Genomic DNA, 55,099 nt, shown 5'->3' with positions numbered 1-55,099 from the left:
AGCAGCCGCATTGCGAATAAAGATTTTACTAGCCGCCTTTGCCCTAGCATATTCACGATTAAACTCGTCCATCGCCTCAGGCATTCCCATTCTTGCTAAGTTTTGGGCGACTGCTCTCGCACGCTCAAAACCGCTAGTATTAACAGAAAAATTAACACGTGGTAAGTTCTCGTAGCTATCATTTGGCATTGAAGATCACCTCGCTATTAACGATGTAGAAATCAGTGCGATTGAAGTGTCGTCCGACTTTTTGAATCTTGCGAGCGCCTTTTCCAGTATCGGGATTGTAGTCACTAAGACCAATCTTGTCAGCGGACCAATTACCAAATACCCGAACAATCGTGGCATCGTACATCTCACCATTAGCAAGTGTTAAGTTAGTTCGCTTAACGTTGCCCTTGGTTCTAATAGCCGATGTTTCACCGCTAAAATTTAAATCGTCACCATCGTTTGCTGTCTCAGTAATCAAATAAACTGTTTGATCGTATCGCATTAGAACCACCCAATCGCATTCCCAGTTAAATCACCTTTGCCAGTCGAATCAATCCAAGCTTCAATATCGGGCAAATAATCCTTTAATTCATTAGAGTTAAAAGTCATTGATAGTCCTTCTTCTGAAATGCTATTCATACCCTCGTTATGAAACTTGTTGTATTTTGCTAACGTCAATTGATCGACTAAGTAATTTAACTCAGTAGGGAAAGTGTCATCGTCAAGATACTTGCGGATATAAACCATAATGGCTTGCTTAGCCTGTACGATATAAGCCTCAACGCGCCCTTTGTCGGCATCGTCTAATTCAATCCCTAGCAAAGTTTGCATACGCTGAATATCGTTTGTTGCGTCTAATTCAGCCATTAAATCACCTCATTACTTAGCTTCTGGGCCTGCTTGCTTACCTGCTGTATCAGTGTTCATCGAAACACTAGTAGAGTTCCCTTGTTTAATTGCTTCATCAGAGGTTGTAAACTTAACAAACGGAATCCGCTTAGGATCAGCAATCCGCAAGTAGTTAGCACCATTTTTAATATCATCAAGTGTTGGGAATTGATATTTACCATCTTGATGATTTGCGAGGAAAGCTGATTCATTCCACGAAATACCTTGTGGAGCAAGTACCATTCGACGCCGATTTACTAAATAATCTAAACCGTGACTAACAAGTGACTCACGACCTACTTCTACGGCATGATCAGTAGGCAAGTCAGACCAGCCAAACGCTCCACGTGCGAATAAGTATGAAGTATACTTACCGTCTTTATTAGGCAAACTATCGTCGACAACGATTTGAACACCCTTAATAGAATCGCCTGCATCTGGTGCTGTGATTGCAGTAGGCACGTTTTGATTGCCGTTAAGCACATAAACATTAGATTGACCGCTCTTTTGATCAACAACATTAGCGTTTTGAAGTTGCTTTAAGACATTAGAGTGAACTACTACTAAGGCAAGTTGCTTATAGAAGTCACCAAGCTTAAAACGTGCTTCGTTGAAGTTAATTAGTGAAAAAGTCCCGTCCAGTTTATTACGACCATCAGTTGCATCAAGTTGATTGGTCCCCTTCATGGAATCTGCCGCAAACACACCATCTAGCATTTCTAACATCAATGTTTCATAGAACGAATCCCAGTAGTCACCGATTAAATTGCCTGAATCACGTAATGGATCTTTTCCCGATAATTCAGAAGAAAGGTCAGTTTCGCTCCACGCTTGATCAAAGCCGAGCTTACGAGCTTGCATAATACCGGTTGAGAACTTATTGAGTTTAATCGTATCATCTTCGTTTGGTACTTGTGGCGTTACCTTATCTAAAGGTTTGAGTAATGGAATGTTTACTAAATTTCCAGACTGCGATAATTGATTAGCAAAGTTAGGAATTTGAGTAATTACTCCAGACTTAAAAAAAGCATTAGTTTCAGTTGAACGTTGTGTGATCCAATCACCCCACCATTCTGGAATTTGCATATCCTTTAAACGAGTAATTGGTGTGTAATCTGGTGCATTCATATTTTATTTCCTCCTATTTTCTATTTACCTACATAAAATCCTTGTGGTTTAGCTGCTGAAATCATTTGACGAGCTAGCTCTGGATTTTGAGTATAAATTCGTTGCTGCTCTGTCATGTTAAAGTTTTCTTTAGCCCACGGATTTTGACTTGATGGCACACTTGTGGTCATGCTACCGTTGCCACCTGTTGGGTTTTGCTTACCCTGCATGAGCTTTTCAGTAGCTTCTTGAACTTTCTTATTAACGTATTGATCTAATAAGTCTAAACGTTGTGAGGTTTCCTCATCATCAGCACCCATAACGAGTGGTAGTAGATCAGTAGTAATACCCTTATCGATCAACGTTGACTTAGTTTTTACTTCCCGTAATTGACGATCTAAGTCTTGTTGCTTGCGATTGAACTCATCTTCACGGTCTTTTTGTTCCGCTTTAGCTCGCTCTTCAGCAGACATCTTAGTACGTGCAATAGCCTTATCAATGGCATCTTTCTTTTCCTGCTCTGCTTTGGTCCGTTCCTTAGCAATCTTAGAATCAAGTAAAGCACTGATAGCCTTTTGTTGTTCAGGTGTAAACTCTACTTTAGGCTTTTCTTCTTGCCCCTCATTTTGAGTTGGCTGGTTGTCCTGTTCTTGCACAGGCTGTTGAGTTTGAACTTCATTTTCGTTTTCCATTATCAATACCTCCGTTTAACGCCCGTCGGCTTATTCCGTTTAACCTCCGTCGAGGAAACCCGTACGCTCTTTAACGCCTGTCAGCACGTTTGAAGGCATAATAAAAGCGGCTATCCGTTTGAATAGTCGCTATAATCTCTTAACTTCTTGTATTAAATTGTTTACTGTTTGTACGCCGATTAGCACCGCCAGCACCTTTGTTGCCGTATCGTTGACGCAAAAGAATGCTACTATGCAAAGGCACAATGTAGCAAACAGCAATATAAAAATACCTATTTGTAATTTATTCATTTTTATAAATCATCTTCAATTTGTGGCTTCTTAAAATATAAAAGGCCCGGATAATCTATCCCTTTTAGTTTTCCAACTACTTTAATCGTTAGTTCTGAATAATTTGAAGTATCAGGGCAATCAATTTTTAGGCTAGTAATTCCTTCAATTCTTGTGCCATTGATATACAATCCGTTATCTTTTAACTCAAATCTATCCATAAAAATACCTCACAATCCTAAATCTTCTAGCGCTTCCTTGACTGGTGTTTCAGCCGGAATGATGTTACATGCACAGCGCGGGTGGAATGGTGGCACGTTAATACCAACTACAATGCTGTCAATCTTAACTTTTGTACCGTCCATTCCCTCACAATACTTGCAAACGTTAGTACTGTGACGGCTTACCACTTTAACGTACTTGTAGCCGTCATTTTTAAGGCTTTTTGCAGTTGTTTTCATTTGAGTTGCCTTAGCTTCAGTAACAAATATTCGCTCAAGGTTTGCTTTTGTGTGCATGTAGCGTTTCTGCACTGTTGAGCGCCATTTATCCGAGTTATAATTCCACTGCTTGTCACCTTCTAGCGCTTCTTTAGCTGCCTTTTTTAATGAATTGGGGTTCATGTGATTTTTAACTTGAAAATCAATTACTTTATCTAAATCCATTGAGAGACGCTGTGCGTGCTTGAAGATGAGCGGCAATGTATCTGTATCATTACCCGTTTGTGTGGCGACACGGAGCAAGGCACGGCGCTTCAGCTGGGTATTATATCCGCCGTGTTGTTTACCAGTTAATTCAGTCACCTTATTAACAATGTCTGTCTGCTGATCTTCTAATCGTTTTGCAACGTCCAATCCAAGCATGGCAATATTAATTCGGCTTGTAAGCTTTGCTACGTCCAAATTAGTCTTATATGGTAAGTTATTCAGCAAAGCGCCAACAACGGCTTTTTGCTGTGGTGTGTGAGCTATATTGCGCAACTCACGTAAAGCATCGAACACCGCTTTAACGTCTGCTGGGTCTGCTTTATCATTCCATTTCAAGCCATTATTAAAGAAATGATCAAAAGTAACCTCTTGCTTATGCTCTGCACGTTCTACCGCGTCACGCAAAGCAACAACGCTTGGACTATTTGGATTAAATATCTTATCTAGCTGATCGAACCATTCTTTATCAGTCATTAGCTATCACCTTTGGGCTTGTTTTCGACTTCTGCCGGCTCACCAGTAGCAAAGATATTGCCAATTCCAGTTCGCCCTTGCTTAAAGTCGTCGTCTTCTTCGAGTTCCTCTTGCTTTTCATCGTCAATCCGCTGTTTTTCATCATCAGCTGGCACATTGGTAATCTTTTGAGCAATTTCTCGTAAGGATTTCATACTTTCGAGTCCTTGAATGCTTGCTAATGTTTGAATTAATTGAGCGGTCTCTTGATCATTCTTCGGCAAGTTAGGGTCAAAGTTAGGCTTTACCATGTCAGCAACGATAGACACATCATTCTCGCCCGGCAAAGCGTTAATCTTGTTCCAGTAAGCAATACATGAGCTAATACGAGAGCGTAGGCCACGTTTATACAGTGCTTCTTGTACCTTGCGCTCTTGATCGCTTCCCCACAACTTGTAACTCATTGCTACACCAGACGCGTTAGAAGCAAAATTAGGATCGTTGACGTTCGGTGTGTTGGTGTACTTATGAATTTCATTAATCAAGAAATTGGTGTAAGTCGACCAACCGGCGGAATCATATTGCTTTGTAATGTATTGAAGCGTAGGTGCTACAACTGTACGCTGTCCTTCGCTTAATCCAGTACGTGCAATATAAGGCTCCAAGTAAAACATATGATGTTTAGGGTCAATAATCGGTCTAGGTGGCACCAATACAACTGGCTTGCCATCTTTACCCATTTGGACGTTGCCTTGTTTATCTTTTGCATAGATCGGCTCAGTCTTATTAGCAAAGCGACCGGTTGCTACCATTGCAGCATCGTTAAAATCCTCTTGGAAGTTAGCCATTGTGGAGATCGCCTTGTCTAATGCGTCCATTTGATCAATTTCAGGCTCCCAGTCGCCTAAACGCTCTTCATTGTTCTTGTATTCAGTCAGTGGCACCCGTTCAAAGAATAGCGGCTCTTGGCCGTCAAATACAACGTTATTAACTGGTGAGTTAGTTTCAGGTAATCCGCCATCTGAATGATAACGATAGACCATCGAGTCAGTGTAAATCTCGTAATTCTCACGTAGTAGCTCATCTAAAACGCCTGTCTGATAATAGCGAACAGCAAATAGTGGTTTAGCCTTGATTGAATCATCATAGACAACAAAACACGTCGTCGGGTCAATCTTTGCTAAGTTTAACGTTGTTTCGCCCTCATTAACGTAGACAAGATCATAAGCACGACCCATGATTGATAAATCTTTCTTCAGCATTTCGTCAATATAAGGCGTGTTTGCGTTGTCGTTGTAATGAGTGAGCAATTCATCCAGCCTTTCAGACAATGATTTCATGCTATCCTCATCAGTCGCTATCTTGTATTGAATATCGTTACCCATGAAGTAGCCCACACGAATATTGGTAATGTAGCGTGCAAAGCCTGTTGACACCCGATTATGCGCATTGTCTGGATTAGGTGACCCAGCCCACTTCTTAATCTTGGTATCAGCATAGTAATAGCGCATAAGCTCTTTTAATCGTGGCACCTCTCTGTCGATGTGGTGGCGAATGAACTTATAAGCTGTTTCGTATAGTTGCATTGGATAATCTTTAATCGTATTAAAATAGCTAACCGGAACTTGATATTCTCGGTTAGCTTCCAAATCAAAGCGATGTTGTTGTGGAATTGTGTTTTGCATTAAATATCAAGCCCCATTTCTCTAGCGATATGATACTGATTACCCCAGTCAACACCCATCGAGCCATCATACATATCCATATATTGCCTAACGCTATACCTTAACGCGTCAATCGCGTGGTTATTTTCATCTTTCGGACGATTAAGTGTATTCCCGATGTTGTCCGTATCGAATACATAATTATTGAATTCATTCCAAATATTTTTGCACTTTGGGTGGACGTGGATTTTATACTGCCATAATTGGTCAATTCCTGCCTCTATTGGCGTTTTTACAACTGATTGGATATTATCTATACCCAAGTCTAAAAGTTGTTGTGTGCGCTCTGGTGAAGCAGAATCAGCATAGATGTTTGCATGTTGATAGCCGTTATTTTTGAGCCATTCAGCAATGTGTGGTGTCGTCTGGTGATACGTATACATTTCATCGTAGATCCAAATATTCTTGCTCTTTGGATCAATCGCTAACGCAACAAACGCATTCGGGTCACCACCGAAGCCATAATCAAGACCAAATCCAGCATGTCCGCACTCGGTAAGTTTTTCCTGTGGGTCAAAATCAACACGTTCAACATTATCTTCAAAGACAAGTCCTTCGCTTACTCCCCAGTCACCATCAGCGGCCACACGAGCACGTCTAGGGTTCGTCTTGTATAAATCTAGGTAACGTTGCTTATCCTTCTTATCAAGCCACTCATTACATCTGAAGGTAGTTGTCTGGGAGAATGTATCGGCTTTACGTGTTTCTGGATCAAAGAAAGTCCTCTTTAGCCAGTGCTGAGCATTCCAGGGATTAAATGTTATTGTAATTTGCTTAAAGGCACCTGGAACATCAATCCGACCACGAATTGACTCTTGCAACGTTTCCAATTTATCAGCATTTTCAATTTCATATGCTTCTTCACATTTGTGTTACGGATATACCGTTTCCGTATACCCTCCATATATTTCTATATGGATCAGACTATATTTTCATCGCCTTTAGCGATGCTCCATCTTTCAACGCCACTTGGCGCTTACTCTACTCATCGCATTAAAAAAGCAGGCATTTCAGCCTGCTCTGCGCTTTCGATAGTCGTTACACGTTCCTATATGCTTCGTGTCTCACAACACGACCAATTACAGCATTGGTAACACCATATTTTTTTGCCAAAGCAACAGTTCCGTGTTCCTTGCTTTGCCAAACATATTCTTTGCGAATTTGTTTAACATCATCAGCAGTAAGTTTTGATTCAGCATTTAGTGTTCCTTGCATTGGTTTTTTTAGATGATGACGATAAGCATGCTGCATATTTTCTTCACGGGTATTCCATTCAAGGTTTTCAACATGATTATTAGTTTTGTCACCATCAATGTGGTTTACAGTAGGCTTGTTTTCTGGATTAGGTATAAAGGCTTGCGCTACTAATCGATGTACACGATAATCATGAGCATCGCCCCGACCGTGTTCTCCAATTAGTGTTACACGACAATAGCCGTCCTTAGTCAATCTAGTCGTTGTATTGAGAAAACGCTCTGGCACTGGATAGTTTGTCCTTGTTCTTCTTTTTAAGGATTTAACCCGCCCGTAACTACTTATTTGATACTTACCTTCATATCCTTTTATATCTTTCCAGATTTCCATAAACATACGCCTCTTTTTATTTCGTATGCTTATATTATACCATACCTAAACACTATATTTAATAGGCTTCGCTCGGTCTTGTCCTCGTCTAAAATCGTTAGGAGTTTAACCGAATTAATGGAGTTTAACGTGGACTAGGAAGTTAATCCACACGAATGATAAATACCCGTGCGTAACAGTGATTGACGTAAGTTTCAAAGCCTTATCAAGTCCACGAAAGATTATTCGCTGTCCTGTTGGCTTATAAACGATTTCAGGCATTGATGGATTACATTTAAACAAATGCTCAGCGTGATACCGATTAATTGCCCACACAAGGTCAGCATATGTTGATTGTCTATTAGTGTTTGAATAGCGTCTTACAACAAGCAGATTAGACCAAGGGTATTTCATGATGCGATAAATCATATTGAGAGCAGTAGTTTTACTCTTCTTACTAGCACGTGAGCCCTTAACAACGCGGTAAAAGTGCTTGTCGTGCCAAAAATCATAATAGCCACCGCCCACAATCTTACTTAGGCTTAACGTCTGCTCCATCGCCTTCACTTCCTTTCTGTTTGCTATCGTCCTCTTTATCCGACTTCATATCGTCAGTAAAGACAATCTTTGTAATTCCTGTTTTATCATTCTTAAGTAACTTTGCTTTCTGTTCTGCAATATCTGCCTCAGCATTAGCCTTGCGAATCTTAGCTTTGTCTAGTTCTGGCGTGCTATTATCAGACAGCATTCCCGACAACTTCAATATTGAATTAGCGGCCTGCAGCTGAACCATCTCCGACTTAGCACTTAGTAAACTATTAAGCTTTCGGATTGCGTTGCTTTCATAATCCTTTTTTATTACAACGTGCTTATATGCATCCTGCCCCTTTTTAAATTTTGGGTCATTCTTCCACTTAGCAAGTGTCCGTCTTGTTCGATTCACATTTTCAGCTATCTGTTCATCGCTCAAATCATCTTCAAACAGCATAACGATAGCATCACGGCGTGGCTTATCCAATGAATAGAAATCGTCATATTGTGAATTTTTGTGAACTTCTGTCATGGCATATCACCACACCACCTTTCTAAATTTGTGTACAAAAAAAGCACCTGCAAATTGCAGATGCTAATAATGAAGATTGACAGGATTTACACCTGAATCCGCCCTAGAAGAACGTGTTTTTTCACATAAACTACAATCTTCACTTTCTATTTTTCCATAGCCTATTTACATTTTCAACCATTTTTCTTTCCGAACTAGTTAATTTACTTCTAGTACCACCTTCTAAATGCATATACCCTAAATGTGTATGTGGGGTAGGTACCTTTTTACCATCAACTGTATGAGCTGGTCCGAATAAATCTATTTGCTTAAGACGATGACCATTTCTTCCGTAATAGGTTATATGCTTAGGATTGCCTTTTTTAGTAAGAGTGACGTATATTCTTTCACGCCCACCTCTTGTTTCGACTGGAGGTGTTGTACTTCCTTCATTCTTCTTCACAAATTTTATATTTCCAACTTGCAACACAGTTTGATACTCTGAACCATACTTTTTACCATATGAAGAATATCCCTTGTGTTTAGTATATTTCAGTCCTGAAGTTGCTCCTCGTCCACCCATAATTACAAACTCCTTAATCGCCTGATATTATCGTTCTCATAATAAACAACATCAATATCATCTGGATAGGTGAAATCAACTTGGCCACCATAAACTAATAATTGCTTAGGATGTAATTTGGCAATCATTTTTATTACTCCACGTTGCCACATCTGATTTGCTTTATCATTCTTCTTCACACCAATTGTGCTAATAGATAAAGTGCTGTTTAAGGGCAATCCATCAAAACAAAATTCAAACGAGCGCTCATCAGCCCATGAAACGGTCGGAATAACAGTTAATTCTAATTGTTGCATCATTTGTCCTAACAGCCGTGAGCGATATACATTCCACATCATCATAGGTAAAGGCATGTCTTGATATAGGCTAAAATCTGGAGTTAATACACAATCAAATTGGCTTAATTTATCAATATAAAGACCTGGTCTATTCCAAAATCTTTCAAATTGGTAATCATCTAAATAAAAATGGATTCCAGCCGAGTTATTCGCTGTTTTTAATTGATTAAATCCTACTAATGATTTTGGCTTATAAATTGTTGGTGCTAACACAGGCATATCAAATTTACCGGTTGCCATATCAGATGAATAATATTCAAGATTATACTTGCTTATCGTTCTTTGACTTCCCATGTTTTGTGTAGCTATCCTCCGTTTTGCACTTTTCTTGTTTCATTGTTCGTTCAGCATGACATAACATTAAATACTCTTGCCTAGATGCTACCAAGCCAAATCTTTTAGTTTGAAACATTTTTCCTCCAAACAAAAAAGCCAGCGATAAGCTGACTAAATCCGTTGATACGTAAGTGTTTTTGATAGATAATTTTCTACTATTTGCTAACCGTGAAACGTCTACAATCGCTGATATAACAGCATTCTAATTTGTGGAACATTTCTTGACATTTCTATTGAAATACCTTACTATACTCTTGTACAGAAAAAAGCAATCACGTTTGCCCACATGATTGCTTCAAGTTGTTGATTAACATTGCTGTGCGTTTTCTTTCGTGTCTTGCTGGTTGCAAGGCTTTTTTTATTTTCTGATAAAAGTTACCAGAATTTTAAATAAACCGCTACCCAATGTACCGCCCAGTACTACAGCAATAGCAGTTGCCGCAACCTTAAAGTACATCCAAATAATAATTGATCTTCTCAACGATTTTGGACAATCTTTAAGTTGCTTGATTATATCTGGTAAGTATTTCATTACCCGGGCATAATTATTTTCCTTTACAAAGCTAGAAGCACTCGTAAAACTGACAAGCGTCTGCATTTTTGCATCCCCTCCTGTGCTGGTGAAGTCGTAACAATAAACGTCTGCACAGTAAGAGGTATAACCAACGTCATTTAGTATACCATTTAAAAGTGTAACATTGTATTCAAATTCGCTTTTATTTTGCAAAATCAGCCTTTTTAAGCCACTTTCACTCCATATTAGTGTAAGTGGCTTAAATTATATTTAAATGGCTTAGAAAAGCTGTTAGAGCATTTTAAACATTGGTTAATAAAAAAATCCCCAATATATGGAGACTTTACATCAAGGCTAATGGAAGAACATCATAGTAAGCAGATGTCCTCCTTTCGTTGAATGTTGTTAAAAAGTAGATGAGCCTTGAATGCTGATGGACGGAATCGAACCGCCTTCTCCACGTTGAAACGGAAACAACTGTGGTGCTTTACCATTAAGCGACATCAGCATAATACAGAAATGCTTGCATCCACTAATCGCTTTTGAATTTTGTTACTTTTTTGCATCTCTGTATTACTATCACGGCTTGGACAAAAAAGTACTATGCAATTACGAAAGAGGAGCGTTCATCTCCTATCATAGTTAATTTAACCGTGATAAAGCTGAGAGGTGGATTCAAACCACACTTTTGCCACACAAGATCGGTTGTGTGCCCATCTTGGTTCTCAGCAAGCAATGTGACCCGTCTACATTGCTATATCACGATGTTAAATGTACGGGTGAAGAGGGCGGCCACCTTGATGACCTCCTTTCTTCTTAATCATCGTGATAAAGCGAATATCGGGAACTGCCCCCACGAGTGATTAGCCCGGTATCTAATCTACATATCCGCATAAAAGACTGACACTAATTATTTTGTAGCATATTAAGAAGGTTTATTGCATGTATTTGGTGTGTAGTTCACATGATAATTATTGTCAGACGTAGCGTCAGTCTTAAACATAAATAGCTATTTACTGGGAATGTTGCTGTTTCCATAAGTAACTTCCCTACGTGGATTATGGTCATCTGCCACCATCGTGTCGGCTTGGCTACCGGATTCCACACGGTCATTTAACAGACCAAGTTGCGGTACGTATTGTGAGTATACGTACTGAACAATTTATTTTCTGTGGGGTTGTCGTTATTTTTTCGACAATACCATAATATCTCATTTAACTTCCCGTTTTGTTCCCGAAAAGTTCCTAATTTGTTCCTGTTTTATTCCCGTTTTGTTCCTGATTTGTTCCCGCTTTTTCGTCATCGTCCTCAAAGTTGAGAAATAAGGGGAGAATTTTGAGGTTACAATTCATTTGCATTGAGATCCGATCGCAAGCTTCAGCAAATTCTAAACAGGCTGTTTCATCAGCGTCCTTGAAGGTTGAATGTCCTAAGTGATGGTTGATGTGCAGTTTAGTCTCTACGACTGTCAATTGCTTAACATAGTGCCAGGTGAGTATATCTTGGCTTTCTATACTACAAACGTTAATTGCCTTCTCAACGGCTCTCTTTGCTTTTGCACATTCAGCGTAGTAAATCATCATCTTTTCTGATCCATTGCCTTTACGTGAGCCGTGAATACCAGTCACGTCATTTACTTGCGCTTTGATCCCGTCCATCCAAGCATTCCGACAAATTCTTTGATATTTCTTGTCATTATTGAAAAAGTTACGGACGTTTTTAATGGTTTTCTTCTCGTTGAACTCTGGAAATAACCCCACGATATTTCGCTCCCCTTGTGATATAATAGATTTGCTATTTTTTATATCTCAAGGGCGCTCTCACAGTAGAGCGTCTTTTTTTATTACATAAAGAATGCAAATACATGTGACCATATTGTTAGTGTCAACCAGCACATAAATCCAAATAGAGCAGCTATAATTATTACCACGGATAAACAAACAACACCTATCGTTCCATACCCTAGAGCATTACCCAAAATTCTTCTCATGTGTCTCCTCCAATAAGTCATATAATTTTTCTTGCGTCAAAACTACTTCTACGTCTGTAATTCTTAGCTGTCTATAATTACCCGTATTGCGAAATAATGATCCTACATGCAAGTAATAATCATGCTTTGATAAACCTGTCAGTTTAAGAATGGATGATTGTTTAGTACCAATTTTTCTCAAGATATAAGCTTGTGCAAAAGGATTATTAATATTGTGCTTATAAAAATATTGTTTAATTCGCCATTCAGCTTCTTTAATTCTTCTAGGTTCTCGTAACTTCAAGCTTTTGCGAAACTTCATAATTTCTTGAAGTCGCCAATCATCTGGTTCAAGGACCTCCTCTGGCATTTCATTAACTCCTCCCCATTCATGATTAATAGTTAATGAATCCATTGCTTCAGACAGTCTTTTAGGAATTGTCATTTTCTTTTACCCCCTGTACCTCGATTTCTACTCTTGGATGGTCGCTGTAATACTTTTCAGCAACTATCTTTACAATTTGGTTATCATCTTCCCACAGCAAGCCATTTAAGCCATCTAAAGTAGATTTAATGTAATTGTCCACATCAGGCTTTACCGTTGGTCTGTGTGCCCCTATGAGCCGTAATTTACGCTCTTTTTTTGATACGCTCGATTGCACGTGTCGATAGAACTTTAGATTGACTATTAACTGACCAGATAACGGTTGATCCTTGTATTGGAACTTACACATCATGGCTAGCTGTTTCTTATAAACTGATACCTTTTTAGGATCGTATAGCCTAATTCCTCGCCCCATCCTTGTAGCTCGTGGTCGTGCTTGTTCTACAGGTTCAATATCAAAGGTAAGTTTCACTGTTCTTCTCCTTCAATGTTACCCATGCCACAGTCTCCACGAGGCATAAATTCCAATTGCTATCCCTACCAACATGATCACTGTTTCCAAAATAATCAGTGATATAGCAAGAATGTTATAATCTGGATTTTTCCAGAAATCTATTACTGCTGTAAACATCCAGAATAACGCCGAAGCTGTTATTAATCCCTCACCATACATCAACAATTCTTTCATCAGTCGCACCTCTCGTAAGTTCGCTCAAATATATTCTTATCAATAGCCCAATGCTCTCCGTCCACGCCAGTAGCGATGTAATCACCTATATGCAATAACATTTGTCCCTCTTTAGTAGGTAAATAATAGGACTCAACTTGGTGATGATGACCCCTGCTTCTACTTAGTCCTATATGATAATCATTTAATTGTTTGTTAGTAGCTTTAAACTGTTCAGCTTCAATTAAGGCTGTTTTTCTGTATTTGTGTAGCATTTAATTTTCCTCCTCGTTCAGCGGGCGACCGCACATTGGACAATTAGAAGGGCCTAATAAATCGCCTGCCATTTTCCCACTATCATTATCTGGCCACATATGAGTTAACATGACAGTTTCTGACTGATGCCCTCTTCGCCACGTCATCATCGAATTGCCATCTGGTAATCCGTGACATAGTTCGCTCGGGTTATCTGAAAGATCGTGTGAAAACGTATCAAATGCCTGTTCCCACATTCCATACATAAATCCGCTCATAATATCCCAAGCTTTAGAAGTGTTGATAAAACTATCAGCTTCATGGCAATACTTACAATTCTTTTGCTTTTCAGTTAGTTTCATTTCTTCCACCTCTTTGGTTTTCTAGCCGTTTTGTGCCACCACTGTGACCACTCATAACTCGTGTGATCATGCCAAGCCATCATATGCTTAGCCTTAGCGATCTGTCTCTTACGAGTGCGTTTGATTGGTTTATATCCACGAAGCATATGTTTGAAAACCTTAAGAAGTCGCTTAATTTCTGGCGATCTTAAAAAATCATCCACACTTTCTTGCGTAATATTTATTTTTTCAATATGCTTATTCATCCTTGTCCTCCGCAGGTTCTTTCATTGCATCAATTGCAGGTGCTAAGCGTGGATTATCTTTCTTGAGTTGCTCTAACTCAGACTCAGTGAAGATTGTATTTGAAGTTGGAACACCATACGTAGACCAAAATTTTTCGGTCCATTGGTTGTTGAAGCCTAAGAATGTTTTTCCGAGCTTATCATCAATCCATCGCAAACGATACTTCTTTTCTGGAAAACGCTCTTCAACGGGCGTATCAAGCAAACGCTGGATAACGTCCATTACACGGGCTAAGTCTTGAGGTTCGACATCAGTTAAGCAATCTTCATCATCAATAATTGAACGCCAAGTTTTTGCCTTAGTGGGAAATCTAAGAAACCAATCATCGCTAACTCTGTTATGTTCAAAAATAATCAGATCACCATCTTCTACTTCTGCAAATGCTGTATTGGTTCCGTTAATAAACTTTACTGCTTCATCAATCTTCATTAGTCATTCACCGCCTTAATTTTCATGGCTTCGTATGAGCCTTTGGTTGCGTCGTAATCGTCTTCCACGCCAAGCCGGCACATGACACCGTACATTGCGTCTAAGCGTCCGTTACGGTAATCCTCACTAACTGTATGATCTTTAAGATAGCCCATTAGTCTGTGCCTCAGTTCTTCTTTGTCATCTTCACTTAGCACTGTGCCTCGAGAAGCTAATGGTGTATGTGCATACTTGCTAATGAGTTCAATCAATGGCCAGAAGCCTTTACTTTCTAAATCATCAGCGTCTAAGTCTTCTCGTTCGTATAATTCTGATAAGCTTTCGATATTAACAGGAATCATCATCTGCCACATCGGCTTACGTTCCTCTTCGTCTCGTGCGTCTTGCCATGTGCGGTAAACATAGACATATTTACCTCGCTTAACGGCAAATGGCCCCATTTCATCGCCACGATCAATCTCTTGACTATGATTGATCGTGTAAATCAGCTCATCGGTTGTTATATAACTATTTGCATTCATGCTGTCTTCCCCTTCAAATCTCCGTTTAGATACATCATCATAATTAATTCTTTGCTGATATGATCGACTACGCAGCCACCACATACGCAACACTTACGATTAAGATAAATTCCACTGCCATTGCAAGCAGGGCATATTATTTCCATGTTAAATACCTTCTTTTATTCGCATATCTTCCATTTCGTTGAACGGCAAGCGATGATTAGGGTCACGAGTAACTAAACGGCTAATCGTTCGCTCTCCATAAATTCGTATTAATTCATCGGTTGTATTGTTTGTTGTAATGATTGTTTGATGAACAGGCTTAATTAGCTTGATATTCTTCTCATTAGCCCGTTTACGCTCTTTTTCTGTACCTTCGTATCGATTATTGGCAACGCTGAATAAAAGCGCCTGTACGTCCTTACGAGCGCCAATATAGCCATCACCCGAAACTTTTTCGATACTTCCTCCATCTGCTCCAAGATCATCAAGCAGCAAAACATCACATGTATCCATTGCCCGTTTAAGGTCTTGTAATCGTTCTTTTCTATCCTTGTACTCGTATTGCTGACTAACTAACTCACTCAAAGCAACGGTTGAGACAAATAGAACTTGTTTACCGTTATGACGTAGTAGGTTAAGCATAGCTAACGCTAATGAGGTCTTACCTACTCCAGCGTCTCCACTCATAACAACGTTTAAGTGGCCGTTAATCATTTCTTTGGATAAGCTGAATGCCTTTCTACCTAAATGCTTGGCTTGCTGTGGGTTCTCACGTTCATCTGGTTTCCAATCTTTGAAATTGAATACAATTTCTCCCGAAGACCATAAGGATTTATTCCACACGGCTTTAGTCTTATTTCTTTGTAATTCACGATTAAATTTGTTGTGCATTTGCTTGTCACGTTGCTCTTTAAATTCTTTTAGTTTTGGATCATGGATATTTACTCCGGCCTTTTCAAACAATTTAGGATCGATGTCCCATTGTGCTTTAGTAAGAGCCATTGAGATCACCTCTAATCGTATATTCGCTTCTTTGGCTTTCTGGGAGCCGAATTGTTCTTTTGCTGATATTCACGGCTCATTTGTTGCTGATGTTGTTCTGCTTCTTGTACAGCCTTTTTAACAGTATTAATACCCTGTTTCTTATAAGCAGAAAGTGTTACGCGTAAGTAACTATCTGCTCCAGAAGATTTAACATTCCTTCTTAGAGCTGTTTCGATAACATAATAAACAAGGTCTCCACCAAATTCGTTCACCCATTCAGTTAAATCTTGTTGAGCAATCCCATTAGGAAATCCCCAGTTGTTTTGCCAAAGAGTGAAAATATCATGGATAGAATGCTGTGCATCGACTAACGACTTATTAGTATTATTTAAATCAGTATTAGTGTTATCAGTGATTAGTAGTCCTTGATTTTCCGGAATCGGTTTTTCCGATTTCGGTTTTTCTGGTTTCGGTAAATCGCCTTTCGGCACCGAACTGTGATTTTCTGGTTTCGGTATTTCTTGAAGAACATAATCATACGTCGAAAATTTACCGTCTTTCCGATTCTGAGTTCGCTTCAAATAGCCAAGTTCCATTAACTCTTTCATCGCACTGCTTACAGCTGATTCACCATCTTTAAAATGTGTAGCAATCTCACTGATATAGAATTGCCAATCATCTGGCTTACTCCACATATACGCAAAGAGTCCTAAGGCTTTAAGGTGCATTCTTGGATCATTGATTATGTCATTATCAATGATCGTGAAGCCTTTAATCTTAATTTTTTTAACGCGTGCCATGTTTCTATACCTCGATTTCGCTTGCATGTATAAATCCACTTAACATCTTCGTTTCACGGCAATAATCACATTTGCCACAATGAACAGGTTCTTCTTCTCCAGTCATCACTTTCCAAAAATGCGGTTGTAATTCCTTTACCTTGTCTAAATCGGCTTGCATTTGGTAATCATCATCAACGCCGTTAAAATCAATTGCCATCTTATCTGGTGGTGTCTGCTTGCTGATTGCAAAGATAAATGGCTGACACTCTTTGCCAAAGGTCTGCTTGATAAGTTCACGGTAGACCGCCATTTGCAGGTCATATTCTCGGTCTTGAATAAATGGCACATATCTATGTTCGTCAGCATTCCAGTGCCCCTTGTGGATATCATCTACTGTCTTCAAATCACAGAAATACCCTTTATCAAGCACAAGGCTGTCAATCTTGCCTTTCCATAAGTAGCCGTCAATCTCACCTGTTACGATTACTTCCTTGTCGCCTGGAGCGTAGAAGTAATTGAACATATCATCGGCTTGCAACGTTTGGATCATGCTGTTAGCGCCCTTGAATTCGGCTCTGAGGTGGCCGTTAGGATTAGTTTTAGTATGTCGAGTCATTAGTTCTTTTTTATTAGCTTCGATAAAGTCTTGATGGCTTTTAGCACTCTCAAAGTACGAGTGAACATAGTTACCAACAAGAAGTGGCACAGGGCTAGATACAGGTTGCCAGTCCTCTTTGAGCTTGGCTAAGGCACGAGCTTCGCATTTTTCAAAGTCCTTGAATAGTGACACGCTCATGTATTGCCAATCGGTCTCATGGCTATAGTAATTATCAGATGTCAGCTTCATCGGCTGGCTTGATTGTTCCCTCGTTGAAGAGTTCTGTTTGTCCGTCTGCGACTTCTTCACTGGCTTCTTCCTTGTTTTCGTTGCTATTGCCAATATTACTTACCCCCTTAGCCTTTGCTTCTTGTGACTTGTTAAATCCATCAAGCAGTTCTTTCGTCGTTTGCTGATGTTCGTTATTTTCTGGTGTTACGTCTCGGCGCTCATCATCGTATTCGTTGCTTGTAGTATCGTTAATAGCACCAGTCAATAGGTCACTATCATCAGACGTGTTAATAAACATCTTAGCGGCACGATTAAGCACAGTACGCTTTGCCATTTCTTGACTAAAATTCTGTTGCACCTTGTTGTTCTTTTGACGTGTTTGTGACCACGACTGGTCAATTTCCTTTTTAGTCATAATTGTGTCAACGTAAGTTCCATCATTTTTGAAAATACGTGCAAAAGCATAAGCAATTTCCTTATCTTGATTTTCAATACTTGGTTGAAATTCTTTGACAACTGTTTGAAAGTTCTCATCAGAGCCAATCTCGAACTTATCGCCTTCATGCACAACTTGAGCTGTAATATTCTTGACACTATCTAGTCGTTTAAGAACGGCAACTGTACCAAAATAGGAGCGCTGCATTTGAAGCTCGTTACCGTACACAATGAAGTAGCACTGCGTTTTAGCAGGACTTAAGCCTTGAATTACCATGTTAAGTAATGTGTTGGCAATTGACGGCTTCGTACAGACTTCTAGTGCTGGTCTCTTGTTACGATCTTTTACGCCTTGAAGCACGAGATAAGCAGATTTAAGAGCATTTTCGGCGCTGTACCCTTTAGGAAGCAGAAAGCCGTCTTTGTCTTTCATTTCTTTAACTCGATTAAGCACATCATCAGTAATACTTTTCGGATTAACTGTAGTTTTAGTTACTTGATTAGTCATTATTACTGCCTCCTAGTCAAACCATCCGGCTTGTTTCATTAATTTGAAAATCTTTTTTGCTGTCTCGTCGCTAGTTGATTGCGATTGACTTTTGATAATTGATTTAGTTTCTTCAGTAAATCGATTAAATCTAGTTGAAAGGACTGTTGCTAGTTTTAAGCTAACGTTATTTGCAAGGTTATTAATAAACTTGTCTGAATTAATCAATTGTTCAATCACTTGAGAGCTTATTCTGTTAGCTGCGTTAACAGAATCATCATTATTAACTTTACTGTTATTTTTTTGATTGCTAATTTTTGCAATGTCAAAAATTAATTTATTTCCATCAATTTTTACATCTTCGTCACTAATATAATTATGCTCGGTAAATGTTTTATGCCATGATTTTGGGGCTGCAAATGAAATTGGTAAAACTTTGGTGGATCCATTATCGTATATTGTGTTAATGTGATTACTTTGTCCTTGTGAAACATCAAAATCAACAACAACTTTCCCGTCGCGAAAGATACTGTTATATGGATACTTATTTAATTTATTCATGTATCCAGAAACAAATTCAAATAAGGGTGATGACTGATATATATAAAATTTCCAGTTTTCTTTTTGAGAATTTACTGTCTTATTACCTTTTACAATTGATATTGATCTTATTGCTTTGGCCATTACACCCACCCCATTTCTTCGTTAAACAACTCTGATAAAACGTCTTGTGATTTGTAATAGCGAGTAAGCGTTTCCGTATCGCTTACCGGAGTTGCCTTTTTCTCAAAAACTGTTTTGGTTAAATTATTTTGTAAGAGGATAAAGCCCTCTGCTTTTTTCAATTTTTCGTCAAACATGATAGAATAGACCTCGATAAATATTTTTATTTGTTACTTATCGCCATCGGATGTGTCAGATCCGGTGGCTTTTTTGTTTGGGTTATCTGGATCACCGAGCGCCCCTAAGATCTGCCAGAAAAGAACAAATCCAAAGACTAAGCATAGTCCTGATCCGTAAAACAATGAGATTAACATTGCGGCAGTTAAGCCCGTACAAATTAAAGCTGGTTCATTCATTCGATCGCCTCTTTAATGTTTCTTTCTGTACTTTTCTTTCAGCACATTCAGCTTTTCACCTTCGATAACGTTGACGATTGCTCCAATTAAGAAGCAAGCCATAATCACGAGCCAAGGAATTGCTAGTCCTAACATCAACTCACCTCCTTAGAACGTGCTTCGTAGATCATTTCAACGATTACATCGCTTAAATCCTTGGGAATTGTTTTCTTTGAAAGATCAGGAATAATGTTCCCGTCCTTGTCTACGTTGATTATCTCCATCAAATCAACTCCTTTCTTTTGCTATAATCTCCATGAAAGGTGGTGATTTTTTATGCAAACTGTTCGCAAAGAACGAATTATTTTGAAAAAACTCATAAAATACTCCAATAAAAAGCAGGACACCATTAGTTTTGAAGCCCTAAATATTAAAGATGATTTCTATCCAAAAGAATTGGAGAAAAAACGCCTTGTTAATATTGTTGGCACTGGTCACGAAGACGATTACGGACATTTTGAACACTACAATCATCTTCGCCTCACCGAGCAAGGTAAACATTATTTTGAAAAACGATTTGAAATTAACAAAGAACTCATGCTTAAAAGTTTTTGGTTACCTATTGGTGTTGCCTTTGTCACTAGTCTTTTGACTAACGGAGTATTATACGGAATAAAATTGTTGTTAAAATAGCTGTTACTGCACTTACAGAAATTGATGTTACCCATCCAAAAGCTGATTCGTTCATTCGTTTCAGCTTTTTCTTTTCTTCTTCATTCATTTGATCATCCCCCTACATATTCAAGACACGGTAAATCTTCTTGCGAATTTCAATTGCTTTGGGTGAATTGTCGCCTTTAATAGCTCGATTAACTTGTTGCCGATTAATGTTTAGCAAGCGTGATAGTTCGGCTTGCGTCATGTCACGCTCAAGAAGCTTCATTTTGATGTTACGTTCAACATCTGCTGTTGCCTTTTCAAGTTCATTTTCTACTGGCATAAGTGCTTTTCTCCCCTCTTATTTTGTTTATCAACTTGTTGCCAATCATTAGCACATGTGCTAATATGATGTTAAAAAATAAAGCAACAAACGTTATTATCCTTAGCTTTTTTGCCTGTTGCTTAACTTGTTGACAACTATATTATTACGCACATGTGCTAAATATGCAAGGATAAATTACGCATTTTTGCTAATTAATTTTAAAAAGAAAAGAGAATACTTGCTATGACAACATTTGAGCGTATTAAGGAACTTGCAAAAAAGCGTGGATATACATTATCTGCGCTCAATGATAAAGCTGGTTTAGGAACTAATTCAATTTACCATTGGAAAAATAAAACTCCTAGTACACAGTCTTTAAATAAAGTTGCTAAAGTGTTAGGAGTGTCAGCTGACTATCTATTAGGTGAAACCGAAAAGAAAAAGACTGCTGATCTTGCAGACAAAGATACCGTCTTTACATATGAAGGACGAGAAATCCCACCAGAGGATTTAGAATATATGAAACGTTTATTGCGTGGTGATGATGAATGATATATCAACAAACAGAAGAAGCTTGCGATTATTTGCTAGAAAAAGCTAAAGAATATCATATTGATGTTAAGTGGAAACATTTTTCGCCTACTACCCCACCGGGTAGCAGCTATGAATATCGTAGAGTGATAATGAACCTTGACTGGCATAGACCCGAAGAACTAATTTTTCAATTAGCACATGAGCTTGCCCACGTTATTCATGGAGATACTGGAGATGTGGTCTTTTATCATGCAAGCTTTACAGGGAAAGAATCAGTTGAATATAAAGCGAACGTTGGAGCAGTCGAATTATTAGTCCCCTTCTATTGCCAAGGAACCGAAATTCAATGTGTCAACAGCGCTAATTTTATGCAATCTTTTCATGTGCCACACTATCTTGCGAGTGTCGTAGGTGAAAAGATCCGAGAATATTATAAAAATTAACCTACGTCCAAGCGTGATCGACGTTAAAAGCTATATTAGGGAGTAACTAAAATGAAAAAGATAGGTTTAATATGTGCCACATTGCTAGCTAGTATTTCATTAACAGCATGCAGTAACTCTGCATCACAGAAATCAAATGAAAAAAGTAGTAGCTCATCAGTAACTACTACTAAGGCTGTTAAGCATCACAAGGTACGTAAGGAAAGCAAGAAAGATACACAAAGTTCGTCTAGCTCTTCCTCTAGTCAATCTAATAGCCAAGCCAGCCAAACTTTCACTCAACAAAGCGGTCAAAATAGTTCTCAGCAACAAGCTGTGCAATCAACTCAGCAAAGCAATTCACAGCAAGCTAATAATGGTCAAATTAATAATGCACAAGATGCATTAAATGCTGCCAAAGCAAAATATGGTGATGGTAACGGTAACTACCACTGGACTGTTATGTATGATGCCGACACTGGTCAACCAATGAAAAATGCTGATGGATCTTATTTTGTAAAAGCAATTGATCCAACCCAAGGAACCATGACTGGAACAGCTCAAAGCGTCAATGTTTATCCAGACGGTTCTATGACTAATAATTAAAAAGCCCTCTCCGAAGAAAGGACGTGATGGTAATAGAAGCTAATATTTGATTATGTGTGAAATTACATTTAATTCTATATGCTTATTTACGCTTATATATTGACATACTTGCTTTGATATATGATAATATAGTTAATCAATTAATTGGTCAGCTTAAGACCGACTAAGGCAAGTACTAATTGTACTTGCCTTTTTTATTTTGGAGGATAGAAAATGACTATCGAAAAACCATTCAAAACGGTTGATGAGCAAATAAGTCTCCTAAAAGAAAGAAGACTCAATTTTATTAATCTACCAGCTGCAAGACAACTTCTTAAAGAATATGGATATTATGAAATTGTTAATGGCTATAAAAAACCTTTTCTGAAGAATCCTAATAATGATGATGAAGGGTACAAAGACAATGAAAATTTTGAACATATTTTTTCATTATACAGATTAGATGGCCAAATAAGAATTGCGGTAATGAGTTCCACTGAAGTATTTGAACAAACATTTAAGCAAAGTATTGCATATGTAATAGCTGAAAATATATCTGCTGAATATTCAACGTATATTTCCCAAGATTTTTACATACCAGGTGAAATACATCGAGGCACATCAGACCGTGATAGATTACTTCATACGATGAACAAAATACATAATTCAAGTTTAAATCCATATAAGCATTACAGAGATTCACATGGTAATGTTCCCCCTTGGATACTAATTAAAGGCCTAAGTTTAGGGCAAGCAATATATTGGTTTACACTCCTAAAAAACAAAAGATTTAAGGATGAGATTATCTCACGTATGACTGGATTAAATATTAATCTGATAGATGGTTTAGATGAGCAATTCAAAATACGAAATACTTTTAGCGATGCGTTAATGCTTATTTTGAGTTACAGAAATTTGGCAGCACATGGTGGAAGAATCTACAATTATAGATCCGCTCTGCATCAATTAACCGTGTATTCAAAATGGCTTTATAATCCTAATAATCTTAATTGTTCACACCGTAAATTTTTAGATGGTAAATTAAGGAGTAGCTTAGGGACGTTGCTTGGCATTATGAAATTATTTGAAAACGAAGATTGCTTTGAAGAACTGCAAATTTGGCTTGGTCTAAGAATTAAATCTTATCTTTCAAATTATCCAAATGATGAAAAGTACATTTTTGATTCGACAGAATTAACTAAAGAGACATTAGATTGGGATGGCTTAGCAGATTTTAAACCTCAATAACATACAATAACCGGTCGCACTGGCCGGTTTAAAAAGACACTATAAAGAACATATGTACGAAAGGAGATATTATGAAAGTAGCATTATATGTAAGAGTTTCAACACTTGAGCAAGCAGAAGAAGGCTACTCAATTAATGAACAAAAAGATAAGCTTAAAAAGTATTGCGAAATCAAGGATTGGACGATTGTTAAAGAGTACGTAGATCCTGGTCGCTCTGGATCAAATATCAATCGCCCTAGCATGCAACAGCTTATCAAAGATGCAGATACAGGATTATACGATGCTGTGCTTGTCTATAAACTTGACAGATTGAGCCGAAGTCAAAAGGACACTCTTTACCTTATCGAAGATGTCTTTCAAAAGAATAATATCCATTTCATTAGCTTATCAGAGAATTTCGATACTTCAACCGCATTTGGTAAGGCAATGATCGGAATACTAAGTGTGTTCGCTCAATTAGAACGTGAGCAAATCAAAGAGCGCATGTCAATGGGAAGAGTTGGTCGTGCTAAGTCTGGTAAGATCATGGAATTCAATAATCCTGCATTTGGCTATGAAATTGATGGTGACAATTATAAAGTAGACCCGTTAAGGGCTGAAATAGTGAAACGAATTTACAAGATGTATCTTAGTGGCACGTCAATTAATAAGATAAAAGAAACACTTAATTCAGAAGGGCATATCGGAAATAAAAAGAACTGGTCTGATACCAGAATAAGGTATATTCTTAGCAATCCAACCTACCTTGGCAAAATAAGATATGATGGAAAAACATATGATGGTAAATTTTCTCCAATTATTGACGAGGAAACGTTCAACAAGACACAGAATGAATTAAAAGAACGCCAAACGGCCACATATAAGCGGTTTAATATGAAACTTAGACCCTTCCAGTCAAAATACATGCTATCAGGATTGCTACGTTGTGGCTATTGTGGCGCTACTCTCTTCGTTAACTCTTACGTATATAACGGCAAGCGAAAACTTCGTTATAACTGTCCTAGCACATACAAATCAAAGCAAAAGACAAGGACGTATAAAATAATGGATCCTAATTGTCCTTTCAAGCTCGTATATGCTAAAGCCTTAGAGCCTGCTGTGATAAATGAAATTAAGAATTTAGCATTAAATCCTCAATCGATACAGAAACCGGTTAAGAAGAAACCTGATATTGATGTGGAAGCAATTCAAAAAGAATTAGCGAAAGTCAGAAAACAGCAGCAAAGGTTGATTGACCTCTACGTTATTTCTGACGATGTCAATATTGATAATATCAGCAAGAAAAGTGCTGATTTAAAGCTTCAAGAAGAAACGCTAAAAAAACAACTCGCACCGCTTGAAGATCCAGATGATGACGATAAAATTGTAGCTTTTAACGAAATATTAGATCAAATAAAGGACATTGATAGTCTTGACTATGATAAACAGAAATTTATCGTAAAAAAGTTAATTAAAAAGATAGACGTATGGAACAACAATAAAATTAAGATCCACTGGAATATTTAATTTTTAGGCGCTTTACGCCTTTTTTCGTATATTAGGTATTTCCAATTGAAACTGGGATCGGGGGCCAATTAGGACACTTAGCTATCATCTTCGGTTTCGGTTCAATGCTTGGTAAATTAGTTTCTGATGCTGGTGGTGGCTATCAGATTGCAACAACCCTGATTAATAAGTTTGGTCGGCGCTGGATTCAAGTTGCTGTTATCCTTGCCTCCTTTATCATTGGGTTAGCATTATTCTTTGAAGTTGGGCTTGTGGTTGTGTTACCAATTATCTTTATCATTGCCCGAGAACTTGATATGCCATTGATGTACCTCGGTATTCCAATGGCGGCTACCTTAAACGTTACTCACGCTTTCTTACCACCACATCCCGCTCCAACTGCTATCACGGACATTCTTGGTGCAAACCTTGGACACGTCTTGCTGCTTGGTATTTTAGCTGCAATCCCAACAATCATTATTGCTGGTCCAGTTTATAACTGGGTATTACAAAAAGTTTATCCGCGTGTTTACCGTAAAAATATTGATATTTCAGTTCTTGGCGAATATAAAGAATTCAAGCTTGAAGAAACGCCTAAATTCGGTATCTCCGTTTTAACTGCAATGATGCCAGTTATCTTAATTGCTGTCGCTACTATTTGTTCATTTATTTTCCCTAAGAACAATCCAGTTAATGAATTCATTCAATTTATTGGTGCTCCTGACCTTGCAATGCTTCTTTCATTAATCTTCGCAATCTTTACAATGGGATTATGGCGAAACAAGAAAATGGAAGAAATTTCAACCGCCCTTGCCGACTCAATCAAGCAAATTTCTGTAATGCTTTTGATCATCGGTGGTGGTGGTGCCTTCAAGCAAGTCCTTGTTGATGGTGGAATTTCAAAATATATTTCTGGTTTATTCGCTCAAACTAACATTTCACCAATTCTAGCTGCTTGGTTAATTACTGCTTTATTACGGATGTCACTTGGATCCTCAACAGTTGCTGCGATGACCGCTGCCGGCCTTGTGGTTCCAATGGCTCACCAATTTGGCGGTAACTCAATTATGGCAACATTGATGGTTCTTGCCATCGGTGCCGGTTCTGTCTTTTGTGGACACGTTAATGATGCCGGTTTCTGGATGATCAAAGAATACTTTGGCCTTTCATTAAAGGAAACTTTACTTTCGTGGACAACTTTAACTTCCGTCTTAGCACTCGCTGGGTTGGGAGCCGTCTACGCCATTTCATTATTTGTCTAAGTCAATTTAAGCGTCCTAGTGAATTAGCTAGTGACGCTTTTTGTATGGTTTGGTATTCTTAATAATAGTAGAACTATTAAGGATGATGAATAAACAAATGACGCAACATACTACTATCGCTGACGTTGCTAAAGCAGCTGGTGTTTCAGCGACTACCGTTTCACGTATTATTAATGGTCGTTATGATAAAATGCGCCCAGCAACGCGGAAACGGGTGGAAAAAGCAATTAAAGACCTTCAATTTGTTCCAACCGCTTCTGCACGACAGCTTCGCCAAACTCATAGTCACGTTGTTGGAATCCTCGTTGGAGATATTTCTAACCCCTTTTCATCTTTACTTGCCAAAGGGATCGATGATGTTTTGCAACAAGCGGGCTATGATATCCTCCTCATGAATACGAATAACTCGCGGGAAACTGAAAGTCGTGCTCTTCAGCGTCTATATCAGCAACGAGTTGACGGAATTATTGTCCAGCCTAATTCCCGCCACTTTAGTCAATTTGCCCCTACTATTCACAATGATATTCCCCTCGTGATTGTTGACCGTGAAGTTGATGACCAGCCTTCTACAGTTGGGAAGGTCACTTCTGCTAATCGTGATGCTTGTTATAACCTCGGTAAGATTCTTTATCAAAATGGTTATCAGAATATTTTAACTGTCAGCGCGCATTTTGCGGAGGCATCGGGTCAAATCCCTCGAATTGCCGGTTTAAAGGTTGCTGCTGCTGATAATGGGCTAAGCTATCACAATATTGAAACTCGGGGACATGATCGGCAGTGGCTTGCTAAAATGTTTTTGCAACAGTTAAATGAACTCAAAGGCAAAACTGCTGTCGTTTCATTAATGGGGCCCATTTTATTTGATCTTTTAGCGATTTTTAAGGAACTAAACCTTTCCTTCCCTGACGATCTTGGCTTAGTTAGCTTTGATGATTGGGAATGGTCGCAATATGTCGCTAATGGAATCTTTCTGTTGAAGCAAGATATGGAGCTAATGGGTAATTTAGCAGCTAATAAGCTTTTAACGCAAATTAATCAACAAAGTACCATCAGTTCCACTACCCTTTTACCAGTTGAAATCATTGCACACCAGTCACTTTAGCATATAATATTACAAAGAGAATTAAATTGAGTTTTAAAGGAGAACAATAAATGAACTACTTAATTGGTGTTGACGTTGGAACCTCTAGCACAAAGGCCGTTTTATATGGTCAAGATGCACAGGTGATCACACAAGCTAACTATGGCTACGAGTTGCACCGTAATGCCGCGGGAATGGCAGAACAAGAGCCAGAAGAAGTAATCAATGCTGCTGAACAAGCTATCCATGATGTGGCTACGGCAGCTGATCTCAGTACGGGGAAACTACTAGCAGTTTCAATCTCAAGTGCAAACCAAAGCCTCCTCTTATTAGATAAAGATAAGAAGCCCTTTTCACGGTTAATCACCTGGGCTGATAGTCGAGCTCAGCGCGCGGCAGATAACCTCAAGATGATGACTGAAGGACAACAATTATATATGAAGACGGGGGTTCCTGTTCATCCCATGTCAACATTGACAAAGCTCCTTTGGTTAAGGGAAGACGAACCAGATTTATTTAGTCGCACAGCATATTTTGCTGATATTAAGGCTTACCTTTTCTACCGATTATTTAATGAATTTAAGGTTGATATGTCAATCGCTTCCTCAACTGGCTTGATGAACCTTAAAACTTGTGATTGGGATGACCAGGCTCTTCGGGTTGCAGGAATAACCAAAGATCAACTGCCTGAAATTGTCGATGGAACAACTCAAGCAACTGGTTTAGTGCCCGAAGCCCAAGAAAAACTAGGAGTACCAGCTGATACGCCATTTGTTTATGGTGCTTACGATGGTGCCCTTTCAAATATTGGTGTTGGTGCAACCAAGCAAAATACAGTAGCAATTACAATCGGTACTTCCGCAGCTGTACGAGTCGTAACTGATCATCCTGTTATTGACCCAGAACGTCGCCTCTTCTGCTATGCTATTAATAAAGGATTGTGGGTCGTTGGTGGTCCGCTTAATAACGGTGGCGATGTCTATGAATGGGCAGTAAAACACCTTGTCGATAGTAGTGCAGTTAAAAACGAACAGGTCGATCCTTATACTTTGGCAAATCACGTTATTGAAGGAGTACCAGCAGGCGCGCATGGGCTTCTCTTTCATCCCTTCTTGGGCGGTGAACGGGCACCATTGTGGAATGCTAAAGCGCGTGGTAGTTTCTTTGGGCTTTCTCATATCCATACACGGGCTGATATGCTACGAGCAGTTATGGAAGGAATTAGCATGAACATTGCAACAGTCTTCCAAGCAGTACGAGCGTTAGTCGGTGAACCAGCGAGCGTTACTGCAACAGGTGGCTTTGCTCGCTCAAAAGTATGGCGCCAAATGCTTGCTGATATCTTAAACTGTCCGGTTAACGTTCCTGACTCATTTGAATCTGGCTGCCTCGGGTCAGTAGTTATGGCTATGCAAAGCCTGGGAATGATCGATAGTCTTGATACACCACAGAAGTTCATTGGTAAGGTTAGTTCTTACCAACCAGATCCAGCCGCAGTAAAAGTATATCAACGCTATACTCCACTCTTCCAACAAATTGAAGATATGCTTGCTCCGGCTTATTCTGAAATCGCTAAACTACAAGAACGCCAAAACAATTAAAGAATCAAAAAATCGATCTTACAATCATTTTCCGATGTGAGATCGATTTTTTAATTATGACTATTCTGTTAACAGGTTCTTAATATTACCTTTAGCATTTCAAAAAGTAATGTAAAACGCTTCCGAACATGTTACTATTAGCTTGTACTAAAAAATTATTTATAGAAAGGAAGTGGTACTAATGGCCGCATGGAAAAAATGGTGGGTTTCATTTGTAATGATGCTTCAAGTAATCGTTGGAATTGTTGTCGTATCATTATGGTTTTATCGTGACCAAACTTGGACAATTCCAGTTAATGATTGGCTTTATAGCCCCATCGGTCAAAGTTTCTCAGCAGGAGTCGCAGTATTTTTAATCATTGTTGCTTTAACCGTAATAGCAATTGCTGTTTTTCGTCCCACAACAACTAAACAAATGACAATCGCTAGAGATGGTGCTAATAAAGTTCAAATTGATCAGCATGCAGTTGAACACAGCTTAACTACTTCAATTGCCAAATTTGACCTTTATAACCCAGTGATTAACCTCAAGATGCACCGTAACAATCACAACGCAGACGTCACCGTTCATGGAATGCTCTCTAAGAGGACCAATCCAAAACTAATTCATACAGTACTACTCCAGACAATTAAAGAAAACCTTAAACGGGACTTCGACATTGATCTTAATAAATTACACATTAAGCTAAGTCCCTACTCAAACAAAGAATCAGTCAACATTGTCTAAAAAGGAGGTACTATATGAAACTTGCTACAATTGGCGTTATCTTAGGACTGCTTATCAGCATTAGTTGGATTATGTGGGGCTTTTTCCCAATGATTGGCATTCTGTTAGCTGTCACTATCTTAGGCGGAATTGGCTATGTTCTTGATGCAAGAGGCTATTCATTAAATAAACTTGCGATAAAAATGTTAGATAAATTTGCCAACTAATTCAAGGAGGAATTAATATGACAACCACTACAAATAATAAAACAATTGATGAGCAATTAACATTCGATGATCAAGTAATTGAAAAAATCGCTGGGATCACCGCTAGCAAAGTTCCTGGAATCCTTTCCCTTGATGGAAATATGTTTAGTGAATTAGCAGATAAAGTAACTTCCGGAAGCAATCCAACCAAGGGTATTAATGCCGATGTTGGTGAAAAGCAAGTCGCATTAAAAATGGAAGCTACCATCGAATATGGCAAAAGCGCTCCAGAAATTTTTAAGGCAGTTTGTTCTGAGGTACAACACGCAATCAATAAAATGACTGGCTTGAATTTAGTTAAGTTTGAGCTACATATCAATGATGTTAAAACAAGAGAAGAAGTAGAAAAAGATACAAAATAAGGGAACGAGCCAAGTATCACGGGCACTTTCGTTTTCAACATGAAGCCCCTATATGCAACATAGGCCTCCAGCGTTCGGCTTTACTGGGCGTTGGGGGCCTATTTCCGTTTGCTTCCTCTGAAATGTGACTGAACTTTTATCACACTCTTTTACATAATAATCATTTAAAATGGCGGCCTAAAATAACTAAATCACGTTTAATCCCATCAAGCTCTGCTACTTGTGGTAAAAGGCCCCATTGAGTAAAACCAAACGATTTAAATAACTTTAGGCTTGGAATATTATGGCCAAAAATATAAGCCACGATTGTATCAACTGCTAAATTAGGCAATTGACCAATAATGAATTCCATGGTTTTTGTACCAACTCCTTGTTTCCGCAACCGTTGATCAAGGTAAATAGCAATTTCACTAGTATGATTATATGCTGGACGACCATAAAAATGTTCAAGGGCCACCCACCCGAGAACCTCATTTTGATGTTCAATTACCCAGATTGGATGATTTTCGTCAAATGCTTCAAACCATTCTTTGCGTTCGTCAACCGTTATCGGGGTGAGATCTGCAGTCGCTAACCGTGATGGAATAATTTGATTATAAATTTCAACAATTTTGGGTAAATCTTCAAGTGTCGCTTTGCGGTATTGTAACTCCACTATACTTTCCTCTAAAAAATTTCCTGAACTAATTTTTCTGAACCATTCGAACTAACCCAATCATCATACTTAATAAAATTCCGATTGATGCTAGCAAGGTATATCGCCGTAATTGTTGATTTTCTTCAGTTAATAATTTTATTTCTCGTCGCATAGCTTTTTTCTTCACTGTAAGCACCGCCTTCATTAATTCTAACAAGATCATCATATCATATTATTTGCGATTGCTTCTTAATATTTTATCTTTATCCTGTTAATGACTATAATAAAAATCATAAGGAAGTATGTAGAGGGTATGATTTTTAACGATATTATTAGCATTTTATTATTTTGCGCGTTTGCTTATCTTTTTAATTTTAACTTTCACCGCGATAATTATGCCTATGCTATTGTGATGTTTATCGGCATGATGGTATTTTATGGCGATTTTTACCATCATCTCCCAATCAACTGGAAATTGTATATTTTGCTTATTGCTACTTTTTTATGGGCTTTATTCACAATCTTCATGGGGAGACAAGCATTAATTAAACCAGCTCAACGTAAACATTTTTCCTATGCAACGATTATTGGAATTTTTGCAATTATTATCACTTTTATCTTCAGGATTATTCTTTAAAAACAATAAGGGAGCATGATCATGAAGTCGTATCTGGCTTCTATCACGCTCCCTTATTATATTGCTAGCAATCGTGTGCTCGATCAATTTGAGAATTTAAGTCTGTATTACTAAGATCCAGAACTTCAAGATTATCTGTTAAAACGCGTTTAGGACTGACAAGTGGCATTGTAAAGTAACGCGGGTTAAACCTTACTTCCATTTCATCATCAAATTGAACTGCTGTATGGTCTTTAATAAAAACATCCCCTAAATTAGAGGTAATCTTTTCATTATAATCGGGGGTATCTAAATCCTCTTTGACAAGGATTAGTCGATAATCACCATCTAAACTGCAACCCCCAACGGCAGAAAATGGACCAACCCCATCATCAAAATCTAGGAGTATCTTCTTAGATGACAGTTCATAACGCTGTAAACGTTCGATAGCTTGATCAGTAAATGTGATATTCATTAATATCAACCCCATTTCTTAAAATCTGTACTTATATTTTAACTAATTAAGAATAAGCTTTGAAATTTAAAGCTCAAAAAAACTGAGAAAAATCGCAAAATCTTTCTCAGTTTTTTAAATTAATTTATTTATTAACCTTCGAATGCATCAGTCAAAGGAGGAACAACTTGCTTCTTCCGTGATACAACACCCGGTAAATTCATCCGCTTGTTTTCGTTAAGCTTCTTACCAAAGGCTGCTTCAACCTTTTCAGCAGGATCACCAATAACTAATAACTCTGAGTCACTGTTTAAGATGTTAGTAGCGATTAATAAGAATAAATCATAATCGTTATCATCCATCATACTTTGCATTTGACTTTCAAGATCAGCTTGACGAGCAAAAACATCATCTAAATCAACGGTGTTAACTTGACCAATACGAACTTTCTTGCCGCCAAGTTCAAAGGTCTTAGCATCACCATCAACGATATCAGCATCAGACTTAGCACCAAGGTTAGTACCAGCCTTAAGCATTTCAATGCCGTACTTTTCGTAATCTTCAACACCAGCGATCTTTGCTAAGTACTTAACAGCTTCACGATCGTGGTCAGTTGTAGTTGGTGACTTCAAAAGCAAGGTATCAGAAATGATAGCAGAAAGCATCATCCCAGCCAAGTTAGCGGGAATATTAATGTGCTTTTCTTGGAACAATTCTGTAATGATTGTACTTACACAACCGTAAGGACGAACAGTTGCCCAGAGTGGTTGAGCCGTTTCAAAGCCGGCAATTCGGTGGTGGTCAACTAAGTGCGTTACAGTGACCTTGTCGATATCATTAACACTTTGTTGTGGTTCGTTGTGGTCTACAAGCATTACCTTATCTACTTCGTTTGCAGCGGTTTCGATTACGCGTGGTGCTTCCATACCGAAAGTCTTCAATGCAAACTTAGTCTCATCATTTGGTTCACCTAAAGCAACTGCTTCAGTTTCGTATCCCAATTGATTTTGGAAGTATGAAAATGCCATTGCAGCGGTAATCGCATCTGTATCAGGCTTTTGGTGTCCAAATACTAATTCTTTGCTCATATAAATTCCTCCTGTTTGTTCACTACTTTAATCTTAGTTATTTCTAGTAGGTGAAACAATCTACATTTTCTATTCTATCATGGAAGTTAATAGATTAAAGAACAATTATTAAATATCTTTCCTATTATGAATAAAATCTTTTAAGATCTGCCACATTTGTTCATGCTGACTGTTAAAAAAACGTGGTGGTTCTTTATCTAACGAAAAATATTCAGTAGTTGTCGTTTCTGTAATTTTGGGCTGATAATGCTTAGCGCTACTTTCTTCAACTAAGTAAAAAGCATTAACTGGTTGAACGCGGTCACCATTAGGATAAGTGTAAAAATTCTGATCAAAAATTGCTAGTCGTTTGACAGGCACGACTTCAATTCCCGCATCTTCTTTAAATTCCCGCTTTACAGTTTGCTCAAAAGATTCGCCAAATTCCATGTAGCCGCCTGGGAAACCCCAATCACCAGTGTCCGCCCGTTCTTGAAGTAAAACAGCCTTCTGCTTGTTTAAGAGTGCCCCAGAAGCACTGGTCATTATTAAGGGACGATTCCCAACTAAATCACGAATTTCTTTAATATACGCCAAACTTTTCGCCTTCTTTTAATTTTGGCTAACAGGTTCTTCGGATAAAACATTCGTTTGTTTCATTCGAAGTTTTATTGGTTCCCCTTGCGTATCGGTATCAATTACAAAAGTTCCATTTGACTTAATCGAACTTAGATGATGGTCAGTAGCCATTATATCTTGGAATGCTGGCCGGTTAGTAATAGTCTCAAAAGCACCTTGATAATCATGGTCGTAAGCAAGGAAGTCTGCAATTTCATGAGGATGTGATTTCAACCGCCGAAGGACAAGTTCGCCCCGCCGTGCTCGTGCCCCAACTTCAATCTCATCAATTGGCATTTCCTTAAATGCACCTCGTTGAGTAATTACAGCAATATCTTGACCATCCTTAACCAAGATTTGATCTGCTACTTGGTCATCATCTTTCAAATTAATGGCCCGTACACCAGCTGTCCGGATTCCTGTTACAGGAACATCTGCAACATCATACCGCACTGCATATCCTTGGCGACTAATCGTCAATAGTGAACGGTTCTCATTTGTTGGTTCATAGTAATCAACATTTACAACTTGCGCATTATCCCTAAGCTTAATTGCGACACTTGCATGGCTCTTGTAACGTGAACCAGGCTTATAGTCATTAAAGGCCGTTTGCTTTACTTGACCATCGCTAGTTCCCATGATGATTGTTCCTGGCTGATCTAGTTTATCAAAAATCATTGCTTTAATGATCTCTTCATTATCCGCTAAACCGATTGTTTGTGAGATATGTTCGCCGGTATCTTTCCACCGCGCATCTGCAATTTCATGAATTGGGCGGTAAATAATATGCCCAAGATTGGTAAACATAAATAAATGCGATAATGTATTTGTTTGTTGAATCAATAATGGGTAATCGTCTTCTCGGAGACCGTTTTCTTCTGCCTCCGATGCCTTGAAGGAACGAATGCTGCTTCGTTTGATATAGCCCGCATGCGAAACTAAGACCACAACATCTTCGTTGGCAACCGTAACTTTAGTATCAATCTCAAGTTTTTCAACAAGATTTTCAATCTTGGTCCGTCGTGGATTGCCAAATTCCTTCTTAATGGCCCTAATTTCCTTAGTAAGAACTTTTGCTAGCTCATTTTCGTTAGTCAAGATTAACTGATATTCATTAATCCGTGAATTTAATTGTTCTTGTTCTTTTTTCAGCTCAGTTACATCCGTATTTGTTAAGCGATAAAGTTGCAAGGTAACAATTGCTTCAGCCTGTTCAGGTGTAAAGTTGTATTCTTTTACTAAGTTTTCCTTTGCATCCTTACGATTCTTACTTGCTCGAATCGTTTTAATGACCTTATCTAAAATTGAGAGTGCTTTGATTAACCCTTCGACAATATGCAAACGTTGTTGAGCCTTCGTTAGGTTATATTGTGTCCGTCGACGAATAATCTCTTTCTGGAATTCGAGATAGGAAGTCAAAATTCGCTTCAATCCAACACGCATTGGTCGCTGGTCATCAATCGCAACCATATTGAAGTTATAGTTAATCTGTAAATCAGTGTTCTTTAATAAGTAATTAAGAATACCGTTCGCATTAGCTCCCCGCTTTAGTTCGATTGCAATTCGTAATCCACTACGATCAGTTTCATCGCGAGCTTCCGCGATTCCCTCAACTTTTTTGGCAAGGCGCAGATCGTTAATTCGCTTAACCAGTTGCGCCTTATTTACTTCATAAGGAATCTCCGTCACATTAATTTGTTGACGATCACCCCGCAAGGTTTCAATCTCCGTTTTTGCTCGCACTACAACCCGACCGCGACCAGTCTGGTATGCCTTACGAATGCCATCAATCCCCTGAATGATTCCACCAGTTGGGAAATCAGGGCCAGGAATAAATTCCATTAACTTATCCAAAGAAGCAGTTGGATGCTTGATAAGATAAATCAGTGCATCAAGAACTTCGCTTAAATTATGTGTTGGAATCTCAGTAGCATATCCAGCAGAAATTCCAGTTGCTCCATTAACGAGTAAGTTAGGAATACGTGCTGGTAAAACTGTCGGTTCTTTTTCAGTATCATCAAAGTTTAAGGCCATTTCAACTGTATCTTTGTCGATATCTTGAAGCATTAAACCTGCTATTTTACTAAGCCGCGCTTCAGTATAACGCATGGCCGCTGGTGGATCACCATCCATTGATCCATTGTTACCATGCATTTCAATTAGGGGTTCACGTAATTTCCAATCCTGACTTAGCCGAACTAATGCTTCATAAATTGAACTATCACCGTGGGGGTGGAAGTTACCCATTACGTTCCCGACTGATTTAGCAGACTTACGAAACCCTTTATCATAAGTATTTCCATCTTTATTCATGGCAAATAAGATCCGGCGCTGGACCGGTTTTAATCCGTCACGAATGTCAGGTAAAGCTCGTTCTTGAATAATTGATTTTGAATAACGCCCAAAACGATCACCCATGATCTGTTCGAGCGTCATATGTTCAATTTTTCCGTTTCTCACAAAACTTGATTCCCTTCTCTATTTATTCCATGTATTAATTGTAGGCTCTTTAGTTTGAGGTAATTGTCCTTTATTCTCAACTAATTTATCAGATTCTTGATCATCGGCTAACGTAAATTGGACATTTTCTTCAATCCATTCCCGCCGTGGTTCCACCTTATTACCCATTAAGGTAGTTACACGACGCTCAGCTAATTCAGCATCCTCGATCCGAACTTGGATTAGTGTCCGAGTTTCTGGATTCATCGTCGTTTCCCACAACTGATCAGCATTCATTTCACCAAGCCCTTTGAACCGTTGTAATTGTGCTCCCTTGCCCATCTTTTTAGTCAATTTTGTTAATTCTTCATTAGTCCACGCATACGTGATATTAGTCTTAGCTCCACGTCCGCGTTGCAAGCGATAAAGTGGTGGAAGAGCAATATAGATCTTTCCAGCTTCGATCATTGGCCGCATATACTTGTAGAAAAAGGTAAGAAGAAGAATCTGAATATGAGCACCATCATCATCGGCATCAGTCATAATAATAATCTTATCGTAGTTTGAATCTTCAACGTTAAATTCAGAACCAGCACCAGCACCAACAGTATAGATAATTGTGTTCAATTCTTCGTTTTTTAATACATCATCTAACTTCGCCTTTTCTGTATTTAGCACTTTCCCTCGTAATGGTAAAATTGCTTGGAATTTACGGTCACGCCCCTGCTTGGCTGAACCACCGGCCGAATCCCCTTCGACTAGGAATAATTCATTTTTCTTAGCATTTTTTGATTGGGCCGGAGTCAATTTTCCAGAAAGATTGCGTTCTTTTTTGCCCTTTCGTTTACCACCACGAGCTTGATTACGGGCTTTACGGGCAGCTTCTCGAGCTTCACGCGCCTTTAATGCCTTACGAATTAACATCTGAGCAAAGTCGCCATTTTCCATTAGGGCATAGTTAAGCTGCTCACTGACAATCGCATCAACAATCTTCCGTGCTTCAGGAGTTCCCAGTTTATCCTTTGTCTGACCCTCAAATTGAAGTAGACGTTCAGGAATCCGGACAGAAATAACGGCTGTTAACCCTTCTCGAACATCACTACCTTCTAGATTTTTATCATTAGCCTTTAACAGCCCAACCTTTTTTGCGTATTCATTGAAAGTTTTCGTCCAGGCACTCCGGAATCCGGCTTCATGAGTACCACCATCTGGAGTTCGGACATTATTGACAAATGATAACAAGCTCTCAGAGTAACCATCATTATATTGAGCCGCTACTTCAACTTCGACCCCATCTTGCTTTCCGTCAAAGTAGAGCGTCTTTCCTAAAACGTCCTTACCCTCGTTAAGATAAGAAACGAATTCTTGAATTCCATTGTCAAATTGGAATACATCTTGTTTTTCTTGACCAGCTCGCTTATCGGTAAGGGTAATCTTAATCCCTTTCAATAAAAAGGCCGACTCACGGAGCCGATTAGCTAAGGTATTGTAGTCATAAACAGTAGTTGAAAAAATCTTCGGGTCCGGCTTGAATGAGACGGTCGTTCCGTTCTCAGCTTTAGTTTTTCCTAATTTTTTCAACGTTCCAACTGGTTGACCGCCATCCTTAAAAATTTCTTGGTAACGGACGTGATCACGGACAATTGTCAGCGTCAAATGTGATGATAAGGCATTTACTACGGAAGCTCCAACACCATGAAGCCCTCCTGAAGTTTTATAACCATCTGACTGACCAAATTTTCCTCCAGCATGGAGAACCGTCATAATAACTTCAGGTGTCGGCTTACCGGAAGCATGCATCCCAACCGGCATCCCCCGACCATGATCTTGAACTGTAATCGCATTGTCTGCTTCAATGGTGACGTTAATCTCATCACCATAACCGGATAATGCTTCATCAACGGCATTATCTACTATTTCATATACCAGGTGGTGCAATCCACGTGAGTCAGTAGACCCAATATACATCCCTGGTCTTTTTCGTACTGCCTCAAGCCCTTTTAATACTTGTATGGATGAGGCATCATATTTTACTTCTTCTTTGGCCACAAAATGACCTCCCATTGCCAATATTATACCTAAACGTATGTTCGGAAAGTTATTTTACCATTTACATTTGTTAATTGTAAAGCTAAACCGGCCACAATTTCAATTCATAATTAAAATGATACTGAAAACTTAGTAGATTGGCAAATTGTGTCTTCCTAGTGGTTAAAATTAAATATTCATGCTATGCTTAAAAGCTGTATAAGCTATTATTAAGGAGCTATTTATATGATTTTTGAAATTATTGGGATGATTATTATTGCTTACCTCTTAGGTTCAATCCCAACTGGCCTCTGGATCGGTAAGTATATTTATCATAAAGATATTCGCAAGTTAGGTAGCGGTAATATCGGAACAACAAATACCTTTCGAACATTGGGATTTAAGGCGGGCGTCGTTGTTTTGGTTATCGATATTCTAAAGGGAACACTCGCTGCCAGTCAGCCATACTTTTTAGGGATATCTGGAACCGTTAACCCCCTATTGATCGGACTCTTTGCTAGTCTTGGTCACACTGTATCAATATTCGATAATTTTCATGGCGGGAAAGCGGTGGCAACTAGCGCGGGGATTCTCTTAGCTTATAACCCCCTCCTCTTTGTTGTTGCCTGTTTGATTTTTATCTTTGTCTTATGCTTGACAAGTATGGTTAGTACCGCCAGTATGGTAGGGATTAGTGCAATTTTCATTATCGCCCTCTTCATTCATGCTTGGATTTTAGCAATCGTGGCAGGAATATTAACAGGAGTGGTCTTTTACCGCCACCGATCAAACATTCACCGAATTTTATCAGGAAAAGAATCAATGGTAAGTTTTGGCCTTGGCTATTATTTACGAGAAAAGAAGCTAAATAAATAGGAGACTGGAAATGGAAAGTTTCACAGTCTCCTATTTTTTCGTTAAAATGGCTTAATACTAAAATGATAATTATCTGTTTCATTTGGTGCTAGACGGTGCATCCCTTGCTTATGGAGGAGGAGCCCATCAGCCTTGACATTATCTGCTATTCCCCACCATGGTTCCACACATACAAATGGAGCTGTACTTGGATATTGCGACCAAACTCCCACGTATTCTGTATTAAAAGTATCAACTACGACCCCGTGATTAGCAACAGTATCCGTTAATTTGGCTGTAAAATGGCCGCCATCTGTTTTGAAAATAATAGCATCCTTATTAAAAAGATCATGATTAAGTGATAATGAATCCTGCATATTAATCAATTGTGGATGAGCTGAATCGTTATAGGCGCCATCTAAAACGATCCGTGAATATTCTGTTGCCGGTTTAACGCTTAATTCTGTTTGTTCAAAACTCCCAGTACTAGTTAACGGCATATTAAAACCAGGATGTGCTCCAATGGCATAGATTAAGGTTTCATCTCCGCTCGGGTTCTTCACCACATAGCTAATTTCAACTTTATCAATAACTAATTCAAATTTTACTTGAAGACTAAATGAAAAAGGGAATGCCTTCTTAGTTTCACTATCATCATGCTGTTCCATCACAACCATCGATGGTGTTTGCTCAATAACTTGGAATTTTCGATCACGTGCAAAACCATGTTGTGTTTGATGATAAGTTTGGTTGCCATATTGATATTGATCATCTTTTAAGCGGCCAACGAACGGAAAGAGGATTGGTGCTTGGCGATTCCATGAAGCGGGGTCCCCCTGCCATAAGTATTCGATTCCGTTATCCTGCCGTTTAATACTATGTAGTTGAGCACCTAATTCATCAATTTTTACGGTTAATTGTTGGTTTTGTAAAGTAATCATTGTTATCGATCCCTTCAATTGATAATCGTTTAACATTAAGTATATAAAAAAGGTTCCAAACGCACAATAGCAGATTTTGGAACCCTTTTCAATAAATATTTAAGTAAAATTCAGTAAAAATGAAGTAGAGCTTTTACTTCTGAACTTCTTCTTGGTAGTCTCCATTTGGACAGACAACCTGTTTACCACCCTTGACTTTCTTTTCAACAAGGAAGTGCCCATCCTTAGGACAATTACGTCCAATCGGTTTATCCCATGAAACGAAGTCACAATCTGGATAACGGGAACAACCATAGAAAGTTCGGTTCTTCTTTGATTTTCGTTCAACAACCGTTCCTTGCCCACACTTTGGACATGTAATTCCGGTATCTTTTACAATCGCCTTGGTATTCCGACAATTTGGGAAACGAGAACATGCATAGAACTTACCATAACGACCCATTTTAATAACCATTGGGGCCCCGCAAATTTCACAATCTGTGCCAGCAAGCTCATCTTTCATCTCAATCTTATCAACCTCTTCTTCAGCTGCATCAACTTCTTTTGAGAATGGTTGATAGAATTTATCAACAACATTAATCCAGTTCTGCTTACCCTCTTCAATCTCATCAAGTTTGCCTTCAATATCGGCAGTAAATTGGACATTGACAATATCAGGGAATTGCTTTTCGATAATTCGGTTGACAATTTCACCCAATTCAGTTGGCTCAAAGTGGCGTGATACAAGGCGAACATAGTACCGTCGTTGAATCGTATCAAGGGTTGGCGCATAGGTTGATGGCCGACCGACGCCATTTTCTTCCAAGGTTTTAATAAGAGTCGCTTCTGTATAACGAGCAGGTGGCTGGGTAAAGTGCTGAGCTGGATCGTCCTTTATCATTTTTGCCTTGTCACCTTCAGTTAATTCTGGCAACAAGTTATCTTTTTCAGTTCCTCGCTTATATACTTTCGTAAACCCAGGGAACTTAACTTTTGATCCATTTGCACGGAAATCGACCCCATTTTGCTGGAGGTTAACGCTCATCGTATCAATTACTTCCGCAGTCATTTGACTAGCCACAAACCGCGACCAAATCAAATTATAAAGTTTATACTGGTCGGAGGTTAAATATTGCTTCATTTTAGCTGGTGTCCGATAGACTGAAGTTGGCCGAATAGCTTCGTGAGCATCCTGGGCCCCTTCAGGTAATTTTCCCTTAACCGGCTTTATTGCCGCATATTCTGCTCCATAGTTTTCATGAATATAGTTAGACGCTTCATGCTTAGCAATTGACGCCACCCGAGTCGAGTCCGTCCGCATATAGGTAATTAACCCAACCGGTGCTCCTTCTTTAATGTCGATCCCTTCATATAACATTTGTGCTGCCATCATTGTCTTTCGTGTTCGGAAGTTCAAACGACGATTAGCATCCTGTTGCATGGTCGAGGTCGTATATGGTGGCTGTGGTTGCCGCCGACGTTCTTTTTTAGTCACCTTAGTAATATCGAAATCTTTCTTTTTATCGATTTTAGAAAGGACTGCCTGAACATCATCATTATTCTTCAAGGAAACCTTCTTACCATTTTCACCGTAAAAACTAGCCTTGAATTCTTCTTTGCCCTTCTTGAAATCAGCATCAATTGTCCAGTATTCCTCTGGTTTGAAGTTTTTAATTTCATTTTCACGTTGAATAATCAGATAAAGGGCAACTGATTGAACACGACCAGCACTTAAGCCCTTTTTGACTTTCTTCCATAAAATTGGGCTAATTGAATATCCAACTAATCGATCTAATACCCGTCGTGCTTGCTGGGCATCCACGAGATCCATATTAATCTCTCGGGGTTCCTTAAAAGCTTCTTTAACAGCATCTTTAGTAATTTCATTAAAGGTAACCCGGTTCTTTTGATCATCGTCAAGCTTTAAAATATTTGAAACGTGCCAGGCAATTGCTTCCCCTTCACGGTCCGGGTCAGATGCAAGATATACGGCTTTTGCATTTTTAACGTCCTTCCGTAGTTCCTTAATTACATCACCCTTCCCCCGAATTGAAATGTAATCAGGGGTGTAGTCATTTTCAATATCTACCCCCATCCGGCTTTTTGGCAAGTCCCGAATATGACCTAAACTAGCCACAACCTTATAGGACCGGCCTAAAAATTTACCGATTGTTTTTGCCTTTGATGGTGACTCCACGATCACCAGATTTTTTTTAATTTTTGAACGGCGACGAGTTGTCTTTTTCGCCGTTGATTTGGTTGTTTTGGTTGCCATTCTGGTAGGCTCCTAACATTTTTAATATTTCATTCAATAATATTATTAATCCATTTGACTACCATCTGTCAAATATAATCTCTAACTGAACAAAACATTTTAATCAACTTCTCACCAGAAATCAAGCCCTTGAATCGTACAGCCGAAACTCATCTAGCAGATCTTGGGCGCTGAGAATTGGTTTCGCGCCAGCTGCGATTAAACTGTTACATCCTACTGATAAGGGAGCATCAATCCTTCCAGGAATAGCGCATACAGACCGATTTTCATCTAAACCGATATTCGCGGTGATTAAACTCCCACTCCTTTTCTTTGCCTCGACAACCAAAACCACTTCGCTTAAACCTGCAATAATTCGGTTCCTTTCTGGGAAGTGATAAGCCACAGGTGATTCACCCCGCCCATACTCAGAAATTACTAATCCTTGTCTGGCAACCTCATCTTGAAGGACTTGGTGATTTCGGGGGTAAGCTTGATCTAAACCCGTCCCAATCACTCCGATAGTAAGGCCACCATGTTTTAACGCCAGTTCATGGCTAAAACCATCTACTCCTTGAGCTAAACCACTGATTACTACTATCTGCCGCTTAATTACTGGTGGCAGCAATCCTCGTAAAGCGCTCTGTCCATAATTAGTTATCTGCCTAGTGCCAACAACACCAATTGAAGGCTGATGGAGCAAGCTCAGATTACCACGATAAAACAATACCAAGGGCGGACAGTACGTTTCTTTCAAGGTGATCGGGTATAACGGATCCGCAATTGTAATAAATTTTTCCTGACTGTTTAAGGCCACTGCTTGATCAAGCTCTGGACTTGTCCAATTATTTTTCAATGACGACGCACTTCGTAAGCTAACATTTGCATGGTCAATCAAATAGTCAATATTATTAAAGCAGCGCGCCTGTTGAGCACACTCCCATAGACGATACTTTGAAACTAAGCCAATTCCGCGACATAAACTTAACCGTAATAGAAAATCGTTTACTTGTAACATAAAAAAGCCTCCCTATATTTATATACGAAAGCTTTTTGAAAATGCATTTTTTAATTTAAATATTTTGGAACGGGATTAAAAGAACGCCGATGAATAGGAGTTGCCCCCATTTTTTCTAAGCCGGCTAAATGTTCTTTGGTTCCATAACCCATATTTTGTGCAAAACCATACCCTGGATAAACATAATCATAGTCCCGCATTAGGTGATCACGGTATTCTTTTGCGACAATACTGGCTGCAGCAACGCTAATACTCTTTTGATCCCCCTTGATCAAAGTCGTCTGAGGAATATCAATTGCTAACGGGACAGCATCAACAATCAGATGATCTGGTCGATGGTGAAGGTGATTAACTGCCCGAATCATTGCATCCTGGGTAGCAGCATAAATATTCATTTGATCAATCACTGGCGCATCATTTACCGCAATGCTAACTTCAACCGCCTCATCAACAATTCGTAAATACAAATTTTCTCGTTCATGCCTAGTTAACTGTTTGGAATCTGTTACCCCTATCAGGTCAAAATCTGCATTTAAAATTACTACACAAGTAACCACCGGCCCAGCCAATGGTCCTCTTCCTACTTCATCCATTCCTGCAACATACTGACATCCCTTTTCCCAGTAGTACTTTTCATATTTAAACCGGTTATTGAACGCCTCTTCAGCTTCCTTCTGCCGTGCAAGCCGCCGCTCAAATTGCTGAATTGCTGCTTGAACACCTTTTCGCGAATCATCACGAATAGTTTGCAAGTAAGGATCAGTTGTATCTGTGATAGTTTGTAAACGGGCCTTAATTTGACTAATGGTTTCCTTATTCATTTAGTCCATCCTCATTTAGGTCAGCGGGTACTTCCAAAGTGATTGGTCCTAATTTTCCCTTTCGCAAGTCAAAAATCAAGCGTTCACTAGCCCGGTCATAATCATCACGAAAGCCCATTTTAGCAGTAATCGTTAATAGTAAATCTGGATTGGCAACCGATTCGTCCAGATCTGCATCAGTTAAGTGGTAACGTTGCTTTAACATCTCTGGCTGATGTTGCCGCAAGTAATCAAGGGCAAACAACGCTACATCATCCTTTGCGTATAAGCTATCTTTAATTGCTCCTGTTAAAGCAAGCATTATCCCCTGCTTAGGAGTAGCAAATTTATGCCAAAGGACACCAGGAGTATCAAGTAATTCCAATTCTGCTGATGACCGCAACCATTGCTGTCCAGTAGTGACTCCGGGACGGTTTCCAGTAGCCGCAACGTTCTTTTTTACCAGGTGATTTAAAAGAGTTGATTTCCCTACATTGGGAACACCAACACACATTGCCCGAATTGGCCTCTTTTTCATTCCCTTGGCTTTTTCTTCTGCCAATTTATCTTTTAATATCTCTTTACTTTTAGCCGTTACAACTTTTGCCACGTTATTTTGGCGTGAATCGAGAGCAAGAACTGGTTGATTATGTTGCTCAAAGTATTTAATCCATTCATTTAATCGTTTCTGGTCTGCTAGGTCCGTTTTTGTCATAATTAAAAGTTTGGGCTTTTCTCCTGCAGCTAGTGCCACTTCTGGATTTTGTGACGAATAGGGGACACGAGCATCTACTAGCTCAAACAAAATATCTACTAGTAGCATTTGTTCACGAATTTGGCGTAATGCTTTTGCCATGTGTCCTGGGAACCATTGAATTGTTGCCATTTGACTTTCTCCCTTCTTTTCTAATTCATTGCATCAATATACCGTTGCCAAGCTTCATCAAAAATTGTCATTGATGGCAAATAGTCAGCATTTTCTTCTAAATAATGCGAAATTTCATCAAAATCCTCGGAATGCTTAGGAAAAGTAGTATCCAAAAAAGCGTTGTTTGCAAACTGTTGAACTTCATCTGCACTATTCGGATTTCGTTGAGTCATTAAAAACTGATAAAAACTCATTCTCATTTTGATTTCCTCCAATATTTATTCATTACTTGTTGGGACCGTGATTAAAAACTTAAACCGTCCTTCTTGCATGTTAATTTCTTGAGCCGAGTACTTAAGAGAACGGTGCTTGCTATAACGGCTAAGGTCTAATAAAACTGTCTTCTTTTGTGGGTTAATTGTTACCCATTTAGGAATATTATAATTCTTTGCAATGTAACCCATCACAAATTTGATCGGGATATTTAACCGTCCAACTGAAAGTCCCTTAGCCCGCAACAAGATATTTCCGTTACTTAGTCGTTCAGGAATAAAGTTAATGGCAAATCGCACCTTAGCCCCTAGAAACTTAGTATTTCCTGTCAAGGTAGCATACTGATCGCCAACAATAAAATCATAACGGATCTTTTGCCCTTTTAAAAACTGATTCAGGTAATTAGCAGCTAAAGCATTCACCTGTTTTTTATTCAATTCAACCGTTACTGATGAATCGCTTGGCTTTACTGCTTTGCTAGTTGTAGTAGCAGGAGTCGGTGCAGTCGCCTTGTTTAACACAACCCCACAGCTAATTACAATCAAGGCTACTAAGCAAAAAAAGGCCCATTTCCACCAATTAGTCTTTTTTTCTTCAGAATTTTTCATTTTTACCTCCGTGTGAATTCCCAGCTATCATGTTTTTGCATTACCTTAAATAATTGGTCAGCAATTTTGACGTATCCCGTATGATTAGGATGGAAATTATCTTCTGTTGAAATGTATTTATTAAGGTTCTTATCCTTATGATTCATAATTTCAATAACCCGCTTTTGACTGACTTGCCCTTGATTAGCCTTTTCTTCTTCCTTGACCAGCTGTTGTTGCTGACTCTTAGTCTGATATTGACCGTATGACATCAACTTATTAATGTTCACAAAATACATTGACTTATAATTATTCATTGTATCTTGCGTAGTTTGGTTCCATTGATTAATTGACTTGTTAATAATCGTTACATCTGGGAAATAGGTATAGAAGGGATTATAAATACTCATCACAAAAATAGGAGCCTTAGGATTTTCCTTTCGAACTGCATCAAATAGCTTAATTAATTTTTTTTGATAAGTCTTTTCGCCACTTTCAACACTACTGGTAACTTGCCGTTCAGAGCCCATTACGTTTTTTTCCAAGATCTGCATCAAGTCGTTCCCACCAACAGTCATCGTAATCACATCCGCGCTCTGTAAGTCACTACGTAATTGAGATTGCTGATTTAACCGGTCAAGAATCTGGTCGGATCGGTCCCCTGTTACCCCGTAATTGACTGTTGTCACCTTAGTTTGGTGGTAACGGTGTTCGATTTTCCTCTTAATTACCCCAACGTATCCACCATTATTACTCTCATCCCCTTGACCGTGAGTAAGGGAATCGCCTAATGCAACCAGCTTTACATTTTTCTTTTCAACATACTTTGGTGTAACAACTTTTGAACTATTACTAGTTAAATTTGTAAAGTGGTTAACAGTATACCATCCCCCACCAATAATCATAATAGCCAAAAGCGATAATAATAGCCATTTAATCCACTTTTTCATCTATTCTATAGTCCTTTATTTTAAAATTTTAAGAAGATAGAGGCTGGGAGAAAACTTTTTGCTTTCTCTCAGCCTCAACCGCTTTTATGAACAATAGTGAGATAACGTGGAACTAGCTTCGCGTCGCCACAAAGCGGTTATTTTCCACTCTCTCCACTTATTTTTATCAAAGATTATTCTGTATAGTATAGCAAACAACAAGCACCCATTCCAGTGTGAGTTGCAATAATTGGCACTGTCTCTCGAACAGTAACCTCGATTTCTGGATAAAGTTCTTTTATTTTTGCTAATAAGCGTTCTACTTCTTTGCCAGCATCGACATGAGAAATTCCAATTCGCTTAACTTTTGGTCCCCGTGCCATTTCATCTAAAATCTTATCCCATTCCTTATGCATTGATTTAATGCCACGGCCTTTTGATTCAATATGAATCTGACCGTCATACACATGGAGCATAACCTTAATGTTTAATAGGTTAGAAATAGCACCAGCAAATTTACTAATTCGGCCACCAGCAACTAAATTATCAAGATTATCAATTGCCAAGTAAAGTTCAGATTTACTAAGTACCTCTTTCATCTTAGCAATTGCATCTTCAACGCTACCACCAGCTTCAATTACTTGGGCTGCTTCAATTATTTCGAAGCCCATTACTTGGTCGGTTGACTGGGAATCGTAGACTGTAACTTTTGTCTTTGTCATTCCAGCCGCTTGTTCAGCCGCATGGACGGTCCCACTAATTGATTCCATCATTGTAACGCATAATACTTCGCTACCATCTTCACCTAGCTTATCAAAGGCATCTACAAACTTCCCAATTGGTGGCTGGGAAGTCTTTGGTAGTGACTTAGCATTCTTCATCATTTCAGGGAACTGTTCGTTTGTAATTGTTTCACGCTCAACGTATACCGTCCCATCAATCATTACACTTAATGGTATAATTGTAATGTCATATTTTTTAATTTCTTCATCAGTTAATCCTGCTGATGAGTCACAAACAATTTTTATCTTTGCCATGAAACTTACCACTCTTCCTGAACAATTTGTGCTATAATTATCTAGTATTGAGAACTAGATAATTTATTTCAAGTACTATTATACTCAATTTTATCTAATTTTGTAGGATCAATTACTATTTATTTAGTATAACAAAAATATTTTAAAAATTCATTGGTCTTTGGAAAGGGGTTTTTTGATGGATAGACAAAAAGAGACAAGAGATCGGCGTACTTTGCTGATAGAAATAGGTAATGCGGTTACTCATGGGATTGGGGCAGGACTATCGATTGCTGGCTTGATCTTGTTAATTATCAGAGCTGTTCATACTGGTAGTCCCATGCGAATTGTTACCTTTACTATTTACGGAAGTGCTTTAATTCTTTTTTACCTTTCGTCAACCTTATTTCATGCTTTGATCTTTACACGAGCTAAACGAGTCTTTCAAATTCTCGACCATTCAATGATCTTTGTGCTTATTGCCGCGACTTATACCCCCTATTGTTTAGTTAGTATCCGCGGCTGGTTAGGCTGGACAATTTTCGGCGTGATTTGGGGCTTATCTGTTATTGGAATCGTGTATAAATGTATTTGGTTAAAACATAAAAGTAAATATTCAACCATTATTTACATTCTAATGGGCTGGCTATGTCTAGTTGCCTTCATGCCTCTCTGGCATGCGCTTGGTCCAGTTGGCTTCGGATTGCTTTTACTAGGAGGACTTTCCTTTACTCTTGGCGCCCTCTTTTACAGCCGGCCAACGGCATATACCCATTTGATTTGGCATATTTTTGTCCTCATCGGCACGATATTAATGTACTTTTCAATTCTTTTATACGTTTAGTTCCCATTCTTCAAAACGACAAATTAGCTGGTCATCTTTTTCATAATTATTGTGGTTTACTAAGTGCCAACGGTCATAATCGATCGTTGGCATTTTTGTATCTCCAACAATTTGCTTATTTATCACCGTTCGTGTTAGCTTTGTCGCCATTGGGAGTAATTGCTGATAGATCGTTGCCCCACCGATTACAAAATATTCGTTTGGATTTGCTTTAAGATATTCTTTAAGGGCAGCTAAAGAATGAACGACTTTCACTCCTTCAGCATCTATGTTCTGACTGGTAAGCACAATATTTTCTCGCTTAGGCAACGGTTTATTGCCAAGAGAAGCAAAAGTTTTTCGCCCCATTATAATTGGGTGACCAGTAGTTTTTGTCTTAAAATGCTTCATATCAGCAGAAACATGCCACGGAATTGTATTATCTTTGCCAATCCAACCATTCAAATCTTCCGCCCAGATTAAATTCAGTTCACTCATTTTGAACCACTCCTTTTAAACTGCTACGGGAGCCTTGATTGCCGGCTCATAAGTATAGCCTTCTAATTTAATATCAGTCATTTCATATTGATCGATTGGTTTTGGTTCAACAGGTAAAATCAATTTAGGAGCTTCATGAGGTGTTCTTGTCAGCTGTTCTTTAACTTGATCAAGGTGGTTCAGATAAATGTGAGCATCCCCTAATGTATGAACAAACTCGCCAGGTTCTAGACCACATTGATGAGCAATCATATGCGTCAATAATGCATAACTAGCGATATTGAATGGAACTCCTAAAAAGATGTCGGCGCTCCGTTGATAGAGCTGACAACTAAGCTTTCCATCATTAACATAAAATTGGAACATTGTGTGACATGGAGGGAGAGCCATGGAAGGAACATCTTCTGGATTCCAAGCTGAAACAATCATCCGCCGTGAATCTGGAGTAGTTTTAATCTGCTGGATAACATTAGCAATTTGATCAATTGTGTCGCCTTGACTCGTCTTCCATTTTCGCCACTGACTTCCATAAACAAGCCCTAAATCGCCATACTTTTGGGCAAAATCATCATCTTCAAGAATTCGCTGACAAAATGCCTTCTTTTCTTGGAGATAGACCTGCTTAAACTCTGGATCTTTAAGCCAGCGGTGACCAAAGTCTGTCATATCTGGGCCTTGATATTCAGCACTTTCCACCCACTTCTTAAATGCCCATTCATCCCAAATATGATTCTTGTGTTGAAGTAAGAAGCGAATGTTAGTGTCACCTCGTAAAAACCATAGTAATTCACTCTTAATCAAGCCAAATGGGACTTTCTTGGTAGTTAAAATAGGAAAACCTTTGCTTAAGTCAAACCGCATCTGATATCCGAAAACAGACTTAGTACCAGTTCCTGTCCGATCACCCTTTTGATGTCCATTCGTCAAAACATAACGAATTAAGTCTAAGTATTGCTCTTCATTTATATTTGTTGCCATCCTTATGTTCCCTTCCTTTACTCGTCAACGTATGTGCTTAAATACTCCCAACGAGCTGTCTTTTCATCAATTTTTTCTTGTATTTCATTTAGCTGCTTCTGTAACTTAGCAATTTTCGTATAATCGCTTGCTGCTTCAGCCATTTCATTTTCTAATTGCTGATGCTGTTGATCAAGGGCGTCTAATTCTTCATCAATATGATCCCACTCGAGTTGTTCAGCATAAGTAAGTTTTGTTTTTTCTTTTTTGGCTGGTTCTTGCCTACTTGCCTGCTTTTTATCAAGGGCTTTTTGATCATTTTTAAGCTCTTTATCCTTATCTGATTCTTCTTTTTTAGCAGTTAAATAATCAGTAAAGCGTCCCGTATAACGCTCAATATCACCATTTCCATTGAAGACTAGCAAATTGTCGGCCACTTTATCTAAGAAATAACGATCATGAGAAACCGTAATAACAGTTCCCGCAAAATTATCTAGGTAATCTTCAAGAACTGTCAGTGTTCCAATATCAAGGTCGTTAGTTGGTTCATCTAGTAATAAGACGTTAGGCTGCTGCATTAAGATTTTTAAGAGGTATAATCGTCGCTTTTCACCCCCAGAAAGCTTTCGGATCAAAGTACCATGCATAAAGCGAGGGAATAGGAAACGTTCTAATAATTGGGTAACGCTAAGCTTATTACCATCTTTATCAGTAACATTATCTGCAATTTCAGACAAGAAACTAATCATCCGCTTATCATTGTCAATTCCTTCTGTTTGCTGGGTATAATATCCTAACTTAACGGTTTCACCAATCTTAAGGACACCATTATCTAGAGGGACACGTTGGGCAATTACGTTTAATAAACTCGTCTTACCTGCCCCGTTTTCACCAGTAATTCCAATTCGATCACCTGCCTGAACAAGCCAATTGAAGTCATGGAGGATTTGATGATTATCAAATTTTAAGTTAGCATCCTTAAATTGAATAACATCTTTTCCTAGACGTTGTGATCCAAGATTAATAGCAATATCTTCATCGGTTTTAAGATTACCGATTTTTCCCTCTAATTCGTGGAACCGATTGATTCGCCCCTTTTGTTTTGTGGAACGGGCTTTTGCACCTGTCCGCATCCAGGCTAATTCTTTTTTATACAGCTGTTGATTCTTTTTCTCAGTATCTTTAGCTAATTCTACTCGTTCCGCCTTTTTTGCTACAAAGTCCTGATAATTTCCCTCGTAGTGATAAAGTTTACCAAAAGATAGTTCCCAGATATAATTTGTAATTTGATCAAGGAAGTACCGATCGTGGGTAACAACAAGGACGGCACCCTTATAACTACGAAGAAAATCTTGGAGCCAAACTACCGAATCGAGGTCTAAGTGGTTAGTCGGTTCATCCAGTAATAAGAGATCTGGCTGTTGAATTAAGACTTGTGCTAGCCCAACCCGTTTCTTTTGTCCTCCAGAAAGTTGAGCAATCTTTTGACTTACATCTTTTATCTTTAACTGGGTCAGAATCGTCTTCACCCGACTATCTGCTTCCCATGCATCTTCTTGATCCATTCGTGCCTGCATTTTTGTGTAACGGTCGATTGCTTGTGGATCTTCCGGGTGCTGTGTAAAGCGTTCAAGCGCCAGCTCATATTGGCGAATCGTTTCAAACACTGGTTGTTTACCTTCAAAAACAGCTTCCATGATTGTTTTATTTTCATCAAGCTCTGGTTGCTGCTTTAAATAACCGATCGTATAATCATTGGGTTTAGTGATCTGACCGCCACCTTCTGGGTTTACTTCCCCACTAATTACGTTAAGAAGACTTGTTTTCCCGCTTCCATTAACACCAATCAGTCCAATTCGATCATTTTCATTGATAATAAACGAAATATCATCAAATAAGGTCTTTTCACCGTATGTGCTGGTTAGGCCCTCTGCACGCATTGTTTGCATATTATCCCTCTTTCGTTATCTCTTCTACTTTTTCTAATAAGGTTGTTGCATCGTTAGCTATTTCGCCATTTACTACTGCCAACATTAATTGCTGAAGAATCTTCCCCATCAATGGTCCCGGTTTTACCCCCGCTTTAGTAATTAATATTCGACCATCAATTGCTAATTCTTTAGCGTTTTTAATTGGTAATTTTTGATAAGCTTTTTGTAATTCCTCATCATTAATTGCCCATCCATATAACTTAGCTACTTGGTTAGCATCATGGAGGGCTGTTTCACCGGTATTAAACATTAGTGTTGGCGTAAGCGTACGTTGACGAATTGCTTGGACTGCTGGAACTACTTTTTTGACCTGCGCAATTAAATCATTTGCTGTCTTCCACTTCTTTAAGAATTTACCAATTTCTTTTTGATCAAGCTGGAGCTGTAAGCTCAAAACTGACCACAATTGGACCTCATTTTCCAAATGCCATTGGTTAAGGATTAATAAAGCCGATAAAGCAGCTTGCGCATTTTCCAACCCTGGACAATATTGGTACAATCCAGTCGCAATAAAATCTTTTAAACCCGCTACTGGATTTTGACCCAGCAATAGTTTTTCTAGTTCAACCCGGATTCGTTCAACTGCAATTTTTTCTAATAATGGTGCATTTCCTTTAATCCCTTTTAATGTTGCAGTATCAATGACAAAATCAAGCTTACTTGCAAAACGCACGGCCCGCATCATCCGTAAAGCATCTTCATGAAAACGTTCATTAGGGTTGCCAACTGCTTTAATAAGATGTTTTTGCAAGTCTTCTAGTCCGTCAAATAGATCAATAACTTCCCCATCTTCCCGTAAGGCGAGGGCATTAATTGTGAAGTCTCGACGCTGGAGATCTTCACTTAATGAACGAACAAAAGTCACTTTATCAGGACGGCGGTAGTCTTGGTAACCTGACTCGGTTCTAAAAGTAGTTGTTTCATATCCCGTTCCATGGTCGAGAATCATAACTGTACCATGTTCAATTCCGGTATCGACAGTATGGTTAAAAATCGCCTTTATTTCACTAGGGTAAGCACTCGTCGCTATATCTATATCATGAATCTCATCATGCAAAATAGTGTCACGGACACAACCGCCAACAAAATATGCTTCGTAGCCGGCCTCCTCTATTTTTTGTAAAACAGGGCGTGCTGGTTCAAATATAGCTGGTAATTGTTTTATTTTCATTTAATCATGTCCTCATTTTGATAATCAAAGTTGATTATAACAAATTAAGTTACTACTAAAAAGAGACAGGAAGCGTAAAGAACGGCTAAAAGCGTTAACGTTTCCTGTCTCATTTAAATTAAAAATTATTTGTAATCTTCATATTGGTCATAAAGATCTTGCATTTCAGTGTCTGTTGGGACTAACCGGAGATAGCGTTCCAATTCATCCATTAACTTATCAGTTTCACCAGTTTCGCGGTAGTAATTAATTAATTCTTTTAAGAATGTTGGATTTTCACTGTATGCCGGCAAAGCAGCTTCATAATATTTTCCGGCTAATTCAAGCTGATCAGTTCGTTGATATGACCGCGCTAGATTCCAATATAATTGTGGATCTGTTTCATCTTCTTTTACCAATGGACTCAGGAGCTTAATATTTGCCTCATCATCGTGTTGGTGAAGCAAGAAATTACTATATTGTAAAGTAATCGTCATATTCTCTGGAGCAAGTTCATGCGCTTTTACCAAGTATTTCTTCATTAACTTTTGGTCGCCAAGGTAGCTGGTAATTTCAGCTGCTAATGAATAAAGGTATTCATTGTATTGATCAACACTGAGCCCTTCTTGGACAACTCGTAATGCCTGCTGATACTTATTTTCCTTTTCATATGCCTTTGCTAGTTCAGGATAAGCAGACGCATATTGGTTATCATCATTGATAAGATCCTCTAAGGTTTTTATTGCCTTTTCAGTATCTCCTAATTGAAGTCGGGTCAACCCCTTTTGGAAACGAATATCACTAGTCTGGTATTCCGGTTTAACCTGATTGAAGTACCCTAAAGCCTTCTTAAACTGACCGCTCTGAGCGTAACAAATCCCTAGACGTCCAGCGATATCAACTTTTGCAAAGTCAGTATACCCATTTTTAATTAGTTGGAAGTAATATTGGATTGCTTCAGAATATTGGCCAACCATAAAGTAAAATTCACCAAGCGCAAATTCAACAGCTGGTTCATCGGGAGCCAACGCGTAAGCTCCTTTTAACTTTTCCTCCGTCACTTCAAATTCTTCTTCGGTTTGATATAAGTCCGCGGCAACCAGTAATGATTGAACATAAGCTGGCGAGTCTGGTTTAATCTGGGCTAAGTATGATAAAGCTTCGTCATTATGTCCTTCATCAATTGCAATCGTCGCTAAATTAGTCTTTAATTCATCTTCATCTGGATAACAATCTAATAATTTTAAGTAAATCGTTCGTGCCTGTTGAAGAAAGCCCAATGCGTACAATTCCTCCGCAAGGCTAAATAACATATCATCATCATCATTAATTAGTGCGAGTTTAAATGAGTTTTGGGCTTCTTTTAATTTTCCTGCTTCTAATTGATCAAGCATTTGTTCTGAGTAGGTCATATTATGCCCTCCTTTTACTATCACTTTTAAATATATCACAATCGATGATTTTAAGCATTGAACAAGTCTTTAAAAAGAAAAGAGACTGGGAAGAGTAAATTCTTTCCTAGTCTCTTTTTAACATTTAACTGTTAATTACTTAACAGCGTCCTTTAAAGCTTTACCAGGCTTGAATGCTGGTACCTTGCTTGCAGGAATGTTGATTTCTTCTCCAGTTTGTGGGTTGCGGCCCTTACGTGCAGCACGTTGACGTACTTCGAAGTTACCGAAGCCGATCAATTGAACCTTTTCACCCTTAGCTAAAGATGCTTGAATTGAACTGAAAACAGCATCTACAGCTGCAGTAGCATCCTTCTTGGTTAAGCCAGTTGCAGTAGCAACATTGCTTACTAATTCTGCTTTGTTTGCCATGTTGTTTCACCTCCCACAAATAACGAGAGTGTTAAACTCACGTCTGTGAATGTTAATTTTGAGTGGTCCAAAATTAACGAAATAACTACGAGAAGTTCGTATCATTTCATTGTTAAGATTAGCATAGTGAAAGCCTGCTGACAAGCGGTTTTCTCAACTTCTAGCCGCATTTTTAATGTTTTTTCATTTTACAATGAATTCTTTAACTTTTACTGCCGTTGACGCTTGATTAAATGGATCGGTGTACCAGAAAAGTCAAATGCCTTCCGAATTTGATTTTCCAAATAACGCTCATAGGAGA

71 protein-coding genes, 1 tRNA gene and 3 pseudogenes (2 of these 75 cut by a window edge) are annotated in these 55,099 nt (G+C 38.7%); 15 read left to right on the top strand and 60 right to left on the bottom strand.

What is annotated here, in order from left to right:
• From QOS06_RS01620 to QOS06_RS01450, 36 genes and pseudogenes are all read right to left on the bottom strand, one after another.
• On the bottom strand, positions 1-189 hold the 5' end (the start) of the coding sequence (locus tag QOS06_RS01620) for a hypothetical protein (RefSeq protein WP_283595392.1). The gene continues 372 nt to the left of window position 1, outside the view; 189 of the gene's 561 nt are visible here — the first part of the coding sequence; the start codon lies at positions 187-189; its stop codon lies beyond the left edge, outside the window.
• Positions 179-493 (bottom strand): hypothetical protein, encoded by a 315-nt coding sequence (locus QOS06_RS01615; RefSeq protein ID WP_152714987.1) that lies wholly within the window; start codon positions 491-493, stop codon positions 179-181. Before QOS06_RS01615 ends, QOS06_RS01620 begins: the two co-directional genes overlap by 11 nt.
• On the bottom strand, positions 493-858 hold the full coding sequence (locus tag QOS06_RS01610; RefSeq protein ID WP_168240378.1) for a phage head-tail connector protein: 366 nt from the start codon (positions 856-858) through the stop codon (positions 493-495). The genes QOS06_RS01615 and QOS06_RS01610 overlap by 1 nt, the downstream gene beginning before the upstream one ends.
• Before the next feature lie 12 nt (positions 859-870).
• Complete coding sequence (locus tag QOS06_RS01605; RefSeq protein ID WP_283595390.1) at positions 871-2,007, bottom strand: phage capsid protein; 1,137 nt, start codon at positions 2,005-2,007, stop codon at positions 871-873.
• 20 nt (positions 2,008-2,027) lie between these two features.
• Positions 2,028-2,678: a DUF4355 domain-containing protein gene (locus QOS06_RS01600; RefSeq protein ID WP_283595389.1), complete on the bottom strand. Its 651-nt coding sequence runs from the start codon at positions 2,676-2,678 to the stop codon at positions 2,028-2,030.
• Positions 2,679-2,971: 293 nt separating this feature from the next.
• The gene (locus QOS06_RS01595) at positions 2,972-3,169 is read right to left on the bottom strand and encodes a hypothetical protein (RefSeq protein ID WP_283595388.1); all 198 of its coding nucleotides are present in this window, start codon (positions 3,167-3,169) and stop codon (positions 2,972-2,974) included.
• Between the two features lie 9 nt (positions 3,170-3,178).
• Positions 3,179-4,129, bottom strand: coding sequence for a minor capsid protein (locus QOS06_RS01590; RefSeq protein WP_283595387.1), 951 nt, complete (start codon positions 4,127-4,129; stop codon positions 3,179-3,181).
• Positions 4,129-5,793, bottom strand: a complete 1,665-nt coding sequence (locus tag QOS06_RS01585; RefSeq protein WP_283595386.1) for a phage portal protein — start codon at positions 5,791-5,793, stop codon at positions 4,129-4,131. The genes QOS06_RS01590 and QOS06_RS01585 overlap by 1 nt, the downstream gene beginning before the upstream one ends.
• Positions 5,793-6,419 carry a PBSX family phage terminase large subunit gene (locus QOS06_RS01580; protein WP_502868063.1) on the bottom strand — a complete coding sequence of 209 codons (627 nt, stop codon included), beginning with the start codon at positions 6,417-6,419 and terminating at the stop codon, positions 5,793-5,795. Before QOS06_RS01580 ends, QOS06_RS01585 begins: the two co-directional genes overlap by 1 nt.
• Positions 6,417-6,683: pseudogene (locus QOS06_RS11125) on the bottom strand (phage terminase large subunit); the annotation flags it as partial. The pseudogene QOS06_RS11125 and the gene QOS06_RS01580, both read right to left, overlap by 3 nt.
• 187 nt (positions 6,684-6,870) lie before the next feature.
• Entirely contained in the window at positions 6,871-7,416 is a 546-nt protein-coding gene (locus QOS06_RS01575; protein ID WP_283595385.1) for an NUMOD4 motif-containing HNH endonuclease, read from the bottom strand.
• A 144-nt stretch (positions 7,417-7,560) separates the two neighbouring features.
• Positions 7,561-7,953, bottom strand: a pseudogene (locus tag QOS06_RS01570) (phage terminase large subunit); the annotation flags it as partial.
• Positions 7,928-8,458: a helix-turn-helix domain-containing protein gene (locus QOS06_RS01565; protein WP_283595383.1), complete on the bottom strand. Its 531-nt coding sequence runs from the start codon at positions 8,456-8,458 to the stop codon at positions 7,928-7,930. The pseudogene QOS06_RS01570 and the gene QOS06_RS01565, both read right to left, overlap by 26 nt.
• Positions 8,459-8,597: 139 nt before the next feature.
• A complete protein-coding gene (locus QOS06_RS01560) occupies positions 8,598-9,020 on the bottom strand; it encodes a hypothetical protein (protein WP_283595381.1) in 423 nt (140 codons plus the stop codon).
• A 2-nt stretch (positions 9,021-9,022) separates the two neighbouring features.
• Positions 9,023-9,652, bottom strand: a complete 630-nt coding sequence (locus QOS06_RS01555) for a DUF4417 domain-containing protein (protein WP_283595380.1) — start codon at positions 9,650-9,652, stop codon at positions 9,023-9,025.
• Positions 9,621-9,770: a hypothetical protein gene (locus QOS06_RS01550; RefSeq protein WP_283595379.1), complete on the bottom strand. Its 150-nt coding sequence runs from the start codon at positions 9,768-9,770 to the stop codon at positions 9,621-9,623. The genes QOS06_RS01555 and QOS06_RS01550 overlap by 32 nt, the downstream gene beginning before the upstream one ends.
• 282 nt (positions 9,771-10,052) lie before the next feature.
• Positions 10,053-10,292 carry a hypothetical protein gene (locus QOS06_RS01545; RefSeq protein WP_283595378.1) on the bottom strand — a complete coding sequence of 80 codons (240 nt, stop codon included), beginning with the start codon at positions 10,290-10,292 and terminating at the stop codon, positions 10,053-10,055.
• 344 nt (positions 10,293-10,636) lie between these two features.
• Positions 10,637-10,716, bottom strand: a tRNA-OTHER gene (locus tag QOS06_RS01540).
• A gap of 736 nt (positions 10,717-11,452) precedes the next feature.
• A complete protein-coding gene (locus QOS06_RS01535; RefSeq protein ID WP_283595377.1) occupies positions 11,453-11,968 on the bottom strand; it encodes an ArpU family phage packaging/lysis transcriptional regulator in 516 nt (171 codons plus the stop codon).
• A 210-nt stretch (positions 11,969-12,178) separates the two neighbouring features.
• A complete protein-coding gene (locus QOS06_RS01530) occupies positions 12,179-12,622 on the bottom strand; it encodes a hypothetical protein (RefSeq protein ID WP_283595376.1) in 444 nt (147 codons plus the stop codon).
• Complete coding sequence (locus tag QOS06_RS01525) at positions 12,609-13,034, bottom strand: RusA family crossover junction endodeoxyribonuclease (RefSeq protein ID WP_283595375.1); 426 nt, start codon at positions 13,032-13,034, stop codon at positions 12,609-12,611. Before QOS06_RS01525 ends, QOS06_RS01530 begins: the two co-directional genes overlap by 14 nt.
• 18 nt (positions 13,035-13,052) lie before the next feature.
• Positions 13,053-13,250, bottom strand: a complete 198-nt coding sequence (locus QOS06_RS01520) for a hypothetical protein (RefSeq protein ID WP_085719544.1) — start codon at positions 13,248-13,250, stop codon at positions 13,053-13,055.
• On the bottom strand, positions 13,250-13,504 hold the full coding sequence (locus QOS06_RS01515) for a hypothetical protein (RefSeq protein ID WP_283595373.1): 255 nt from the start codon (positions 13,502-13,504) through the stop codon (positions 13,250-13,252). The genes QOS06_RS01520 and QOS06_RS01515 overlap by 1 nt, the downstream gene beginning before the upstream one ends.
• The gene (locus QOS06_RS01510) at positions 13,505-13,846 is read right to left on the bottom strand and encodes a hypothetical protein (RefSeq protein WP_283595371.1); all 342 of its coding nucleotides are present in this window, start codon (positions 13,844-13,846) and stop codon (positions 13,505-13,507) included.
• A complete protein-coding gene (locus QOS06_RS01505; protein WP_283595370.1) occupies positions 13,843-14,091 on the bottom strand; it encodes a hypothetical protein in 249 nt (82 codons plus the stop codon). The genes QOS06_RS01510 and QOS06_RS01505 overlap by 4 nt, the downstream gene beginning before the upstream one ends.
• On the bottom strand, positions 14,084-14,560 hold the full coding sequence (locus tag QOS06_RS01500) for a hypothetical protein (protein ID WP_283595369.1): 477 nt from the start codon (positions 14,558-14,560) through the stop codon (positions 14,084-14,086). The genes QOS06_RS01505 and QOS06_RS01500 overlap by 8 nt, the downstream gene beginning before the upstream one ends.
• Positions 14,560-15,081, bottom strand: a complete 522-nt coding sequence (locus QOS06_RS01495) for a hypothetical protein (RefSeq protein ID WP_283595368.1) — start codon at positions 15,079-15,081, stop codon at positions 14,560-14,562. The genes QOS06_RS01500 and QOS06_RS01495 overlap by 1 nt, the downstream gene beginning before the upstream one ends.
• A 147-nt stretch (positions 15,082-15,228) precedes the next feature.
• Positions 15,229-16,068, bottom strand: a complete 840-nt coding sequence (locus QOS06_RS01490) for an ATP-binding protein (RefSeq protein ID WP_283595367.1) — start codon at positions 16,066-16,068, stop codon at positions 15,229-15,231.
• Positions 16,069-16,079: 11 nt separating this feature from the next.
• Complete coding sequence (locus tag QOS06_RS01485; RefSeq protein WP_283595366.1) at positions 16,080-16,850, bottom strand: DnaD domain protein; 771 nt, start codon at positions 16,848-16,850, stop codon at positions 16,080-16,082.
• A gap of 4 nt (positions 16,851-16,854) precedes the next feature.
• Positions 16,855-17,679: a PD-(D/E)XK nuclease-like domain-containing protein gene (locus tag QOS06_RS01480; protein WP_283595447.1), complete on the bottom strand. Its 825-nt coding sequence runs from the start codon at positions 17,677-17,679 to the stop codon at positions 16,855-16,857.
• Positions 17,663-18,604: a recombinase RecT gene (locus tag QOS06_RS01475; protein ID WP_283595365.1), complete on the bottom strand. Its 942-nt coding sequence runs from the start codon at positions 18,602-18,604 to the stop codon at positions 17,663-17,665. The genes QOS06_RS01480 and QOS06_RS01475 overlap by 17 nt, the downstream gene beginning before the upstream one ends.
• A gap of 12 nt (positions 18,605-18,616) precedes the next feature.
• On the bottom strand, positions 18,617-19,267 hold the full coding sequence (locus tag QOS06_RS01470) for a hypothetical protein (protein WP_152719047.1): 651 nt from the start codon (positions 19,265-19,267) through the stop codon (positions 18,617-18,619).
• Entirely contained in the window at positions 19,267-19,443 is a 177-nt protein-coding gene (locus QOS06_RS01465) for a hypothetical protein (RefSeq protein ID WP_283595364.1), read from the bottom strand. The genes QOS06_RS01470 and QOS06_RS01465 overlap by 1 nt, the downstream gene beginning before the upstream one ends.
• Positions 19,444-19,476: 33 nt before the next feature.
• On the bottom strand, positions 19,477-19,662 hold the full coding sequence (locus QOS06_RS01460) for a hypothetical protein (RefSeq protein WP_098046732.1): 186 nt from the start codon (positions 19,660-19,662) through the stop codon (positions 19,477-19,479).
• Between the two features lie 12 nt (positions 19,663-19,674).
• Positions 19,675-19,797, bottom strand: a complete 123-nt coding sequence (locus QOS06_RS01455) for a hypothetical protein (RefSeq protein WP_267190157.1) — start codon at positions 19,795-19,797, stop codon at positions 19,675-19,677.
• The gene (locus QOS06_RS01450; RefSeq protein ID WP_003670944.1) at positions 19,797-19,925 is read right to left on the bottom strand and encodes a hypothetical protein; all 129 of its coding nucleotides are present in this window, start codon (positions 19,923-19,925) and stop codon (positions 19,797-19,799) included. Before QOS06_RS01450 ends, QOS06_RS01455 begins: the two co-directional genes overlap by 1 nt.
• 52 nt (positions 19,926-19,977) lie before the next feature.
• Here QOS06_RS01450 and QOS06_RS01445 point away from each other — a divergent pair, with 52 nt between their 5' ends.
• Positions 19,978-20,334, top strand: a complete 357-nt coding sequence (locus QOS06_RS01445; protein WP_229273289.1) for a hypothetical protein — start codon at positions 19,978-19,980, stop codon at positions 20,332-20,334.
• Between the two features lie 100 nt (positions 20,335-20,434).
• Here the strand turns inward: QOS06_RS01445 and QOS06_RS01440 are convergent, their stop codons facing one another.
• Positions 20,435-20,641, bottom strand: coding sequence for a helix-turn-helix domain-containing protein (locus QOS06_RS01440; RefSeq protein ID WP_003670942.1), 207 nt, complete (start codon positions 20,639-20,641; stop codon positions 20,435-20,437).
• A gap of 225 nt (positions 20,642-20,866) precedes the next feature.
• Between QOS06_RS01440 and QOS06_RS01435 the strand changes: the two genes are divergently transcribed.
• From QOS06_RS01435 to QOS06_RS01385, 11 genes and pseudogenes are all read left to right on the top strand, one after another.
• Positions 20,867-21,175: a helix-turn-helix domain-containing protein gene (locus QOS06_RS01435; RefSeq protein ID WP_283595361.1), complete on the top strand. Its 309-nt coding sequence runs from the start codon at positions 20,867-20,869 to the stop codon at positions 21,173-21,175.
• Positions 21,172-21,600 carry an ImmA/IrrE family metallo-endopeptidase gene (locus QOS06_RS01430; RefSeq protein ID WP_283595360.1) on the top strand — a complete coding sequence of 143 codons (429 nt, stop codon included), beginning with the start codon at positions 21,172-21,174 and terminating at the stop codon, positions 21,598-21,600. The genes QOS06_RS01435 and QOS06_RS01430 overlap by 4 nt, the downstream gene beginning before the upstream one ends.
• A gap of 51 nt (positions 21,601-21,651) precedes the next feature.
• Positions 21,652-22,185, top strand: coding sequence for a hypothetical protein (locus QOS06_RS01425; protein WP_283595359.1), 534 nt, complete (start codon positions 21,652-21,654; stop codon positions 22,183-22,185).
• Positions 22,186-22,398: 213 nt separating this feature from the next.
• Entirely contained in the window at positions 22,399-23,412 is a 1,014-nt protein-coding gene (locus tag QOS06_RS01420) for an Abi family protein (protein WP_085649958.1), read from the top strand.
• Between the two features lie 71 nt (positions 23,413-23,483).
• Entirely contained in the window at positions 23,484-24,920 is a 1,437-nt protein-coding gene (locus tag QOS06_RS01415; protein WP_283595358.1) for a recombinase family protein, read from the top strand.
• A gap of 44 nt (positions 24,921-24,964) precedes the next feature.
• Positions 24,965-26,161 (top strand): annotated as a pseudogene (locus QOS06_RS01410) (gluconate:H+ symporter); the annotation flags it as partial.
• A gap of 82 nt (positions 26,162-26,243) precedes the next feature.
• Complete coding sequence (locus QOS06_RS01405) at positions 26,244-27,263, top strand: LacI family DNA-binding transcriptional regulator (protein WP_283595357.1); 1,020 nt, start codon at positions 26,244-26,246, stop codon at positions 27,261-27,263.
• A gap of 50 nt (positions 27,264-27,313) precedes the next feature.
• Positions 27,314-28,843, top strand: coding sequence for a gluconokinase (locus QOS06_RS01400; RefSeq protein ID WP_063164108.1), 1,530 nt, complete (start codon positions 27,314-27,316; stop codon positions 28,841-28,843).
• 181 nt (positions 28,844-29,024) lie between these two features.
• Positions 29,025-29,570: an alkaline shock response membrane anchor protein AmaP gene (gene amaP, locus QOS06_RS01395; RefSeq protein ID WP_085649515.1), complete on the top strand. Its 546-nt coding sequence runs from the start codon at positions 29,025-29,027 to the stop codon at positions 29,568-29,570.
• Between the two features lie 14 nt (positions 29,571-29,584).
• On the top strand, positions 29,585-29,776 hold the full coding sequence (locus QOS06_RS01390; protein WP_085649514.1) for a hypothetical protein: 192 nt from the start codon (positions 29,585-29,587) through the stop codon (positions 29,774-29,776).
• A gap of 17 nt (positions 29,777-29,793) precedes the next feature.
• Positions 29,794-30,177, top strand: coding sequence for an Asp23/Gls24 family envelope stress response protein (locus QOS06_RS01385; RefSeq protein WP_078009054.1), 384 nt, complete (start codon positions 29,794-29,796; stop codon positions 30,175-30,177).
• A gap of 160 nt (positions 30,178-30,337) precedes the next feature.
• On the opposite strand, the gene QOS06_RS01380 is transcribed toward QOS06_RS01385, so the two are convergent.
• Together QOS06_RS01380 and QOS06_RS01375 are read right to left on the bottom strand one after the other, a co-directional pair.
• Complete coding sequence (locus QOS06_RS01380; RefSeq protein WP_063164110.1) at positions 30,338-30,832, bottom strand: GNAT family N-acetyltransferase; 495 nt, start codon at positions 30,830-30,832, stop codon at positions 30,338-30,340.
• A gap of 28 nt (positions 30,833-30,860) precedes the next feature.
• Entirely contained in the window at positions 30,861-31,001 is a 141-nt protein-coding gene (locus QOS06_RS01375; RefSeq protein WP_003666088.1) for a hypothetical protein, read from the bottom strand.
• 126 nt (positions 31,002-31,127) lie between these two features.
• Here QOS06_RS01375 and QOS06_RS01370 point away from each other — a divergent pair, with 126 nt between their 5' ends.
• The gene (locus QOS06_RS01370; RefSeq protein ID WP_085679626.1) at positions 31,128-31,451 is read left to right on the top strand and encodes a hypothetical protein; all 324 of its coding nucleotides are present in this window, start codon (positions 31,128-31,130) and stop codon (positions 31,449-31,451) included.
• 64 nt (positions 31,452-31,515) lie between these two features.
• On the opposite strand, the gene QOS06_RS01365 is transcribed toward QOS06_RS01370, so the two are convergent.
• The 5 genes from QOS06_RS01365 to parE all read right to left on the bottom strand — a co-directional run bounded on the left by QOS06_RS01365 (position 31,516) and on the right by parE (position 38,072).
• Positions 31,516-31,905 carry an iron-sulfur cluster biosynthesis family protein gene (locus QOS06_RS01365; RefSeq protein WP_035159914.1) on the bottom strand — a complete coding sequence of 130 codons (390 nt, stop codon included), beginning with the start codon at positions 31,903-31,905 and terminating at the stop codon, positions 31,516-31,518.
• A 131-nt stretch (positions 31,906-32,036) separates the two neighbouring features.
• Positions 32,037-32,972 (bottom strand): manganese-dependent inorganic pyrophosphatase, encoded by a 936-nt coding sequence (locus QOS06_RS01360; RefSeq protein WP_078009058.1) that lies wholly within the window; start codon positions 32,970-32,972, stop codon positions 32,037-32,039.
• Between the two features lie 108 nt (positions 32,973-33,080).
• Positions 33,081-33,548 carry an NUDIX hydrolase gene (locus tag QOS06_RS01355; protein ID WP_013924009.1) on the bottom strand — a complete coding sequence of 156 codons (468 nt, stop codon included), beginning with the start codon at positions 33,546-33,548 and terminating at the stop codon, positions 33,081-33,083.
• 15 nt (positions 33,549-33,563) lie between these two features.
• Positions 33,564-36,029: a DNA topoisomerase IV subunit A gene (parC, locus tag QOS06_RS01350; protein ID WP_283595356.1), complete on the bottom strand. Its 2,466-nt coding sequence runs from the start codon at positions 36,027-36,029 to the stop codon at positions 33,564-33,566.
• Positions 36,030-36,047: 18 nt separating this feature from the next.
• A complete protein-coding gene (gene parE, locus QOS06_RS01345) occupies positions 36,048-38,072 on the bottom strand; it encodes a DNA topoisomerase IV subunit B (RefSeq protein WP_003670915.1) in 2,025 nt (674 codons plus the stop codon).
• Between the two features lie 210 nt (positions 38,073-38,282).
• Here parE and plsY point away from each other — a divergent pair, with 210 nt between their 5' ends.
• On the top strand, positions 38,283-38,912 hold the full coding sequence (gene plsY / locus QOS06_RS01340; protein ID WP_003670914.1) for a glycerol-3-phosphate 1-O-acyltransferase PlsY: 630 nt from the start codon (positions 38,283-38,285) through the stop codon (positions 38,910-38,912).
• Between the two features lie 41 nt (positions 38,913-38,953).
• On the opposite strand, the gene QOS06_RS01335 is transcribed toward plsY, so the two are convergent.
• From QOS06_RS01335 to QOS06_RS01295, 9 genes are all read right to left on the bottom strand, one after another.
• Complete coding sequence (locus QOS06_RS01335) at positions 38,954-39,832, bottom strand: aldose 1-epimerase family protein (RefSeq protein ID WP_458118427.1); 879 nt, start codon at positions 39,830-39,832, stop codon at positions 38,954-38,956.
• A gap of 133 nt (positions 39,833-39,965) precedes the next feature.
• Positions 39,966-42,086: a type I DNA topoisomerase gene (gene topA / locus QOS06_RS01330; protein ID WP_085679611.1), complete on the bottom strand. Its 2,121-nt coding sequence runs from the start codon at positions 42,084-42,086 to the stop codon at positions 39,966-39,968.
• A gap of 121 nt (positions 42,087-42,207) precedes the next feature.
• A complete protein-coding gene (gene dprA / locus QOS06_RS01325; RefSeq protein ID WP_003670910.1) occupies positions 42,208-43,083 on the bottom strand; it encodes a DNA-processing protein DprA in 876 nt (291 codons plus the stop codon).
• A gap of 50 nt (positions 43,084-43,133) precedes the next feature.
• Positions 43,134-43,904, bottom strand: a complete 771-nt coding sequence (gene rnhB, locus QOS06_RS01320) for a ribonuclease HII (protein WP_085679608.1) — start codon at positions 43,902-43,904, stop codon at positions 43,134-43,136.
• The gene (gene ylqF / locus QOS06_RS01315) at positions 43,897-44,769 is read right to left on the bottom strand and encodes a ribosome biogenesis GTPase YlqF (RefSeq protein WP_085679605.1); all 873 of its coding nucleotides are present in this window, start codon (positions 44,767-44,769) and stop codon (positions 43,897-43,899) included. The genes rnhB and ylqF overlap by 8 nt, the downstream gene beginning before the upstream one ends.
• 20 nt (positions 44,770-44,789) lie before the next feature.
• Entirely contained in the window at positions 44,790-45,011 is a 222-nt protein-coding gene (locus QOS06_RS01310; RefSeq protein ID WP_003670906.1) for a YozE family protein, read from the bottom strand.
• Positions 45,012-45,029: 18 nt separating this feature from the next.
• A complete protein-coding gene (locus tag QOS06_RS01305) occupies positions 45,030-45,632 on the bottom strand; it encodes a YpmS family protein (RefSeq protein WP_085679602.1) in 603 nt (200 codons plus the stop codon).
• A gap of 2 nt (positions 45,633-45,634) precedes the next feature.
• Complete coding sequence (locus QOS06_RS01300; RefSeq protein WP_085679599.1) at positions 45,635-46,561, bottom strand: SGNH/GDSL hydrolase family protein; 927 nt, start codon at positions 46,559-46,561, stop codon at positions 45,635-45,637.
• 173 nt (positions 46,562-46,734) lie between these two features.
• On the bottom strand, positions 46,735-47,577 hold the full coding sequence (locus QOS06_RS01295; protein WP_085679596.1) for a DegV family protein: 843 nt from the start codon (positions 47,575-47,577) through the stop codon (positions 46,735-46,737).
• A 178-nt stretch (positions 47,578-47,755) separates the two neighbouring features.
• On the opposite strand from QOS06_RS01295, the gene trhA reads away from it, so the two are divergent.
• Complete coding sequence (gene trhA / locus QOS06_RS01290; protein ID WP_085649508.1) at positions 47,756-48,400, top strand: PAQR family membrane homeostasis protein TrhA; 645 nt, start codon at positions 47,756-47,758, stop codon at positions 48,398-48,400.
• Here the strand turns inward: trhA and QOS06_RS01285 are convergent.
• The 7 genes from QOS06_RS01285 to der all read right to left on the bottom strand — a co-directional run.
• Entirely contained in the window at positions 48,389-48,877 is a 489-nt protein-coding gene (locus tag QOS06_RS01285) for a dihydrofolate reductase (RefSeq protein ID WP_003670900.1), read from the bottom strand. The two genes, trhA and QOS06_RS01285, sit on opposite strands and share 12 nt — an antisense overlap.
• Positions 48,878-48,892: 15 nt before the next feature.
• Complete coding sequence (locus QOS06_RS01280) at positions 48,893-49,855, bottom strand: thymidylate synthase (protein WP_085679593.1); 963 nt, start codon at positions 49,853-49,855, stop codon at positions 48,893-48,895.
• Between the two features lie 17 nt (positions 49,856-49,872).
• Entirely contained in the window at positions 49,873-51,783 is a 1,911-nt protein-coding gene (locus QOS06_RS01275; protein ID WP_085679590.1) for an ABC-F family ATP-binding cassette domain-containing protein, read from the bottom strand.
• Between the two features lies 1 nt (position 51,784).
• Entirely contained in the window at positions 51,785-52,996 is a 1,212-nt protein-coding gene (locus QOS06_RS01270; RefSeq protein WP_085679587.1) for a CCA tRNA nucleotidyltransferase, read from the bottom strand.
• A 125-nt stretch (positions 52,997-53,121) separates the two neighbouring features.
• A complete protein-coding gene (locus QOS06_RS01265) occupies positions 53,122-54,387 on the bottom strand; it encodes a tetratricopeptide repeat protein (RefSeq protein ID WP_085679584.1) in 1,266 nt (421 codons plus the stop codon).
• A 135-nt stretch (positions 54,388-54,522) separates the two neighbouring features.
• Positions 54,523-54,798, bottom strand: a complete 276-nt coding sequence (gene hbs / locus QOS06_RS01260) for a non-specific DNA-binding protein Hbs (RefSeq protein ID WP_003666054.1) — start codon at positions 54,796-54,798, stop codon at positions 54,523-54,525.
• Between the two features lie 209 nt (positions 54,799-55,007).
• Positions 55,008-55,099: the end of a ribosome biogenesis GTPase Der gene (der, locus tag QOS06_RS01255; protein ID WP_035157732.1), read on the bottom strand. The gene runs 1,222 nt beyond the window's last position; only the last 92 of its 1,314 coding nucleotides appear in the window; the start codon falls outside the window, past its right edge; it ends in the stop codon at positions 55,008-55,010.

Source organism: Limosilactobacillus sp. DJ3M12, from assembly GCF_947381695.1.
In the GTDB taxonomy this organism is placed as follows: domain Bacteria; phylum Bacillota; class Bacilli; order Lactobacillales; family Lactobacillaceae; genus Limosilactobacillus; species Limosilactobacillus kinnaridis.
This window is presented reverse-complemented; position numbering and strand designations above follow the sequence as displayed.

What these genes read in the sequence shown, in the direction of transcription:
- QOS06_RS01505 (WP_283595370.1), bottom strand. Translation starts at nt 14,091, where the DNA reads ATGAATAAGCATATTGAAAAAATAAATATTACGCAAGAAAGTGTGGAT.
- QOS06_RS01595 (WP_283595388.1), bottom strand. Translation starts at nt 3,169, where the DNA reads ATGGATAGATTTGAGTTAAAAGATAACGGATTGTATATCAATGGCACA.
- QOS06_RS01440 (WP_003670942.1), bottom strand. Translation starts at nt 20,641, where the DNA reads ATGCCAGTAGAAAATGAACTTGAAAAGGCAACAGCAGATGTTGAACGT.
- QOS06_RS01615 (WP_152714987.1), bottom strand. Translation starts at nt 493, where the DNA reads ATGCGATACGATCAAACAGTTTATTTGATTACTGAGACAGCAAACGAT.
- QOS06_RS01310 (WP_003670906.1), bottom strand. Translation starts at nt 45,011, where the DNA reads ATGAGAATGAGTTTTTATCAGTTTTTAATGACTCAACGAAATCCGAAT.
- QOS06_RS01435 (WP_283595361.1), top strand. Translation starts at nt 20,867, where the DNA reads ATGACAACATTTGAGCGTATTAAGGAACTTGCAAAAAAGCGTGGATAT.
- QOS06_RS01545 (WP_283595378.1), bottom strand. Translation starts at nt 10,292, where the DNA reads ATGCAGACGCTTGTCAGTTTTACGAGTGCTTCTAGCTTTGTAAAGGAA.
- QOS06_RS01475 (WP_283595365.1), bottom strand. Translation starts at nt 18,604, where the DNA reads ATGACTAATCAAGTAACTAAAACTACAGTTAATCCGAAAAGTATTACT.
- QOS06_RS01450 (WP_003670944.1), bottom strand. Translation starts at nt 19,925, where the DNA reads ATGGAGATAATCAACGTAGACAAGGACGGGAACATTATTCCTGATCTT.
- QOS06_RS01430 (WP_283595360.1), top strand. Translation starts at nt 21,172, where the DNA reads ATGATATATCAACAAACAGAAGAAGCTTGCGATTATTTGCTAGAAAAA.
- QOS06_RS01550 (WP_283595379.1), bottom strand. Translation starts at nt 9,770, where the DNA reads ATGTTTCAAACTAAAAGATTTGGCTTGGTAGCATCTAGGCAAGAGTAT.
- QOS06_RS01460 (WP_098046732.1), bottom strand. Translation starts at nt 19,662, where the DNA reads ATGAATGAACCAGCTTTAATTTGTACGGGCTTAACTGCCGCAATGTTA.
- QOS06_RS01305 (WP_085679602.1), bottom strand. Translation starts at nt 45,632, where the DNA reads ATGAAAAATTCTGAAGAAAAAAAGACTAATTGGTGGAAATGGGCCTTT.
- QOS06_RS01415 (WP_283595358.1), top strand. Translation starts at nt 23,484, where the DNA reads ATGAAAGTAGCATTATATGTAAGAGTTTCAACACTTGAGCAAGCAGAA.
- QOS06_RS01610 (WP_168240378.1), bottom strand. Translation starts at nt 858, where the DNA reads ATGGCTGAATTAGACGCAACAAACGATATTCAGCGTATGCAAACTTTG.
- QOS06_RS01455 (WP_267190157.1), bottom strand. Translation starts at nt 19,797, where the DNA reads ATGTTAGGACTAGCAATTCCTTGGCTCGTGATTATGGCTTGCTTCTTA.
- rnhB (WP_085679608.1), bottom strand. Translation starts at nt 43,904, where the DNA reads ATGAATAAGGAAACCATTAGTCAAATTAAGGCCCGTTTACAAACTATC.
- QOS06_RS01295 (WP_085679596.1), bottom strand. Translation starts at nt 47,577, where the DNA reads ATGGCAAAGATAAAAATTGTTTGTGACTCATCAGCAGGATTAACTGAT.
- QOS06_RS01575 (WP_283595385.1), bottom strand. Translation starts at nt 7,416, where the DNA reads ATGGAAATCTGGAAAGATATAAAAGGATATGAAGGTAAGTATCAAATA.
- plsY (WP_003670914.1), top strand. Translation starts at nt 38,283, where the DNA reads ATGATTTTTGAAATTATTGGGATGATTATTATTGCTTACCTCTTAGGT.
- QOS06_RS01400 (WP_063164108.1), top strand. Translation starts at nt 27,314, where the DNA reads ATGAACTACTTAATTGGTGTTGACGTTGGAACCTCTAGCACAAAGGCC.
- QOS06_RS01445 (WP_229273289.1), top strand. Translation starts at nt 19,978, where the DNA reads ATGCAAACTGTTCGCAAAGAACGAATTATTTTGAAAAAACTCATAAAA.
- trhA (WP_085649508.1), top strand. Translation starts at nt 47,756, where the DNA reads ATGGATAGACAAAAAGAGACAAGAGATCGGCGTACTTTGCTGATAGAA.
- QOS06_RS01335 (WP_458118427.1), bottom strand. Translation starts at nt 39,832, where the DNA reads ATGATTACTTTACAAAACCAACAATTAACCGTAAAAATTGATGAATTA.
- QOS06_RS01585 (WP_283595386.1), bottom strand. Translation starts at nt 5,793, where the DNA reads ATGCAAAACACAATTCCACAACAACATCGCTTTGATTTGGAAGCTAAC.
- QOS06_RS01530 (WP_283595376.1), bottom strand. Translation starts at nt 12,622, where the DNA reads ATGACAATTCCTAAAAGACTGTCTGAAGCAATGGATTCATTAACTATT.
- ylqF (WP_085679605.1), bottom strand. Translation starts at nt 44,769, where the DNA reads ATGGCAACAATTCAATGGTTCCCAGGACACATGGCAAAAGCATTACGC.
- QOS06_RS01600 (WP_283595389.1), bottom strand. Translation starts at nt 2,678, where the DNA reads ATGGAAAACGAAAATGAAGTTCAAACTCAACAGCCTGTGCAAGAACAG.
- QOS06_RS01590 (WP_283595387.1), bottom strand. Translation starts at nt 4,129, where the DNA reads ATGACTGATAAAGAATGGTTCGATCAGCTAGATAAGATATTTAATCCA.
- QOS06_RS01265 (WP_085679584.1), bottom strand. Translation starts at nt 54,387, where the DNA reads ATGACCTACTCAGAACAAATGCTTGATCAATTAGAAGCAGGAAAATTA.
- QOS06_RS01275 (WP_085679590.1), bottom strand. Translation starts at nt 51,783, where the DNA reads ATGCAAACAATGCGTGCAGAGGGCCTAACCAGCACATACGGTGAAAAG.
- QOS06_RS01520 (WP_085719544.1), bottom strand. Translation starts at nt 13,250, where the DNA reads ATGAAAGAATTGTTGATGTATGGTGAGGGATTAATAACAGCTTCGGCG.
- QOS06_RS01420 (WP_085649958.1), top strand. Translation starts at nt 22,399, where the DNA reads ATGACTATCGAAAAACCATTCAAAACGGTTGATGAGCAAATAAGTCTC.
- QOS06_RS01270 (WP_085679587.1), bottom strand. Translation starts at nt 52,996, where the DNA reads ATGAAAATAAAACAATTACCAGCTATATTTGAACCAGCACGCCCTGTT.
- hbs (WP_003666054.1), bottom strand. Translation starts at nt 54,798, where the DNA reads ATGGCAAACAAAGCAGAATTAGTAAGCAATGTTGCTACTGCAACTGGC.
- QOS06_RS01280 (WP_085679593.1), bottom strand. Translation starts at nt 49,855, where the DNA reads ATGGCAACAAATATAAATGAAGAGCAATACTTAGACTTAATTCGTTAT.
- QOS06_RS01500 (WP_283595369.1), bottom strand. Translation starts at nt 14,560, where the DNA reads ATGAAGATTGATGAAGCAGTAAAGTTTATTAACGGAACCAATACAGCA.
- QOS06_RS01465 (WP_283595364.1), bottom strand. Translation starts at nt 19,443, where the DNA reads ATGTTTGACGAAAAATTGAAAAAAGCAGAGGGCTTTATCCTCTTACAA.
- QOS06_RS01300 (WP_085679599.1), bottom strand. Translation starts at nt 46,561, where the DNA reads ATGAAAAAGTGGATTAAATGGCTATTATTATCGCTTTTGGCTATTATG.
- QOS06_RS01385 (WP_078009054.1), top strand. Translation starts at nt 29,794, where the DNA reads ATGACAACCACTACAAATAATAAAACAATTGATGAGCAATTAACATTC.
- QOS06_RS01555 (WP_283595380.1), bottom strand. Translation starts at nt 9,652, where the DNA reads ATGGGAAGTCAAAGAACGATAAGCAAGTATAATCTTGAATATTATTCA.
- QOS06_RS01480 (WP_283595447.1), bottom strand. Translation starts at nt 17,679, where the DNA reads ATGAAGCTGACATCTGATAATTACTATAGCCATGAGACCGATTGGCAA.
- QOS06_RS01565 (WP_283595383.1), bottom strand. Translation starts at nt 8,458, where the DNA reads ATGACAGAAGTTCACAAAAATTCACAATATGACGATTTCTATTCATTG.
- QOS06_RS01365 (WP_035159914.1), bottom strand. Translation starts at nt 31,905, where the DNA reads ATGAATATCACATTTACTGATCAAGCTATCGAACGTTTACAGCGTTAT.
- QOS06_RS01405 (WP_283595357.1), top strand. Translation starts at nt 26,244, where the DNA reads ATGATGAATAAACAAATGACGCAACATACTACTATCGCTGACGTTGCT.
- QOS06_RS01285 (WP_003670900.1), bottom strand. Translation starts at nt 48,877, where the DNA reads ATGAGTGAACTGAATTTAATCTGGGCGGAAGATTTGAATGGTTGGATT.
- QOS06_RS01360 (WP_078009058.1), bottom strand. Translation starts at nt 32,972, where the DNA reads ATGAGCAAAGAATTAGTATTTGGACACCAAAAGCCTGATACAGATGCG.
- QOS06_RS01495 (WP_283595368.1), bottom strand. Translation starts at nt 15,081, where the DNA reads ATGAATGCAAATAGTTATATAACAACCGATGAGCTGATTTACACGATC.
- parE (WP_003670915.1), bottom strand. Translation starts at nt 38,072, where the DNA reads ATGGGAGGTCATTTTGTGGCCAAAGAAGAAGTAAAATATGATGCCTCA.
- QOS06_RS01390 (WP_085649514.1), top strand. Translation starts at nt 29,585, where the DNA reads ATGAAACTTGCTACAATTGGCGTTATCTTAGGACTGCTTATCAGCATT.
- QOS06_RS01560 (WP_283595381.1), bottom strand. Translation starts at nt 9,020, where the DNA reads ATGGGTGGACGAGGAGCAACTTCAGGACTGAAATATACTAAACACAAG.
- QOS06_RS01370 (WP_085679626.1), top strand. Translation starts at nt 31,128, where the DNA reads ATGATTTTTAACGATATTATTAGCATTTTATTATTTTGCGCGTTTGCT.
- QOS06_RS01425 (WP_283595359.1), top strand. Translation starts at nt 21,652, where the DNA reads ATGAAAAAGATAGGTTTAATATGTGCCACATTGCTAGCTAGTATTTCA.
- QOS06_RS01515 (WP_283595373.1), bottom strand. Translation starts at nt 13,504, where the DNA reads ATGCTACACAAATACAGAAAAACAGCCTTAATTGAAGCTGAACAGTTT.
- amaP (WP_085649515.1), top strand. Translation starts at nt 29,025, where the DNA reads ATGGCCGCATGGAAAAAATGGTGGGTTTCATTTGTAATGATGCTTCAA.
- QOS06_RS01605 (WP_283595390.1), bottom strand. Translation starts at nt 2,007, where the DNA reads ATGAATGCACCAGATTACACACCAATTACTCGTTTAAAGGATATGCAA.
- QOS06_RS01510 (WP_283595371.1), bottom strand. Translation starts at nt 13,846, where the DNA reads ATGAAACTAACTGAAAAGCAAAAGAATTGTAAGTATTGCCATGAAGCT.
- topA (WP_085679611.1), bottom strand. Translation starts at nt 42,086, where the DNA reads ATGGCAACCAAAACAACCAAATCAACGGCGAAAAAGACAACTCGTCGC.
- QOS06_RS01470 (WP_152719047.1), bottom strand. Translation starts at nt 19,267, where the DNA reads ATGGCCAAAGCAATAAGATCAATATCAATTGTAAAAGGTAATAAGACA.
- QOS06_RS01485 (WP_283595366.1), bottom strand. Translation starts at nt 16,850, where the DNA reads ATGGCACGCGTTAAAAAAATTAAGATTAAAGGCTTCACGATCATTGAT.
- dprA (WP_003670910.1), bottom strand. Translation starts at nt 43,083, where the DNA reads ATGTTACAAGTAAACGATTTTCTATTACGGTTAAGTTTATGTCGCGGA.
- QOS06_RS01490 (WP_283595367.1), bottom strand. Translation starts at nt 16,068, where the DNA reads ATGGCTCTTACTAAAGCACAATGGGACATCGATCCTAAATTGTTTGAA.